The 48,568-nt window shown below is 47.5% G+C and carries 34 protein-coding genes and 1 riboswitch; of the genes, 16 read left to right on the forward strand and 18 right to left on the reverse strand.

Going from position 1 to position 48,568, the window contains the following annotated elements; translation table 11 throughout:
* Positions 1-70 precede the first annotated feature (70 nt).
* Positions 71-1,255 (reverse strand): RtcB family protein, encoded by a 1,185-nt coding sequence (locus Q0991_RS23565; protein ID WP_299493262.1) that lies wholly within the window; start codon positions 1,253-1,255, stop codon positions 71-73.
* Between the two features lie 322 nt (positions 1,256-1,577).
* Between Q0991_RS23565 and Q0991_RS23570 the strand changes: the two genes are divergently transcribed.
* On the forward strand, positions 1,578-3,023 hold the full coding sequence (locus Q0991_RS23570; protein ID WP_299493264.1) for a sugar transferase: 1,446 nt from the start codon (positions 1,578-1,580) through the stop codon (positions 3,021-3,023).
* A gap of 38 nt (positions 3,024-3,061) precedes the next feature.
* A riboswitch (cyclic di-GMP riboswitch) is annotated at positions 3,062-3,152 on the reverse strand.
* Between the two features lie 463 nt (positions 3,153-3,615).
* On the opposite strand, the gene Q0991_RS23575 is transcribed toward Q0991_RS23570, so the two are convergent.
* The gene (locus tag Q0991_RS23575; protein ID WP_299493266.1) at positions 3,616-4,521 is read right to left on the reverse strand and encodes an FHA domain-containing protein; all 906 of its coding nucleotides are present in this window, start codon (positions 4,519-4,521) and stop codon (positions 3,616-3,618) included.
* 169 nt (positions 4,522-4,690) lie between these two features.
* Positions 4,691-6,280 carry a glucose-6-phosphate isomerase gene (locus Q0991_RS23580; protein WP_299493268.1) on the reverse strand — a complete coding sequence of 530 codons (1,590 nt, stop codon included), beginning with the start codon at positions 6,278-6,280 and terminating at the stop codon, positions 4,691-4,693.
* A gap of 181 nt (positions 6,281-6,461) precedes the next feature.
* Between Q0991_RS23580 and Q0991_RS23585 the strand changes: the two genes are divergently transcribed.
* A complete protein-coding gene (locus Q0991_RS23585) occupies positions 6,462-7,940 on the forward strand; it encodes a branched-chain amino acid ABC transporter permease (protein ID WP_299493270.1) in 1,479 nt (492 codons plus the stop codon).
* Positions 7,930-8,727: an ABC transporter ATP-binding protein gene (locus tag Q0991_RS23590; RefSeq protein WP_299493272.1), complete on the forward strand. Its 798-nt coding sequence runs from the start codon at positions 7,930-7,932 to the stop codon at positions 8,725-8,727. The genes Q0991_RS23585 and Q0991_RS23590 overlap by 11 nt, the downstream gene beginning before the upstream one ends.
* Before the next feature lie 51 nt (positions 8,728-8,778).
* Here the strand turns inward: Q0991_RS23590 and ligA are convergent, their stop codons facing one another.
* The 3 genes from ligA to Q0991_RS23605 form a co-directional block, all read right to left on the reverse strand.
* Positions 8,779-10,812: an NAD-dependent DNA ligase LigA gene (gene ligA / locus Q0991_RS23595; RefSeq protein ID WP_299493274.1), complete on the reverse strand. Its 2,034-nt coding sequence runs from the start codon at positions 10,810-10,812 to the stop codon at positions 8,779-8,781.
* Between the two features lie 107 nt (positions 10,813-10,919).
* Complete coding sequence (locus tag Q0991_RS23600; RefSeq protein ID WP_299493277.1) at positions 10,920-11,798, reverse strand: hypothetical protein; 879 nt, start codon at positions 11,796-11,798, stop codon at positions 10,920-10,922.
* Between the two features lie 41 nt (positions 11,799-11,839).
* A complete protein-coding gene (locus Q0991_RS23605) occupies positions 11,840-12,304 on the reverse strand; it encodes a Rad52/Rad22 family DNA repair protein (protein ID WP_299493279.1) in 465 nt (154 codons plus the stop codon).
* A gap of 198 nt (positions 12,305-12,502) precedes the next feature.
* On the opposite strand from Q0991_RS23605, the gene Q0991_RS23610 reads away from it, so the two are divergent.
* Positions 12,503-13,513 carry a protochlorophyllide reductase gene (locus Q0991_RS23610; protein WP_299493281.1) on the forward strand — a complete coding sequence of 337 codons (1,011 nt, stop codon included), beginning with the start codon at positions 12,503-12,505 and terminating at the stop codon, positions 13,511-13,513.
* 197 nt (positions 13,514-13,710) lie between these two features.
* Here Q0991_RS23610 and Q0991_RS23615 read toward each other — a convergent pair whose 3' ends face one another.
* Complete coding sequence (locus Q0991_RS23615; RefSeq protein WP_299493283.1) at positions 13,711-14,394, reverse strand: methyltransferase domain-containing protein; 684 nt, start codon at positions 14,392-14,394, stop codon at positions 13,711-13,713.
* A 79-nt stretch (positions 14,395-14,473) separates the two neighbouring features.
* On the opposite strand from Q0991_RS23615, the gene Q0991_RS23620 reads away from it, so the two are divergent.
* From Q0991_RS23620 to Q0991_RS23630, 3 genes are all read left to right on the forward strand, one after another.
* On the forward strand, positions 14,474-15,427 hold the full coding sequence (locus Q0991_RS23620; protein WP_299493286.1) for a pentapeptide repeat-containing protein: 954 nt from the start codon (positions 14,474-14,476) through the stop codon (positions 15,425-15,427).
* 194 nt (positions 15,428-15,621) lie between these two features.
* A complete protein-coding gene (locus tag Q0991_RS23625) occupies positions 15,622-16,020 on the forward strand; it encodes a DUF4259 domain-containing protein (protein WP_299493288.1) in 399 nt (132 codons plus the stop codon).
* A 237-nt stretch (positions 16,021-16,257) separates the two neighbouring features.
* Positions 16,258-16,413, forward strand: a complete 156-nt coding sequence (locus tag Q0991_RS23630; RefSeq protein WP_299493290.1) for a hypothetical protein — start codon at positions 16,258-16,260, stop codon at positions 16,411-16,413.
* Here the strand turns inward: Q0991_RS23630 and Q0991_RS23635 are convergent.
* Positions 16,391-18,232, reverse strand: a complete 1,842-nt coding sequence (locus tag Q0991_RS23635; RefSeq protein WP_299493293.1) for a vanadium-dependent haloperoxidase — start codon at positions 18,230-18,232, stop codon at positions 16,391-16,393. The genes Q0991_RS23630 and Q0991_RS23635 overlap by 23 nt on opposite strands.
* 579 nt (positions 18,233-18,811) lie before the next feature.
* Here Q0991_RS23635 and Q0991_RS23640 point away from each other — a divergent pair.
* From Q0991_RS23640 to Q0991_RS23650, 3 genes are all read left to right on the forward strand, one after another.
* Positions 18,812-24,013, forward strand: a complete 5,202-nt coding sequence (locus Q0991_RS23640) for a translocation/assembly module TamB domain-containing protein (RefSeq protein WP_299493295.1) — start codon at positions 18,812-18,814, stop codon at positions 24,011-24,013.
* A gap of 34 nt (positions 24,014-24,047) precedes the next feature.
* A complete protein-coding gene (locus Q0991_RS23645) occupies positions 24,048-25,772 on the forward strand; it encodes a mechanosensitive ion channel domain-containing protein (RefSeq protein WP_299493297.1) in 1,725 nt (574 codons plus the stop codon).
* Positions 25,773-25,985: 213 nt separating this feature from the next.
* Complete coding sequence (locus Q0991_RS23650) at positions 25,986-27,038, forward strand: Fe(3+) ABC transporter substrate-binding protein (protein ID WP_299493299.1); 1,053 nt, start codon at positions 25,986-25,988, stop codon at positions 27,036-27,038.
* 12 nt (positions 27,039-27,050) lie between these two features.
* On the opposite strand, the gene Q0991_RS23655 is transcribed toward Q0991_RS23650, so the two are convergent.
* From Q0991_RS23655 to Q0991_RS23665, 3 genes are all read right to left on the reverse strand, one after another.
* Positions 27,051-27,488: a secondary thiamine-phosphate synthase enzyme YjbQ gene (locus Q0991_RS23655; protein WP_299493301.1), complete on the reverse strand. Its 438-nt coding sequence runs from the start codon at positions 27,486-27,488 to the stop codon at positions 27,051-27,053.
* Between the two features lie 134 nt (positions 27,489-27,622).
* Entirely contained in the window at positions 27,623-28,651 is a 1,029-nt protein-coding gene (locus Q0991_RS23660) for a PleD family two-component system response regulator (protein ID WP_299493303.1), read from the reverse strand.
* Between the two features lie 334 nt (positions 28,652-28,985).
* The gene (locus tag Q0991_RS23665; RefSeq protein ID WP_299493306.1) at positions 28,986-33,092 is read right to left on the reverse strand and encodes a PAS domain-containing protein; all 4,107 of its coding nucleotides are present in this window, start codon (positions 33,090-33,092) and stop codon (positions 28,986-28,988) included.
* Between the two features lie 216 nt (positions 33,093-33,308).
* Between Q0991_RS23665 and typA the strand changes: the two genes are divergently transcribed.
* Positions 33,309-35,102 (forward strand): translational GTPase TypA, encoded by a 1,794-nt coding sequence (typA, locus tag Q0991_RS23670; protein WP_299493308.1) that lies wholly within the window; start codon positions 33,309-33,311, stop codon positions 35,100-35,102.
* Between the two features lie 80 nt (positions 35,103-35,182).
* Here typA and Q0991_RS23675 read toward each other — a convergent pair whose 3' ends face one another.
* The 6 genes from Q0991_RS23675 to Q0991_RS23700 all read right to left on the reverse strand — a co-directional run bounded on the left by Q0991_RS23675 (position 35,183) and on the right by Q0991_RS23700 (position 43,258).
* Positions 35,183-36,331, reverse strand: a complete 1,149-nt coding sequence (locus Q0991_RS23675; protein ID WP_299493310.1) for a DUF819 family protein — start codon at positions 36,329-36,331, stop codon at positions 35,183-35,185.
* 148 nt (positions 36,332-36,479) lie between these two features.
* Positions 36,480-36,677 (reverse strand): hypothetical protein, encoded by a 198-nt coding sequence (locus tag Q0991_RS23680; RefSeq protein ID WP_299493312.1) that lies wholly within the window; start codon positions 36,675-36,677, stop codon positions 36,480-36,482.
* Positions 36,678-37,688: 1,011 nt separating this feature from the next.
* Positions 37,689-38,453: an SDR family oxidoreductase gene (locus tag Q0991_RS23685; protein ID WP_299493314.1), complete on the reverse strand. Its 765-nt coding sequence runs from the start codon at positions 38,451-38,453 to the stop codon at positions 37,689-37,691.
* 160 nt (positions 38,454-38,613) lie between these two features.
* Complete coding sequence (locus tag Q0991_RS23690; RefSeq protein ID WP_299493316.1) at positions 38,614-39,048, reverse strand: hypothetical protein; 435 nt, start codon at positions 39,046-39,048, stop codon at positions 38,614-38,616.
* A 616-nt stretch (positions 39,049-39,664) separates the two neighbouring features.
* Positions 39,665-40,774, reverse strand: coding sequence for a TIGR03032 family protein (locus Q0991_RS23695; RefSeq protein WP_299493318.1), 1,110 nt, complete (start codon positions 40,772-40,774; stop codon positions 39,665-39,667).
* A gap of 27 nt (positions 40,775-40,801) precedes the next feature.
* Complete coding sequence (locus Q0991_RS23700; protein ID WP_299493320.1) at positions 40,802-43,258, reverse strand: right-handed parallel beta-helix repeat-containing protein; 2,457 nt, start codon at positions 43,256-43,258, stop codon at positions 40,802-40,804.
* A 1,004-nt stretch (positions 43,259-44,262) separates the two neighbouring features.
* Between Q0991_RS23700 and Q0991_RS23705 the strand changes: the two genes are divergently transcribed.
* The 5 genes from Q0991_RS23705 (at position 44,263) to Q0991_RS23725 (ending at position 46,836) form a co-directional block, all read left to right on the forward strand.
* Positions 44,263-44,565, forward strand: a complete 303-nt coding sequence (locus tag Q0991_RS23705; protein ID WP_299493322.1) for a hypothetical protein — start codon at positions 44,263-44,265, stop codon at positions 44,563-44,565.
* 33 nt (positions 44,566-44,598) lie between these two features.
* A complete protein-coding gene (locus Q0991_RS23710; protein WP_299493324.1) occupies positions 44,599-45,114 on the forward strand; it encodes a GNAT family N-acetyltransferase in 516 nt (171 codons plus the stop codon).
* Between the two features lie 142 nt (positions 45,115-45,256).
* Positions 45,257-45,772: a tail fiber protein gene (locus Q0991_RS23715; RefSeq protein ID WP_299493326.1), complete on the forward strand. Its 516-nt coding sequence runs from the start codon at positions 45,257-45,259 to the stop codon at positions 45,770-45,772.
* 12 nt (positions 45,773-45,784) lie between these two features.
* Positions 45,785-46,306 carry a tail fiber protein gene (locus Q0991_RS23720; RefSeq protein WP_299493328.1) on the forward strand — a complete coding sequence of 174 codons (522 nt, stop codon included), beginning with the start codon at positions 45,785-45,787 and terminating at the stop codon, positions 46,304-46,306.
* Positions 46,307-46,320: 14 nt separating this feature from the next.
* Complete coding sequence (locus Q0991_RS23725; protein WP_299493330.1) at positions 46,321-46,836, forward strand: tail fiber protein; 516 nt, start codon at positions 46,321-46,323, stop codon at positions 46,834-46,836.
* Between the two features lie 121 nt (positions 46,837-46,957).
* Here the strand turns inward: Q0991_RS23725 and Q0991_RS23730 are convergent.
* The coding region (locus tag Q0991_RS23730) for a cadherin-like domain-containing protein (RefSeq protein WP_299493332.1) at positions 46,958-48,568 on the reverse strand (1,611 nt) is incomplete at its 5' end.

Below are 48,568 nucleotides of genomic sequence, written 5' to 3' on the forward strand. Positions count from 1 at the left end.
GACAATGGCCATAATAGCCTCCATCATAGCGGCCAAAGGCAGTGGGTGGGAGATCCCCCCAAATCCCCCACTATCCTTTAACGCAGACCACTTGCTTCAGGGTGGCGACCACCTCTACCAAGTCGGACTGATTCGCCATCACTTCTTCAATCGGCTTGTAGGCCCCTGGAATTTCATCCAGAATCCCCTTGTCCTTGCGACACTCCACCCCTTGGGTTTGTTCAATCAAATCATCCAGGGTAAAGTGCTTTTTCGCCTTGGTCCGAGACATGGTCCGCCCCGCCCCGTGGCTACAAGAGCAATAGCTTTCCAGATTCCCCTTGCCTTTGACAATATAGGACTTCGCCCCCATGGAACCGGGAATAATGCCATAGTCCTCTTGGCGAGCCCGGACCGCTCCCTTACGGGTAACGTAGACCTGCTCCCCATAGTGCATCTCTTGCTCTGCATAGTTGTGGTGACAGTTAACGGATAGCACCGGCTTGGTAGGTTTGCCCCCAGCCAAACGCTTCTCCACAATCCGCTTAAAGCGGGCCATCATCACCTCACGGTTATAGCGGGCATAGTCTTGGGCCCACTGCAAATCCCACCAATAGGCGGCAAATTCAGGAGTGCCCGCCACAAAATAGGCCAAATCTAAATCCGGCAATTTCATCTCCGCCAGCTTGGCTAGCTCCTTCGCCGTTTTGATATGGTTTTGAGCCAGCATATTGCCAATATTGCGAGAGCCGGAATGCAGCATTAGCCACACCTGATCTTCAGAATCCACGCAGACTTCAATAAAATGGTTGCCCCCACCCAAAGAGCCCATTTGCCGTAAGGCTTTTTTCTCTAGGTGCTGTACCCCAGAATGGAGATGTTTAAAATCTTGCCAGCGCTGCCAATTGTAGACCGACTTATCCGCTTCATCGTTTTGGTTGAAGCCCACCGGAATCGTGGCTTCAATATCCAAGCGGATTTGCTTGAGGACTTTACTATCCAACTGGTTGGCAGTGAAGGGCGTTTGAACAGCCCCCATGCCACAGCCAATATCAACGCCCACGGCTGCCGGAATCACCGCATCTTTGGTGGCAACCACAGATCCCACCAAAGCCCCTTTCCCTAGATGCACATCCGGCATTAAGGCCACATGCTTATAGACAAACGGTAGGGAAGCAACATTCTTTGCCATTTGGGTTTCTGCTGGCCCCAAATCATGATTAGCCCAAGACAGGACTGACTTTGGTGCTGACAGCTTCAGTTGTTGGTAAGACATGGTTTCACCCCCATCCACAAATAGCAAAGACTTACAGCAACATTCCCATATCTATATTCAGATGCATTGCAGGAACAACTGTAGTATATATACTACAAAATATTTTAGCATTCGGCAACCCTTCTTCCAGTTCCTCCCTCAGCCTAATCGCCAATTTCAACACACCATATCTGGATAATGTTGTATTAACTTCATTAGAAGGGAACGATCACCACAGGGGAATGGTTACAGCAATATTTTGGAAGTATGGCGGGCATGTACGGGCAGCAGTTAACTGCTAGGTTGAATTCTATAGGTTATGGCGTTGTCCCATTCAAGTGTTGTGGTTAAATTACCTCACCCATTAGAACCCTCCACTGGCGATATTCGAGCCCCTCAAAAACTAAGATTTGCCAAAGGCTTGATGGGACGTTGGCCCAGAATTGGTGCTTTGTTGGTAAGTGATTTCTTGGCCTTGGGCATTGCTTGGAAAATTGCTGCTCGGTTTAATCAGTTTTATGCGCCTATCCCACCTCAATTGATTTGGTGGTCTTGGTTAGGGCTACCTAGCTTATTTTGGGTGTTTTCAAGCCTGATGGTTATCGTTTTGGCCTGTGGTGGACTGTACAACACTTCAGGGGCCTGGAAACACTACGTTCGCGCCGGCCAATTGGTCAGCTTGACGTACCTGTGGTCCTTAGTGATCAGCTATTTTTATGATCCCAAGCTCGATGCACCGCGATCGCTATTTTTTACAGCTTGGTTTGGCAGTGTGGTAATGGTGATCGGGTTACGACTGATTACAACCCTTGCCTTAGAACAAATTGGTCTCTTCCACCGCAGCAAAATTCCGGTCTTTATTATTGCGCCTGCGGATCGCTTACCCGTGCTCGCTAAAGTGATTCAGCAGCAGTCACAGTATCGGATTGTTGGTGCCGCCCTTTCCTCCACAGCCAATGCCAATAGCATGATGCAGTTGATTTGCAAGACGCCAGCGGTCGAAGTGTTGGCAGAAGGTCTACCCCAAACGGATTTGGCCTCAATGCTGTATTGGCAATTGAGACGAGAAGGAATTACCCTCCGCCTCTTACCATCCAGTATAGAAATGCTCCATCGCCGGGGCATTCCTGAAATGTTTGCCCATATTCCCACCTTGCGGACCGAAGCCCCTCTATTGGGTGGACTCGATTATCAGGTCAAGCGCTTGATCGATATTTTTGCTGCCCTTGGATTGCTGATTTTGTTGATGCCCGTATTTGTGGGGATTGCTGCTGCCATTAAGCTCACGGCCCCCGGACCCGTTTTCTTCTGTCAAGAGCGAGTTGGGCTGGGCGGACAGATCTTCCAAATGTGGAAGTTTAGAACCATGGTGGTTAATGCAGAGGTACTCCAAGCCCAGTTGGAATCCCAGAATCAAAATAAAGATGGCATTCTCTTTAAGGTCAAAGATGACCCCCGTCTGACAAAGCTAGGGAAGTTCTTGCGTCGTACTAGCTTAGATGAACTCCCTCAACTGATTAATGTTCTATTGGGACAAATGAGCCTGGTAGGACCGCGCCCGCTGCCCATTCGGGATGTAGAGCGGTTCGACTCCTGGCACCATATTCGCCATCACGTTGTTCCCGGCATGACGGGATTATGGCAAATTTCAGGCCGCTCTCAAGTAGGCAACTTTAATGAAGCTGCTCGCCTAGATCTGTATTACATCGATAACTGGTCGCTGAACCTTGATCTCGAGATATTGGTGGAAACTGCAAGAATTGTGCTATTTGGCTATGGTGCGTATTGAAGCGCAGCGGAATAGACCCACCATAAAAATAAAGTCCCTTCGGTATTAACGACCATCGTGCCTTAATCCAAAGGTTTAGACTCGTTAATTTGCGTCTTGCTCTTTCGAGACAAGTTGCCGTTTCGAGGACTTAACTGAGCTATACGGGGGGATCGATAGCCCATCTATATAAGAGTATAAACTGATTTATTCTCCATGACTACAAAAAGCCATTAAATTTCTATTTAAATTGTTCAATGGAAATACTTTAATTACGTCAATCCCTTGTAGAGCATGGACTCAAGAAGATTAATATTTCCTTACAAAGTTTTTTCTGTAATTTCTGAATATCAGAATATATTGCCAGACTTAAAAAGTCCTGGGCCTTCTGTTTGCTTATTTCTAACGAGTTTACTTCCATGGACAGTCTAAGAGTAGCGAATCACTGCTCAGTCGTCCTTATGATTTAAGTATCATTGACTCAGATCAAGTGCAATGCTGTGATACATCTGATCGGTTGTTTCGCTAAAGCAGTGTCAGGACTGTTTAAGACCATTGGCCTGGTAATGGCCTGCAAATAGTAGGGCGAGTTAGGTAGAATTTGCCGTCAAAATTAGCTTGCCAGCGGGTTTCTCTTGCTATCCAGGATCGTAAAGTCATCGAGGTCGTCATCCACTGGATGAGCATTGACGGGTGGAATACTGGGACGATCGAGAATGCTATCCAGTGAGGCTAGGGAGGCTGCCAGATCCTGATGATCTACAGGGTAGTCACAAATCTTCTCAAACAGTGACTGTAGGTGTTCTACAAATAAGTCGAGTTTCTCAGAAAGCTGATCGCAAGGTAAAGCGGGTAAAATCCGGCCTAGACCACTAGGGAGAGTAGCAGGCGTTTCCACAATAGCAGCTTCGGCGTTCGAACTCAGGGTTAGAAATAGAGGAAGTTGGGGGTACGTATTGTTACACCATGTACAGAAAGCCAAAGCATCTCCCCGATAGGCATCGATATTCACTAAGAGTAAATCAGGAAGAACATTAGCTGTTGCATCCAAGTTGATTCGCTTTTGTAAATCTGAAGAAGGGGGAATCCAACGCACATCAAACCCTTGTGAGCAGAGAATCTCCTGCCAGATAATGCCTTGAGTTGCAGATTCTTGCATCATAAGGACTTGTTTGGGTCGAAAAGGGACGGTTGATCCAGAATGTGTGACATAGGGGAAATGGAACCGGATATCTGTGGCTCCAATGGTAATCACATCTCCATGCTTCAGAAGTAACGGCTCAGTAACTCGTACGTGGTTGACCTGAGAGCCATTACTACTATTGAGATCAACAAAGTAGCAATGACGATTATCGACGACCTCCAGCTTGGCATGGTGTCGCGACACTGACCCCTCGGACAAGACAATAGCGTTGATCGAGCTTCGCCCAAGTGTCCAGGTTTTTTGAGTGGTGAGATCAATAGGTTGTGCGGTTTCAGCAGCAGCAATGATCAGTTTGGGCGTCGGTGAAGCGGTCATAATCAAGATCTAGTGGCAAAGGCATGGGGTCCATAGTCTTAGTATGGGAAATCCCACCGCCTGAACAAACATCTAATACAAAAAACACTGAGGTTGTTTGGCAGATAATTTTTCGGGTCTCCCTGTCTGGGTGAAATCGGCCCAGTGCTGTGGATGTGAACCTTTGCTGTTAGCCTTTTAAGGTGACTTGGAGAGCCCCTGGTTCGGCAGGATTGCCGTATAGCTCAACTCCCCGATTATTGGCAGCCAGATGTCGCACGATTTTGTAGATCGTTTCGACCTGCTCGGGTGCTCCTGCCTTCGCTGCCAAACTTTCGATCGGTAGGGGCGTTAGGGTATTTTTAAGGACTTGAACAACCTGATGTTGCAAGGCTAAGGTGGCAGCAGCCGCTTTTTTCCCTGCCTCAACCCCCGGCTGGTGATAGGCATTGATATTGATCAAAAAGGCATAGAGGCCGACCGACCGCTCATATAAAGCAATCAGAGCACCAATATGCTTAGAGGTCACTTCTGGCAGGGTAACGGTAATGGAGTCGCGGCGTTTCTCATACAGGGCCGACCGAGTGCCTAGAAGGAAACCTGAGAGATAGTCTCCTGAGGTGACACCAGATTCTACTTCCACCCGAGGGCCTTCTCGATCCTTTAGAACTTCGATAAAGGTAAGGAAGAAGTTAGGAATGCCTTCCCGCAGTTCTTGGACATAGGCATGTTGGTCCGTTGACCCCTTGTTGCCGTACACCGCGATCCCCTGATGCACAATAGTGCCGTCCAGGTCCTTTTCCTTACCCAAGGATTCCATCACCAACTGTTGGAGATAGCGGCTAAACAGCATCAGGCTATCTTTGTAGGGCAAAATCACCATGTCTTTTTTACCCTGGCCTTCTCCGGCAAAGTACCAAGACAGAGCGAGTAGTGCCGCCGGATTTTTTTTCAGATCGTGGACGCGGGTGGCTTCATCCATTGCCTTAGCACCCGCCAGCATTTCTCGGATGGCGATTCCTTGGAGCGAGGCGGGGACCAATCCTACTGCTGACAGTTCCGACGTTCGTCCGCCGACCCAGTCTTGCATGGGGAAGGTGGCTAACCAGCTTTCGCTTTCTGCCATTTGGGCGAGTTTGCTGCCGTCTCCTGTGACTGCGATCGCATGTTGAGAAAAATCCAATCCCAAGGTTTTGTAGCGGTTCTTGACCTCTAACATGCCATTCCGCGTTTCGGGGGTTCCCCCAGACTTGGAAATGGTAATCACCAGGGTGGTAGCCAGTCGATCTTGAAATAAATCTAAGATTCGATCAATCCCGGCAGGATCAGTATTGTCAATAAAGTGGGTTTCTAGGGCCGGATGGAGGGCAGCCAACGCCTGGGAGACAAACTGAGGCCCAAGGGCAGACCCGCCAATGCCAATGGAGATCACGTCTGTAAAACGGGGGGCAGTTGGCGGTTTGACCCGACCTGCATGCACATCGGCAGCGAAGGCTTCTATTTTTTCGATGGTAGAGGTAATCTCTTTTTGGAGATCGGGCGTGGGCGCAAGGTCTGGATCGCGCAGCCAGTAGTGACCGACCATCCGATTTTCGTCCGGGTTTGCGATCGCCCCCCTTTCCAGGGCATCCATTTCCACAAATGCCTTATCAAATTTAGGTTGTAATTTCTCCACAAAAGCGTCATCAAAACTCATGCGACTGATGTCGACATAGATACCTAGATGCTCGTGGTAGTAAAGCCAGTCTTGATAGCGTTGCCAAAGGGCGGCTGCATCCATATATCGTTCCTGAGTGAGATGGTTCGTTGATGATTAAACCATAGCGTGCAGCCCGGAAAGGTGACCAAATATTCGGATGGGCTTTAGCATTTCTGGACAGAGGAACTATCCCCCGGCCTGATAAAATCCTGAAGACGTTGATTGAGGCGGCGCATCTGCGCTTGGATTCCCTAGCACGCCTATGGAAGTTGGCTATTTCGTTTCTCTGGCACTTTTCACCACTATTTATGCCCTGTTCAGTCTAGGTCTGAACTTGCAGTGGGGCTATACCGGGCTGATTAACTTTGGTCATATTGCCTTTATGACGATTGGGGCCTACACCACCATTGCCTTAACCCTGCCCAATTTTGTCAAGGAAATGCCTCAGCGACTGATGGAGCAATATCCAGTGATTGAAAGCCAAGCATGGCTCGCTTCCATCTTGAAGGGTTTGGGAGATATTCTGCCAGAGCAGGTTCCTATAGTTATTGCTGTAATGATTGGCGCGGGATTGGCGGCATTGCTGGGATTAGCGATTGGCACCAGTACCCTACGTCTGAGAGAAGATTATCTATCCATTGTCACCATTGGTGTATCCGAAGTTGTACGACTGGTGGCGGTTAATGAAGAATGGCTGACACGAGGACCTCGTGGCGTTTTCAACTATCCCCTACCCTTAGCCAAACTACAGCCCAATCTCTTTATTAAAGGTGTGATGATTGCCTCCCTGGTCCTGGTATTAGGGTTGGCCCTCTGGCGACTCTGGCAATGGCTACTCCAACAGCCCCAACGAGAAGGACACGCACCTTTATCCCCAGCCCTGTTTGTGGGGTATGTGATCTGTTTAATTGGAGTGGCAATCTGCTGGTGGCTTTCCTTTTCCCTCAGTCTCACCATTGAGATGCCATCCTATTTACAAGAACTTGTTTTGCTGATGATGCGGCTCGCTATGGCAGCTCCCCTGGCCATTGTGGGTGTCGTTCTAGTCTATGCATCCTGCCGACAAACCGTTCAGCAGCTCCGCGCCCAGCCTTTCAATACCCACCTCAGTTTGTTAACCGTGACGATGGGCATGGGATTGGTGGTGATGTTTTTTGGCGCTCTGATCATGGGTTTGGGATTTGAAATCAAACTTTTAGGTATCCATATCATTGGGAGTAGCGAATATACCTACAAAGCTGGACTGCTTTGGCTGTTAATTCTGACCGTTGCTGTGATTTTCTGGCAGTTAGAACGATGGGTGAATTCGCCCTGGGGTCGGGTGTTGACCTCAATTCGCGAAGACGAAGAAGTCGCAAAGGCCCTGGGCAAAGATGTGTTTCGCTACAAGCTGCAATCCTTTATGTTAGGGGGTGCGATCGCAGGGATTGCCGGATCTTTTTATGCTTGGCAGCTCACCTTTATTAATCCCGATGGCTTTATCCCCCTGCTCACGTTTCAAGCCTGGATTATTATTGTGGCTGGAGGCGCAGGCAACAACGTCGGTACCCTCTTAGGGGCTGGAATTTTTTGGGCCTACAATGAGGTGACTCGCTTTATCCTGCCCAATATTTTGCCTCTTGACGATGCCCGACTGGGGGCCTTTCGGGTGATGGTGATTGGCCTGATGCTGATTATTTTGATGATGTGGCGGCCTCAGGGGCTGCTGGGCAAGAAGGAGGAACTCACCCTTGGACGATAAGCGCCAGCAAGATCCTCAGGTCCAACCCGAAAACCTATTGTTGACGGCCCAAGGACTCTCCAAAGCCTTTGGCGGCATTCAAGCGGTTAATAATGCCGAGATTCATGTCCCGGAAGGCCAGATTGTCGGGTTAATCGGTCCCAATGGAGCCGGGAAAACGACCTTGTTTAATTTGCTATGCAACTTTATTGCCCCTGATCACGGTCGAATTATTTTCAACGGCAGACCGATTGAGCGTTTGCAACCCCATAAAATTGCTCTTCAGGGCATGATTCGCACCTTTCAGGTAGCTCGCGTTCTATCCAGACTGTCGGTTTTAGAGAATATGCTACTGGCTGCCCCAAACCAAACGGGGGAAAAACTGCACAATACCTTTTTCCAAGCCCATATCATTCGCCGACAGGAGAAAGAGCTGAAAGAAAAAGCCCATGTCATATTAGAATCTGTGGGCTTAGCTGCTAAAGCCAAAGATTATGCAGGTGCTCTTTCGGGTGGTCAGCGAAAGCTACTGGAAATGGCCCGCGGACTGATGGCCGATCCAAAGCTGATGCTGCTGGATGAACCCGCTGCGGGAGTTAATCCCACTCTGATTCAGCAGATTTGTGGGCATGTTGAGCGGTGGAACGACAACGGCATTACCTTTTTAATCATTGAGCACAATATGGATGTAATTATGTCCTTGTGCGATCGCGTTTGGGTATTGGCCGAGGGGCAAAATCTGGCAGTTGGCACCCCCGCTGAGATCCAGTCCAACAAGGAAGTGCTAGAAGCCTATCTAGGGCAGTAGTCAAGCGCTCCATTTATTTGGCTCTTGATTGATGCTTACCGAAAGGGAGGCTTAAGCAGACTCTAGCAGTTCAAGTAAATCTGCTTCCGATAGTTGCTTGATGCCTAGGGATTGGGCTTTGGTCAGCTTCGATCCGGCATCTGCACCCACAACAACGTAGGACGTATTTTTACTCACTGACCCCGTTACTTTCCCCCCTGCATCTTGGATCAGTTGTTTGGCCTGATCCCGTTTCAACGTCGGCAACGTTCCCGTAATCACAAAGGTCTGACCCGATAAGGTTTGGGGACGAGTCAGTTCAGCAGTTGTCGAGGTAAACTGCAGGCCCGCCGCCTGTAAGCGTTGAATCAGGGTTTGATTTGTGGGGGTTTGGAACCATTCATAGACGGATTGGGCAATTTCTGGACCAATACCGTGGATGGTGGCAATTGCATCTCCGTCTACGGCCATTAATGCGTCTACGGTTGGATAGTTTTCGGTCAGTAATTGAGCGTTAACACTGCCCACATGCCGAATGCCCAAGCCGTAGAGAACCCGATGCCAAGGCTGTTGTTTGGAGGTTGCGATCGCACCCACGATCTTCCGAGCCAGTTTCGTCCCCATCCGCTCCAAAGCCATCAGCTGGTCTTCTGTCAGTTCATACAAGTCAGCCACGGACTGCACCATTTGGGAATCAGCCAGTTGACCGACAATCTTTTCTCCCAACCCATCAATATCTAAAGCGCCTCGGCTCACCCAGTGAATCAGCGAACCGCGCAAGATCGCTGGACAAGAGGCATTGACACAGCGGGTCACCGCTTCCGATTCGAGCTGCACGGCAGGTTGTCCACAGCTCGGGCATACGGTGGGCATCTGGTAGGGCTGAGCCCCCGCAGGTCGCAACTCAGGCAGAACCCGCAACACTTCAGGAATAATTTCTCCGGCTTTACGAACCACGACCGTATCGCCAATATGGATGTCGAGTTCCGAGATGCGATCGCGATTATGCAGCGTCGCTCGCGAGACCGTTGTCCCCGCTAACTGAACGGGTTTAAATTCAGCGACGGGGGTGAGAGCTCCAGTCCGTCCCACATTGACCGTAATCTGTTCGATGCGGGTAGCCGCTTCTTCCGGTGGATACTTCCAGGCAATCGCCCAGCGGGGAAACTTCTGGGTAAACCCCAGTTCGTCTTGTACCCCTAAGTCATCCAGCTTAATCACCACCCCATCGGTCAAATAGGGCAGATCGAGACGTTTTAAAGACCAGTCATCATAGTAGGTCTGCACCTCTGCCAGACTTCCGCACTGGCGTCGGTTTGGATTAACCCGAAAGCCCAGCTGCTTTAGGGTTTCTAAAGCTTGCCATTGGGTTTGGGGAAGGGCCAAATCATCTGTGGGACCAGAAATATGAATCGTATAGGCAAAGAAATCCAGCTTGCGCTCGGCCACCACCTTGGAGTCAAGCTGACGGAGGGTGCCAGCGGCAGCATTGCGGGGATTGGCAAACTCAGCCTCTCCTGCCTGAATGCGATCGCGGTTAATTTGATCAAATACTTGTAGTCCTAAAAATGCTTCCCCTCTCACCTCTAGCCATTCAGGCGGATGTTCAATATTCAAGCGCAGAGGAATGGAGCGGATCGTTCTTACATTTTGGGTAATCTCTTCTCCCTTGGTGCCATCCCCACGGGTAGTGCCCCGCACCAATAACCCGTTTTCATAGGTCAAGGCCAACGCCGATCCATCGATTTTGAGTTCAGTCACATACCCCGGCTCTTTGTTGAGGTTGGGGACTAATTTATGCCAGCGCTCATCCCAGGTATCCATATCCCCCCGGTCAAAAGCATTTTCCAAGCTATAAAGGGGAATCCGATGCTGAACCGAAACAAATTGAGTCGCAGGCCGCTCCCCCACCCGCTGGGTAGGGCTATCCGGCGTAATCATTTGGGGATACTGGGTCTCCAGATCGACCAGCTCGTGATAGAGCTGGTCATAGACGGCATCTTCCATCAGGGGAGCATCCAGCCCGTAGTAGGCATAGCTCGCTTTTTGCAGCAACTGTCGCAGCTCTTGCACCCGCGCTTGATCTGAAGAGGATACTGTGTTCACAGTCCGCAAAATCTCCCAAAGTTTTGGTTCGGCAATTTCATCTCAGTTAGAGATATCCAGAAGCTAGGGTATATCCCACTCTGGTTTAGAGGTATAAAAATGAACAATCACTGAAGGAATGGATTGATCGAAATCGGTGTTTTTTGCAGCTTCGCCCTAGCAGGAGGGACAAAGCGGAAGGCATCGGCAGGGACCGAGGAAGGATTGGTGTACTGAATCACCTTCTCTTGAACGTTAAAGTTTAAGGTTTTGCGATTTTGGCTAGCAATTTGCAAGTACTTAATTTCAGATGTCAAAGCATCAATAAAGGCCTGCAGTTGATATCCCTTCGTTTGATCCAAATAGGAGTAGGTGGTATATTTAGCCCCCTCTAAATATTGGGTATCAGACTTGAGTTCAGCCTGATCCGGCGCAAGCTTAGTTTCCAAAATCTCCACCAATTTGTCTTCTGGTACAGTCACCAACAGAGAAATATTGTCCTTTCCGGCACTATTGCGGATTGTTGAAAACAGTCTGGATAGCATCCCAGACAGGAAATTGTCATTGGCATCTTGGAATTGCTGGTAGTTGCTAACCGAGTAGATATTGTTGACGAGGTCGTGAGTCCACACTTGAAGACCATCCGAAACCAGCAGATACCCTCTCCCCACGTTACCGGCATCATTGATAAAAGTAATTTGGGTTCTAAACCGATTGGGTTCTTCTGCAATCGTTTGGATTTGAGCCACTGAGATCAGACTGGCCCCCGGTGTATTCGCTTTTAAGGTCAACTCAGACTTCAGTAAGTAGCGATCATTCGCTAAGAACTGCCGCATCGCTCGAATAAGTAGACCATAGTCAACCTTTTTCTCGGTGGGATGGACAAACGGTCTGGCAACAATCGGACCAACAGGCCGGGAAGGTTGGGACCATACGGGTTGTGAGAGTAGACCCAGCGCACAGATCGAACCTAGGCTAAGGATCCAATGGCCAGCACCTCTCGTCATATCCATTAACCACCCTTGTCACCTGTTGTTTCTCCACCGTTCTAGCTTGGATTTTTCACCGAGGCCAGTCGTGTTCGGATTTGTTGACGAACATCCGAATAGGCATAGGCTCTACCATCCCCCTGTTTTTGCATATGCTTAACGACAAATTCTTGATTATCGAGATAGGCACCAACGCCAAACTGTTCCGCCGCATTTTTAAAGGCATCAGCAATAGCTCGTTCAATCGGGGTGCCATAGGTTTGCTTTTCGGGGTAGGCTTTATCGTTGCCAACGCCTTCACGGGTTAGGCCCTCGATGGTGAGCTGACAGCGCACCACTACATACTCCCCAACAATGACCGGATCGCTGTAGGACACGGACCAGTCTGGACAAACCTCATTGAGCCGTTTCCGAATTTGCTGCCACGGGATAAAGAACCATTTACCGCCTCCTGGCAGGGTTCGATCTTGATGATCTGCGGCTGGGAAGGGGGCTTTGAGCTGGTCTAGGAGTTCAGTCTTCATGGACAATTCTTTTGCAGTATATTTGTACTATATTACATCAATATAAATACAGTGACAATAAGCAAATTACCGAAACCATTTATCAGTCTTTGGTCGACGATTCCTTAAGGTTTATTGCAGAATCCCCTGAAACCCTTATTCCTGTGTGAACCTAAAGATTAGTAAATTTAAGTCAAAAAAGCTTAAGAAGCGCGACAAATGGAACAACATCAAAAGCAAACAGTGGTGGTTACCGGAGCGTCTTCAGGCGTCGGTTTATATGCAGCTAAAGCCTTAGCCCTTACCGGGAAGTGGCATGTGATTATGGCTTGCCGCAATTTTCTGAAGGCAGAAACGGCTGCCCAATCTGTGGGGATTCCCCGGGACAGTTACTCGGTGATCCATCTTGATCTAGCTTGCTTCGAAAGCATTCACCGATTTGTCAAAACCTTTCGGGAAATGGGCCGTTCGTTAGATGCCCTCGTCTGTAACGCTGCTATCTATATGCCTCTGCTCAAAAAGCCCTTATACACAGCAGAAGGGTATGAGCTAAACGTAGGTACCAACCATTTAGGTCATTTCCTGCTCTGCAATCTGATGCTGGAAGACTTAATGCGGTCTGGGTATGATCAGCGTCGTCTGATTATCCTGGGGACAGTAACCGCCAACCCCAAAGAGCTGGGTGGCAAAATCCCCATTCCTGCACCACCTGATTTAGGTGATATGAGAGGTCTGGAAGCAGGCTTCAAAGCTCCTATTTCCATGATTAATGGCAAGAAATTTAAGCCAGGTAAAGCCTACAAGGACAGCAAGCTTTGCAATATGCTGACCATGCGTGAACTCCATCGTCGCTACCATGACGCTACGGGAATTACCTTCAGTGCCCTCTATCCCGGATGTGTGGCAACTACAGGGTTATTCCGCAATCATTTTGCGCTGTTTAGATTCCTGTTTCCGAAGTTCCAACGCTTTATCACGGGTGGCTTTGTGACGGAGGAACTGGCTGGAACTCGAGTGGCACAGGTTGTTTCTGATCCACTCTTCGGTAAGTCTGGTGTGTACTGGAGCTGGGGGAATCGCCAGAAAGAAGGTCGTCCCTCCTTTGAGCAGGAGATGTCGAATGAGTCTCTAGATAATGCCAAAGCCCAACGACTTTGGGAATTAAGTGCAGGTCTGGTGGGTCTGTCCAGCCAAGATACGTCGATGCCCCAAATGAGTACGTCCCGTTAATTCAGATAGACTTTGGTATCCAAACAAGAGGGCCGTGGGATTCCACAGCCCTCTTCCGGTTTAAATCAAGCTCATCGCTTAATGCATAAGATCTAAAGTGTTGATTAACCCAGGAAAACAGAGCTGAGAAGAGATAAATTCGAGCAAATAGGAAAGGGTAGGCGTCATCTAGGCACAGCCAAAAGTCAGAACTGAAATTAACCCTGGGCATATCGGTAGGTGATTCTTACCTGCTGTACGGTAATGGTTTCACCTTCAGTAAAGGTGGCTCGCTCTGTTTCGACCAGTCCATAGGTCTCAAATTCAGCCAGTTCCATGGGTGACAAGGGCCAGGGTGGCCCCTCACACGCTTGTTCATCGGCACGAATTCGGGTGATGACGAGAAGCTGTCCCGTTTGAGCGACTAGCGGTGCGATCGCACCCACGACTTGCGATCGCAAATGGATGGGCAAGGCCTGGATATTTCGGCATTCGTACACCAACTCAAAGGTTTGATTCCAGCTTGGATCTAAGTGGAATAGATCGGCGACTTGGTAGTCCACCGCTGAATTGGGAAAGCGTTGGTGGCACCATGCGATCGCAGTGGGTGATACATCAAATGCAGTCACCTGATATCCATGGGCTTGCAGAGCTTCAGCATCATTTCCCAATCCGCAGCCAATCACCAGGGCTTTGCTCTGAGCTGGAGGCTGAGGTTGTCCTGGAAGCCAAGCTTGTAAATAAGGATGAGCCGTTGCTTTGGCCCATGGCACTTGATCTGCATTGCCACTAGCTTGAGCATATAGAGGCTCAAACCAAGCGTAGGGCTGGTTTTGGGTTTGGGCTTCCGAGGCTAAAGATTTCACCCGATTTTGCACAGAGAGGGGTTGTTCTTCAAACATAAAGTTGCACCGTTTTTTCTCAAGTATTACAGGGCAGACTAGTAATACATGATCGAACAAACCAGCTTGGGGGGCAGGTATGGCGAACTCAGAGCACTTGCAAATCCTGGAAAAAGGAACTGAAGCTTGGAATCAATGGCGGAAAGACAACCCAACAGTCAGTCCAGACTTACAAGCGGCCAATCTGAGTGGGAAAGACTGTTGCGAGATTAACCTCAGCGGGGCCAACCTTACCCAAGCCAACCTTAGCCGCACTTTTATTCGCTGGGCCAATCTAAGCCAAGCCCAATTGGTCGGCGCACAGTTAACGGGGACAGATTTAAGTGGCACCAACCTGGAACATGTAAACCTCAGCCAAGCCAACCTGCAAGGGGCGACGATGCGATGGGTCGACCTCTCCTTTGCCAATCTCACCCAAGCCAATCTTCAGGGAGCAACCCTGAGTGGTTCAAACCTCTGTCATTCCACCTTAGCGGAGACGGATTTCAGACGGGCTGAATTTCGCTGGGCCGATATGCGAGGGGCTGATCTATTAGAGGCAGACTTAACCTGGGCTGATCTGCGAGGGGCTGACCTCAGATCGGCTGCCCTTGAATCGACGATTGCCATTGCAGCAGATTTTACCCAAGCCATTTTTACCGGGGCTTGCTTGCAAAATTGGGACATTAGTATTGAAACTAAGCTTGATGATATTGAGTGTCTTCATATTTATCTCAAGGCGGACCAACAGGATCGTCATCCCCCCGAAGGGGACTTTAGCGCTGATGTGTTTAGAAAGCTAGTGCAACCGAAGCTAGCAACCCTCGATTTAATTTTTATGGATGGTATTGATTGGCTAGCTTTTTTACAGGCATATCAATCGCTACGTACCGAATTTAATCAGAACGAGATTGAGATTCGCGATATTGAAAAAAAGCACGGTGGAACTTATAGTATTCGCCTGAAAGTGGATGACCATTCAGATCTAGTGAACATTGAAGCTTTTGTCAAACAGGCTTACGACAAACAACTTCTGACGACTGGCAAGGTTTGATGCAGAATGCTATCAAGATTGTTGGAAAAATAAGCATATTCAAGCATCTATTCCATAGAGGCCATTTTTTTGGATATATGGGTTGCTTTTTATCCCAAGGCGAATAATGCTGATATTGATGTAAAAACCGTATTCTTCTTGGAACAATTGCAATTCTCGGGATAAATTATCCGTGAATAATAGAGGGGACAACTATGGGCGCATGGGGATATGGCAACTTTGAAAATGACGATGCGATGGATTGGGTGGCCGATCTAGAAGGCTACTCAGACGATGGCATGATCATTGACACGCTCAACACGATTATTGACCAAGCAGATGACTATCCCGAAGCTCCAGAATGCTCAGGTGCTGTAGCTGCAGCGGAAACAGTGGCAGCGCTTCTAGGGGAACCCCACGAAGATTGCCCAGATGAAATTGATGCATGGGCTGAGGAGCGAACCTCCCCTTCAGCGACATTGGTGGCTAAGGCCAGGCAAGCGGTGGAAGTAATTATGTCTAACTCTGAACTCAAGGATTTATGGAAAGAATCAGAGGATTTTGAGGCTTGGCAATCGAGCTTGGAGGATTTGCTAACGCGATTGCCCTATTGATAAAGTCGGCATCTAACGCAACAATGCACCTTTATTAGGTATCAGGAGGGCAACTCAATTACTTGTGATTACCCTCCTGGTTCAGGAATAAGTGGCAGCGTTGCTAATCTTCTTTCCACTTAATGAGCGATTAAGTTAGAGTTCATTTGAACAAAAACCACAGCCATTAAGATTGCTAGAATCGCCAAAACCAGCTCTAACGGAAAAGAACACGTGGGAGGTTTGGAACAAGGAAGTATGGCACTCCTGGTTCGAGGCGGAACTGGGCGCACAAATGGCTGCACTTCACGAGTAGAGCAATTGGATAACACCGATGGCGTTCTCCCCCGATGGGGTGGCCGGATTCTGGAGGGACGACGGGCTGGACGACTCATCGGCGGCCAATCCTTTTAACGTCACCATCAAAGGTGGGCACTGATAAGACAAAAGGATCGGTTGAATAGGTTAAAGCCTGTTCTTCTAGAATCCCTATTGCAATTTCTTCCCCCATTCGTAAACTATCGTAGTAGTCAGTGAAATAATGAACCCCTGCCATATCCCGGCCAATGGAGATATTTGCGGCAAGCTTGTTAAGTTCTCCTTCCAGAGTAAGTGCCGCTTTTCGAGAGCACTTATCTAGATTGTTGCCAGATTGGTTAAGTGCTGGGGCTCGGAACTCAATTGGACTATCACCAGAAGTGTATCGAGCAAACTTGACTTCAGTTCTTGGGCCATTAGGCTTTGGATCCTTAATGTCCCTTTCCACCAACACAGCACTAGTATCGAAGAATGCTTTGAGTATGGTCACACACGCTCCAGCAACTGTTGCATGGCCTGCACCATATGCAGGGTGCATGGGTGAACCTTCAGGAAAAGCCATCGGTAAGAAATTTGTACCATTACCAGGACCTCTTTCAATTTGAGTCAGCGTTTCTTGAAGCTCGGTTTTAAAGGCGCCAATATTTTTAGATAATTCTGGTGGTACTGGAGAAACATTATCCCGGATGAGTTCTATCCGTGCTGCTAAAGCTTCAGGTCTTAACCGAATATGATTGTTGAATTTCTGAAAGCGAACTGCTTTTAATGCTCGTGTTGCAACTTCAGTGACCAAATTCAAAATATGAGGTCCGCCATACAGTGCAAATCCACCAGCATTTCGGCGGGTGCAAGGATCGCTTGCGGCTGCACCTACCCCCGACAAATGATCAAAACCTGGATCAAATGGAGTTCCCATTTCCAGGAGGATGATGCAAGCATTTAGATATGCTTCATAAAGTGCATCGTAGTGAACATAGGTGGCTAAATCTCGGGGTGTTGATATAAATCGTCGGACTGGGCGACCAGAAGGACCTGGTACATAATTTTCTGGGTCGGGCCTTATCCCTCGCTGAACTTCTACATAATCGTCCATTTTTATCATGTAATCTTCTTTAGGCTTAGCCGCAGGAACTCTCTGGTCTATTTGCAAGACTCCATAGGTAATTAGGCCTTCATTAACATTACCGTTGCCATTTCGGTCTGTGTTGCCTATCAAAAGAAACTGAGAGAGATAGGGGCCAACTTCAACCCCTGGTGAGGAACCCCGGAATACGGTTTGTGCATCTAGTTTGCCAGCATTAGTACCAGTAGTACTAACTTTACGAGGCCGCCCTGTTTGATTTTTAACGTAACTTAAGTTGTTTAGACGTCCTAAAGATTGAGTAATCTCAGGATTTTCCTTTCCATTTTCAAAGGCATTGAAGGGTTGATCTCGGAGAATCGCTAATTCATAAACTTCTGCCATTTCTAGAACTAGTTCAGGATTGGGATTCCCATTGGCATCTAGTAACGGCGGGGCTGGTGGCATGGTTACGGCTTGGGCATCAGGTCCTTCTAACTCAAAGACAACGCCTGCAGTGGGGGCTTCCCATTGCCTAAAGTTGTTCGGTGGATGTTCTACCCGTTTTAATTCTCCAGAGAAAACTTCATATAAAGCGCCATGCTTAACCGATGTTGAGAAAGGATCGATCAAGCCATCATCGATGGCTCGACGGAACTCGACGAAATCTTGTGGGTCTTCAAGGAGTCCGGTTTTTGGGTTATGAGGGAGTCCCTTTGTGAAGGACATAAAGTATTTTGCGCCAGCATATCTCTGTTCATCGCCGTTGGCCTGATGGTCAGGATGATTTCGACTTCTAGCTAGCTCTGCGGCTTCAACTCGAACTGCATAGGAATCTTGTCGACGATCTGTCATAGAAATCTTCCTTTGGTATCTTTAGGAGTAGTGGGTTCTGTGCTTCTAGATAAGCTGTCAGGGACAAGCAAAAAAATTATGCAGGTTTAGCAAAACATCACATTATTAGGAGTAATGATTTCGTTCGATATCATCAGAAGAAAAATTATATAAATCCACCTCAGCTATTAACCTTCTCTATTGGGATGTTTCATTCTTCCCTGTTAAGTTCATTTATGGAGAGCTTGTCCAAGGTCTCTGACCTTTCTTGCAGGCAAATTGAAAGTCTTATTAATAATTGATTACCTTTAAAATCATCAGTAAACAGAACAATCTTTTGCGTCTACAATTGATTGAGGCTTTGCGATCGCATCCTGTTTAGTACGGTAGGGATTGTGTCACCTCTTCCAATTTCTTTCTTCCGATAGATGCGCTTCATCTCCCCAATCTCTAAGCTACGGGGGTCTGAGTGAGTTTAGTTTTTCAAATCAATATGTGATTTAGGTTTCGTTCTAATTGGCCCTTCGAGTGGTAATCTGCAATACAACCATTGAGTCTTGCAACCGTAAATTTTGTGATTTAGTCGGCAGCTAAAAGCTCATGCCTCAAGAACCATCTGGTGGAGACCGCTCTCCACGACCATTCCGCCGCCTCTGGCTGATTCTGTTTAGTCGCCCAGTGATAGGCACAGCCCTCGTACTAGTCGCAATTTTGATCGGGGTGGGTTGGCGACTCTTAGGCTTTATTAACAAAGAGCTTGCCCCTCAGATCGCAAAGGAACTCAGCAAATCTCTTAACCGCCCAGTGCTATTGGGCGATGTCCAAAGCTATTCACTCACAGGATTACAGTTTGGGCCGTCTTCAGTCCCTGCTCATTCCTACGAGCGTAACGGTCGCACAATCGAAGATAAGGATGCTGGCAGTGTTCAAGCGGTCAATGTTCAATTCGATGTCTGGAAAACCTTATGGACTCGAACACTCAATTTAGACGTCACGCTGGTTGATGCGGAACTCTATCTTGACCAAACAGCGGATGGCGAATGGATTTCAACCACCCTTACCCAAGAAGATTCTGAAGGCTTAGTCAAAATTCAGCTTGATTCCCTCAGTGTTGATGGGGGAGAAGCGGTGATTGATCCCTATGGTGCAGAAGCACGAACCCTGTCGGATTTAAAAGGCACCCTTACGCTCCATGACAATAACGAGAAGCTGAAGGTTGAGGGGAATGGGACTCTGGACTCTGGTGGCAAAGCCAGACTCAAAGGGGAGTGGTTGCAGCCTAACCAAACATTGAAGTTAGATGTCAAGGCAAAGCAAGTTCAAATTACGCCTTTAATGGGGTTTGTACCAACTAATATCCCGATTCAAGTTCGTTCTGGCGAAGTGGATGGAGACTTTAAGCTCAAGTATCAACCCCAAGAGCCCATTCTATTAAGTGGCATTACTGAAGTTAAAGATGCAGATATTCGGGTCCCTGAACAGAATATTTGGGTAAAGGCAAAAGAATTTCAGGGAGAATTAGAGGTCGAATATTCGCCTGATCAGCAACTTCCCAAGGTCGGGGGAGACGCCCAGTTTCGATCGGCAGATCTACATGTTCCTGAAAATTTACTGTTTCAAAATGGGCGTTCTAAGCGTCAGCAGCTTCGTCGCACAAATGGCACCTTAACCTTCCTAAAGGAGCAAGAACGCTTGCAATTTGAGGCCCGAGGCACCATTGCTAGCGGGGGAAGATTACGAACTAAAGGTGAAACGACCCTGGATTTAAAAAAGATTAAAGTCTCAATATTGGCCCAAAATGTATTTGCCCCTATTTTTGATCGGGCGTTTCAAACGCCGGTGGCGATTCGCTCGGGTCTGGTGGATGCCAATGTCACTTTATATCTAGATCAGACCAAACGACCCAGCATGCGCGGCACTGCTCGCATGAAAGATATTGATGCTCAACTCATTGGTCTTCCTAAGTCGTTTTATGATGCCAATGGTTTTATCCGCTTAAGGGGGTTAACCGCCACCTTAGAAGGGGTGACCGCTCGGTATGATCAAGTTCCCGTTGCCGCCAAAGGTTCGATTGATATTGATCGAGGCTATGATCTATCTGCTCGTATCCCTGGCCTGGATGTCAATACTGCCCTCGCGTCCTTAGAAGTACCTGCATTGCCTGTCCCCCTTGTGGGTGAGGTGAGTATCCCAGAAATTCGAATTACCGGCCCAATTAATCGGCCATTTATCTCTGGGGAAGTCGTGATGGCCTCTGGCACCCAGATTGATCGAGTCCCCTTTGAGACGATCAAAGCCCAGTTCACGTTAGATAATCCATCTTTGAAGGTCACCCGTATCTTGGCAGTCCCTGAAGCAGGGGGCGAGATTACGGGCACGGCCCGCTACAACCTATTGCCAGGGGCAGATCTGGTAGCGGATGTCGATGTTGTGGGGTTGCCAGGCGATGAAATTGCATCCCTATATGAGGTGCCCTCCGGCTTAACTATTGGTCCGATTAACGCTCAGACCCAAGTCCGAGGACAACCCGAAGATTTACGCACTCAAATTGCCTTTCAAGTGCCGCGTGCCACCTACCCTACCAATGGCGAAATGCGATTACGGAAAGGAATTACTCGCCTAGATAATATTGTGGCTCAGGTGGCAGGCGGGACTGCTCGACTGGATGGGTATTTTGATCAGCACGATCTAAAGGCTGATGTCAGACTAGCGGGTATTGGCCTGTCTACCTTTTCTACCGACTTAAAGGGCGCTTTGAGTGGTACTGTCGCCCTCAATGGCCCGATTGCTGCGCTGAGTACCGATACCCTGCGGGCGCAAGGCCAAGTCAATTTTTCCCAGGGCATTTCGTTGATTGAACAGCCGCTGGATGCTCGATTCCGATGGACGGGGCGTCAGGTTGTGGTGCAGTCAGCGACGGCAAAAGGGTTCCGAGCAGATGGAACCATTGATGCTGATTTACAGACCCCCCAAGGCCCGCAAATTACGGCCTTGGATCTCAATATCAAGGCGGACGATTATGATTTACGAACGCTAGCGGCGTTAGGACCCACTGCCATCCCTCTAACCGGACAGGCCGATCTCACTGGGCGCATCACCGGGACGCCTGAAGCGCCCAATTTAGTGGCGACTCTCCAGTTAGAGGATCTGGCGGTATCTCAGTTCCGGTTTGAGCCGATCATGAAAGGTAATTTGGCCTTTGGCCAAGGGGTTGAGATGGATGTGGGAGGGGAGCGCGATCGCATCAATGTCTCCCTCAATTCTCAATTCCTACCTAATTCATTCCTGATTCGCAGAGATCAGGCGTTAGCCAAAGGCACCACGCAAGGCAATATCCTCCAGGCAGAGGTGCAACAATTTCCACTGCAAGCCTTTAATTTAGGTTCCATCGCTAATTTAGGTTTAGGAACTGTCTCTGGAATTGCTTCTGGGCAATTTAAAGCCAATTTAAAGCAGCAGACCCTAGAGGGCAACTTTGCAGTTGATCAACCGGCCCTCAATCAAATCCAAGCCCAAACCCTGACAGGCAAAATTCGCTATCGGGATGGCATCGCCAGCCTAAGCCAAGGAACCTTGCTGAAAGACGAGAGCCAATATATCCTGAATGCGACGTTTATTCCTAGCGATAATCCCAAATATTCGGGCAATTTAGCCATCACCAAAGGGGATATTGCCGATGTGGTTGCCGTGTCCCAAGCGATTGATTTTACAACCTTAGGAGCAGCCCCCCCCAAAGTTTATGGGACCGCAGCCGATCTACAAACGATTCCAGTGGGCGTTAATGGTCCCTTACTGACTCAACTTCGTCGATTCTCAGAAATTCAGCAATTAGCCATTCTCCAGGCCAACCAACAAGAGCAAAGTTTGTTCGCCTTAGATGGCTTAACCGGGCAATTTGGCGGCCAAATTGACTTTGCAGGCTCGGTCAAAACGGGAGTCAACGCAGATTTTGATATCCGTGGACAAGCGTTTAATCTGGGCTTGTACAGCATTGAACAGCTGATTGTCAAAGGGAAACTGGAAGAGGGTCTCCTGAGTTTGCAGCCCCTGCGGATTCAATCAGGGGAGAGTTTATTGGCCTTTCAAGGACAGTTAGGCAGCACTTACCAATCGGGCCGACTCCAGCTCCAAAATGTCTCGGTCGAACCCATTAATCCTTTCTTAGACTTGCCGGTTAAAGTCACCGGTAAACTCAATGGCACCCTCGACTTGGCTGGCAACTTGGATAATCCTCAACTAGACGGCCAGTTTGAACTGATAGAGGGACGTTTAGAGGACTCCGTCATTAATCGCGCTCAGACCAAGCTGAGTTATAAGCAAGCACTCCTGAAAATAGACAGTCAGGCTCGCATTAACGGCTCTCAACCGTTGATTCTTAAAGGTGAAGTCCCCTATGCGCCCTTTTTCTCGTCTGTAACTCCCACCACAGATCAAGTCTCTCTGACCGCGAATATTCGAGATGATGGCTTGTCTCTACTGAGCTTATTTACCGACCAAGTGGCGTGGAAGGGCGGCAAGGGTGCGCTGGATGTGCAGGTTAAAGGCACGATTGATCAGCCGATTGTAGACGGTACGGTCCGTTTTCAAGATGCCAAACTGCAAGCCGCTGCCCTAAAACAACCCCTCACCCAACTCAACGGCACCATCCAGTTTGATCGCAATTTAGTGACTATTCCGCGCTTGTCCGCCAACATTGACGAAGGCCAGTTAGAAGCCACCGGCAGTCTGCCGATTTTCGAACCTTCAAATCAGCAGGCCCTAGCAGTCAAATTGGCAGATTTAGACTTGAATGTTCAGGAACTCTATCAGGGCGGGGTAAAGGGTGCCATTGCTGTTCAGGGGAGTGTTTTTCAACCGCTCGTGAGTGGAAAGCTACAACTCTCCAACGGTAAGGTTAAATTAGCCAATGCGAATGCCGCTCAGAGCCCCTCTCCAGGCGCAACTCCCACGACAGGCAGTCCGCTTTCCTTCAACAATTTAGTGGTTCAAATTGGCGATAATGTCAAAATTTCGCAACCCCCCGTCCTCAGCTTTATTGCTAATGGTGACCTCACCATCAATGGTTCTGTGGACAAGCCTTTGGCGGATGGCGTTGTTCGCTTTCGCAAAGGATCCATTAATCTGGTGACGACCCTCTTTAGTGTCGATCCGAGGCGAGAGAACTATGCAGCGTTTGACTCTCGATTCGGCTTAGATCCCTATCTGAATATCGGTATGAAAACCACTGTCACCGAAGTGGTCCAAGCCTCAAACACAGATCTTAATGAGTTTGCCGAATTGCCCTCCAGCGCCATTGGTTCAGTCCAATCGGTCAAAGTTAGGGCGGCAGTCGATGGACGGGCCAGTGAACTCCTGGCCAAATTTGATGATGTGGTTACCCTGAGTAGCCGACCCAGTCGAACCACCCCTCAACTTATTGCTTTGCTGGGTGGGGGGATTGATCGATCACTCCAGGATGGTCAAGCAACTCAAGCAGCCGCCAATATTGCTAGCTCTGCTGCCTTTTCGAGCATACAGCAAGCTATCAATGATGCCTTGGGGAGTCGCGCAAGCTTTAGAGCCTTTCCCGTTCTCCTCCCCAATCAGAATAACAATCAGAGTTCAGTGCTCGCGTTTGGAGCAGAATTGGGCTATGACATCACCGATCGCTTTTCTGCCTCAGTTTTGCAAATTCTAACAGGGGTAGATGAGCCGACCCTCTTTAATTTAAGCTACGAGATCAACAATCAACTAAGAGCTAGAACTTCAGTCAGTAGTGATGGAGAAGCGGTTGGCGTTCTGGAATATCGAATTCGTTTCTAATCCTCGGTACAATAGCTGTTTTCAGTAGACCGCCATGTTTTTCAACCGACTGCTCCCCTGGCGCTCCCGACTCTTGAGGGCGAACGCTTATCGACGTTTGTGGCGTTGGGGCTGTCTTGCCCTTCTAACCGCAAGCTTAATTCTCTTCAGCCCTCCCCGTCCCCATTCCGTTGTTGCTCAGACGTTTGCAACAGAAACGGTAGAAGTCGATGGCATTCCGTTGTTTGAATTGAGTTCTTCAAAAGAATTTCCGGCTGAGGATCGGGTTAAAGAAGTTAACCGACGCTTACAGGATTTGGTCAGTGCATCTACCCAAGCCCAGGTCACGATAGATTTTTCTGAGGACTTACCCGTTCTGAAAGTTGATGTAGGAACTCAACAGCCCTTGTATTTATTAACGGTCAATCGTCAGGATGCTAAGGGATCTACCCCAGTAGTGACGGCCAGAACTTGGCAAAAAAAATTGCAACAGGCCATTGATCGGGGCCAGGATGAGCGAGCGAATCTTTGGCGGTTAATTGCTATTGGTGCCCTATGCCTCTTGTTAGCGTTAATTGCCCACTGGGGGATGGGATGGTTTTGGCGCCAAAAGCTATTCAAGCTCTTGCCTCAAGCGACGGTCGATCCGACAACGGGAGATCAGCCTCAAAGCCTGAGATTTCTGCTAAAAGTCATCTTCTTTTGTCTGCGGATTACCCTGTGGGTGGTCACAATTGGCTTTATTTGTGGATTGTTTCCCTGGACCCGCAACGGCATCTATTTATTCATCAATGCTCTCGTTCAAACCTTTTCAACGCCGTTTATCCCTGCAGGCGAAAAATCTTATTCCGTTTTGGACGTCGCATTGCTTCTGCTTTTACTGGCCGGGTTGATGAATTTGGCTAAAACGGTGCAGCATTTGTTGCGATCGCGCGTGTTAGGAGCCACAGGATTGAATCGAGGGGCCCAAGAAGCCGTAGCTTTTGTCGCCAACTATGTTTTGCTATTCATCGGCGCCATGGTGTTATTGCAGCTTTGGGGATTTGACCTGAGTTCCTTAACGGTTTTTGCAAGCGTCCTGGGGGTGGGGATTGGTCTAGGGCTGCAAGGGTTTGCCAAGAACTTTATTAGTGGGATGGTTCTGATTTTTGAGCAACCCATTAAGGTAGGGGACTTTGTGAAGGTAGGAGATTACCAAGGGACAGTCGAGCGGATTAATGTCCGCAGCACGGAGATACGCACCCTGGATCAAGTCTCTATCATTGTTCCTAATTCGGAGTTTTTAGAATCTGAGGTGGTGAATTGGGATCATGGTACCTCCATTTCCCGTCTGCAAATCCCGGTAGGCGTTGCCTATGGCACTAACCCAAAACAGGTCAGAGAAGCGCTGATGGACGCAGTGTCTGACTATGGTTCAGTGCTCAATGATCCACCCCCCCGAGTATTTTTCACTGAGTTTGGTGATAGCTCATTAGATTTTTTACTGCTGGTGTGGATCGATGAGCCCGAAAAACAGTTTGCAATCAAGAGCGATCTGAATTTCAGAATTGAGACTATTTTGCGCCACCGAGACATCGAAATTCCCTTTCCACAGCGAGATCTACATGTTCGGTCTGGCAAGTTACCCTTAGATCTGCCAGAACCGTTAATGACGTCCTTGACCCAACTCTCTCAAAATTTAGCAGTTTGGTTGCAGCAGCAGTCTCCAACAGGAATTGTTTCAGAGACTAATGCGGCTGAAACGATAAATTCTACCCACCCAGAGGATGGGAATCGCTAATTGATGCTCCTTGCCATCAGAATATTGCCAAACAGTTTTGGCCCTGTATAGGCCAGGTTGATCCAATAGAAGTATGGCCGTTTTCTGAAAGTATTTTGAGGCCCGACTTTGCCAACATCATGGTCAGTCTACTTGACACAAGTGAACGGACTCGGATAGCGTGAGGACTGGATTTCTAAATAAGAATATTTTTCATTAAATACCTAAGCTTAGATGGTTACTAATCTTTCCAAAGCCTCAGTCATCAGCGCAGTCAGCCTACTGACCTTAGCTAGCGGATGTACCAATCAAAATCCCCAAACGAGCGGTGACAGCAAAGTTGTCAGTGTATACTCTGCACGACACTATGATACTGACCGTGCCTTGTATCAAGATTTCACCAAACAGACTGGGATCGAGGTCAAGCTGCTAGAGAGTAAAGACAATGAGCTGCTAGAACGCATTAAGAATGAAAGTAATAGCCCCCAAGCAGATGTCTTAATTACGGTAGATGCGGGTCGTTTGTGGCGGGCCGAGCAATCTAAGCTGCTGCAACCAATTAGTTCCAACACCCTCAACGAAAAAATTCCAGAGAATCTCCGCCACCCTGATGGCCTATGGTTTGGTCTGACTAAGCGGGTGCGCATGTTGGTCTATAACAAATCCAAGGTCAAGCCTACGGAACTTTCGACTTATGAAGCTCTGACTGAGCCTGCCTGGAAAGGAAGGGTGTGTATCCGCAGTTCCAACAATATCTATAATCAATCTCTCCTAGGATCCTTTATTGAATCGAAAGGAGAAACGGAAACCGAAGCCTGGGCAAAAGGATTAGTCGCCAACTTAGCACGGCCCCCCAAAGGAGGGGATGTTGACCAAATCAAGGCTGTGGCCGCTGGTCAATGCGACGTCGCCATTGTGAATCATTACTATGTGGCTCGTTTAGCCCAATCCAAAAATCCTAAGAACCAAGCGATTACTGAAAAAGTTGGGGTCTTTTTCCCCAATCAGGATGACAGAGGAACCCACGTCAATATCAGTGGGGCAGGTGTTGTTGCAAATGCCCCCCATAAAGAGCATGCGATCGCATTTATGGAATACTTGACCAGCCCCGAAGCTCAAAAAATCTTTGCAGATGCTAACAACGAATATCCTGCAGTAATTGGTGTAGAAGCCTCACCAGCCCTCAAGCAGTATGGCGAATTCAAATCAGACACCATTAATGTCAGTGCCTATGGTCGCAACAATCCCGAAGCCACAAAAATTGCAGATAGAGCCGGATGGCCATAATTTGGCTAAGGTTTACTCACCCATTATTTGCAACGAAACAGTTCGCTGACGAGGACCATCCAGTTCGAACAAAAGAATAGATTGGTAGGTCCCGAGTGCTAACTTCCCGGAGATGATGGGAACAACTTCACTGGATGAAAGGGTAATTGCCATTAAGTGAGAATGAGCATTCTTTGGTTCATTTTCTGGAACATCCCGCAAATGAAGATCATTATGCAGATAACGCTGATTCGCAGGAGCAAGCTTGCGTAAATAAACTTTAATGTCCTCAAGGAGTCGCTCTTCAAACTCATTGATCGCCAGGGCAGTAGTAGTATGGCGAGAACAGATCAGGATTTGACCATTTTGAACTGAGTGAGCATCTATAAACGTTTGGATCTCTGGAGATAAATTGTAGATACCCATCCCTTGAGCTGTTTCCAAATTCAGCAATGTATGAACAACGACCATGGGATGCATCAGAAAAGAGCCACTCGTTTAAGATACACCGTTTTCATCTCGCCACAAATCGCCTTCTGACTAGAAAAGACGGATAGAGCGCTGTGAACTCTGCAGTCAAAATCCTTAGCTTAGAGCTATCCAGATCACGGAAGTATTGAAGTGGGTGAACAAGTTAAGGAAGGGGGCTGTTGTGAGAGGTCTTGATAGCAATACATATTCCGTCCTTCTGCTTTCGCTTGATATAGCGCTTGGTCGGTGAGTTCAATCAAGGTGTCGATTTCTTGCTCTGCTTGGGGGATAACTGTTGCAATCCCCAGGCTCAGAGTAATGTATTGGCTTACGGACGAAACCTCGTGGGGAATCTGCAAATTTAGCACTTCTGAACAAATTGCGATGGCAACTTTTACGGCCCCTTGGGCTGGGGTAGACGGCAAAACAATTGCGAACTCTTCTCCCCCATAGCGAGCCACCAAATCATCTGGTCGATGGACCGCCTTTTGGATGGCTTGGGCGACTTGGCGCAAACAATCGTCCCCCGCTTGGTGACCATAGTGATCATTAAATCGTTTGAAATGATCGACATCACACAAAATTAAGGACAGCATTTGATGTTCTCGCTGAAGCCGCCTCCAAGCTTGCTCTATTTCTTGATCAAATCGATATCGGTTGGCCACCTGAGTCAAACCATCTACATGGGCAAGGCGATGGAGAGAGGCATTGGCCTCGGCCAGTTTCGCTTCTGTGCGTTTGCGCACTTCAATTTCTCGCTGTAGCTTCAGGGTCAAATCCCGTAAGCTTAAATGCACCCTCACTCGTGCTAAAACTTCCGCTTCTTCGAAAGGCTTTGTGATATAGTCAACTGCGCCTAATGATAGCCCTTTCACCTTGTTCACTTGATCGCCCAGAGCAGTCATAAAGATGACCGGAATATCAGCGGTTCGTGGATCCGCTTTTAACCTTGCGCAGGTTTCCAGACCATCCATCCCAGGCATTTGAATATCGAGTAGAATCAAATCCGGCAAGGCGTGGGACAGCTGTTTCAAAGCCTTATTACCACTTTTCGCGACCCAAACGGTAAACCCTTGATCTCTTAGGGTTTGGGCCAAGATCGATAGGTTCGTCGGCACATCATCAACAATAAGGATATTGACAGACTGTTGGGAATCAGACATATCAGGTAAAACAGACTAAGCCCACGTGACCACATGGTATATCCGTGTGCATCGCTGCTAACAAATCTACAACTAAATGTTTCTATTGTGATGGCCCATAGAATTCGCAAACTCCGAGAAATTACCTAAATTGGGAATAACCCACAATGGACTAAATATATTTGAGCTCAACCCAAGAATTGAGAATTTTTGTGTATCGGGCCACAACGACTAGCGCCTGCCATTGCCTTTACTGAATCGCCATCGGTCAGTGAGATGGCGACAACAAGTAGGATTGTCCCAGCACAGCACAACTCAAGTCTTCATTTGCGAATTTAGCCGTAACGGAACAGCATTAGAAATGCTCTTCGTCAGCAACTTCCTGTAAGAACGCTTGAATATTGTTAATTTCAAACTTTTCTGACCAATCTAAGATTTTCTGGCAAAAGTCATTATATTGTGGGTTCGCTGATTGAAGGGCGGATAGTTGATCTATGATCTCGAAAACACTCCCTTTATTCGCCAGATCTGTGAGTTGCACTATGGTTGCTTGAGAAGGACAACGCATTGGCTGCAGAGAAAGAGGCTGATGTTGCCGATCCGTATTGCCCTCATTATCAGGTTTCTCAACCCATTCAAAATCTAGAAAATCCTGTAGTTTCTTAAGCAAGGCACCGACTTGTACCGGTTTAGCCAGAAAATCGTCGCAGCCTGCCTCCAAACTCCGGGCTTGATCCAAATGAGACACACTTGCTGAAGACATGATAATCGGAATGCCCTGGATGGATAAAGTTTGGCGGATTGCTTGGGTCATTTTACAACCATCCTGATTCGGCATCATTAGGTCAGAAATAATCAGATCAGGTTGGCACATTAAAGCAATGTCTAATCCCTCCTGGCCATTCCTAGCCGTATAAACTTCAAACCCAAGGTCCGTGAGTAAGTCAATCAGTCCGGCGCAAGTTTCTAAATGATCGTCGACGATCAAAAGCCTACGAGTCTGACCACTATATCCAGAAAGGTTGTTATGGTTGTCGAGTTCGGCTAGAGACTGATCGAGTTGGACGACAGGAAAATCCAGTGTTAATGAGAAGACACTGCCTTTACCAGGCTGACTCGTGACAGATAACGAGCCCCCCATCATCTGGGTTAGGTTATGGCTAATGGCTAACCCCAGACCGGTGCCTTGATGATGTTTGCTCGCCTGGCCCACCTGTTCAAAGGGCAAGAAAATCTTAGGCAATTCATCTGATGCAATCCCAATTCCCGTATCGATGACTTCAAAGAGAATGGATTGAACAGGGTTCGCTGTTTTATTGAGAGCCTGCCCCTTAAGAGGCGGGCCTTCAGATGCTAGAGAAACCTTGAAGATGACAGTCCCTTGATCGGTGAATTTCACAGCATTGCTCAGGATATTTATCAGAATCTGGCGTAACCGTTTGGGATCCGCTTCAATTCCAGTCGGTAAGTTAGGGGCAAAGTCTGGGTACAGTTCAATCCCTTTCTCTAGGGCTTTGATGTGGAATACTTCAGTAACATTTGTGAGTAAGCCAGGGAGATGGAGTGCTTCGGGAGCAAGCCCCAGTCTTTGAGCCTCGATTTTAGCGACATCCAACAAATCTTCAATTAGGGTGAGCAGATGTTGACCACATTGATGGATAACCTGAATTCCCTTCTGATCTTGGGTATTCATTGAGGGAGAACGCTTCAGGATTTGAGCATATCCCAAGATGCCATTCAGCGGTGTCCGCAATTCGTGGCTCATGTTGGCTAAAAATTCACTTTTGGCCCTATTGGCAGCTTCTGCATCCTTTTTAGCGAGTAAGAGTTCCTGATTTTGCTGAGACAATTGTTGACTTTGGGCTTGTTCTTGTTCCAAGAGTTTTGCGTGGGCTAGGGCAATTCCCACTTGATTGGCAACCGCTTCTAGGAGTTCTATTTCATCTGAGGTCCACTGATGGACTAAGCCTACTTGGTCTGTGGGGGACAACTGTAAAAATTCCTGACGACTCATTCGCTGTCGACAATGCTGAAGCACAATTGCTCCGTTGGGATGTCCTTGGTAGGAGGTCCGAACCGCCAGCAGAGATTTAAGTTGGATACGTCGATCGTCTGGGATAGCAGTCGTAATGAGGGGATCGGTATAGACGTTAGCTGTAACCAGGGCTTTTTCTTGGGAAAGCACCTGTTGGGCATGGGGCAATTTATCCACAGGGATATTGACCCCCAACATGGAATCACAACCTGGTTCCAGATATTCAGCCACAATGGGGAATTGTTCAGTTGGTCCAGCCGTGTAACTATGAATATGACATCGACTCACCCCAAATACTTCACCAATCATTTGCACCGCTGTAGCCAGAATTTTGGCTGAGTCCAAACTTTCTCGAATGTCTGCGGTGATATCCCGCAACAGCATTTCTCGCTGGATTTGTTTTTCTAACAGTATTGCCGTTTGTTTACGTTCGGTGATATCGCGGGCTATAGCACAGAAAAGGTCTTGATCTTTGAAGCAAAAGTGGGTTGAGGTAATTTCAACCGGGATATCTCGGCCAGCTTTCGTTCTGTGTATTCCCTCAAAGCTTTGAGATCGATCGATGATCAACTGCTCTAAGTGCTCTCTCAATTGAGTCGGAGAGAACAATGGATCAATATCCCAGACATGCATGCTTTGCAGTTCTGCTTTCGTGTAATGCAACTGCTGACAGGCGCGATTATTGATATAGAGAAATTTTCCGTTGTGATCAAAGAGAAAGATGCTGTCGTTGGCTTTCTCGAGACTGTATTGAGCGAGTTCTAGAGCTTGCTGAGCTTGTAGACGTTCAATTTCTGCTGCTGCTCGGGCGGCGAAGATTTGCAGAATCATCTCATACTCAGAAATATTTGCCAAAGGAGCAGTGTCTATGATGGCCAAATGCCCTAACACCTGACCTGCAGCATTCAAAATGGGCAGTCCAATATAACTTTCAGCGTCCAGCGAGACTAAGTTGGCATCATGGGGATAATGCTGCTGGATAGAATCTAGGTAGATACAAGTTTCTCCAGCAATAACCGCTTGGCAAGGGGAATCTTCTAAGCGATACTCGATGTTGTCCCCGAAATGATCCCCTTGCCAGAAGGCCAAGGTTTGAACTCGATCCTTAGCCCCGCCCACCCGCTTGGTAATCATGGCGTAACGAACCCGCAGGGCACCCGCTAATGCCCGAGTGCAGGTGCGAAAGAATTCTTCACCCACTTTTGTGGCGGTTCCTTCCAAAATAAGTCGCAGAGCTTCTTTGGGCCGTTGACTTTCGGTGATATCTTCGTAGAGTCCCAGGATGCCAACCACGTCTTGTTGGCTGTTGAACAGTGGGAGCTTACTAGTTTCCAACCAAGCCTGGCGTCCATCTGCTTGAATTTGTGATTCAACGATTCGAGACTCCGGCGCGTTGTGGGTCATGACCTTGCGATCGCACTGGCGATACCAATCTGCTTCTGCCTGCGACCAGGGCAAATCATAATCCGTCAAGCCCACAATATCGTTGGGATCGGACAAGCCAGCATCCTCGGCAAAGGCCATATTGCAGCCCAGATAGGTGGACTCCCGATCTTTCCAGAAAATGGCTTGGGGAATCGTATCCAAAATCAATTGCAACAACTGCTGAGACTTTTGGAGATCGGTTTGGGTGCGCTGGAGTTCCGCATAGGTTCGCTGTTGTTCTTGGCGTAAAAGCTGGTTGAGGGAGATTTCTGCGCGTTTGCGATCGCTAATATTTTTTTCGTTGACCAGTAAAGCGAGCCCTCCCGTATGAGGATTTTGGGTCCCGCGCACATCTATACCGTGCCATTCCAGTCCTTGAAGCGTTGTCACCTGGACCTCAACACTAAAGACATCTCCCGCCTGGACCATCGCCATCGCCTGATGGGCCAAATCTGAGTCCTGAAATCGATGGGCAAAGGTGGGCTGGGGGGCCAAGTGCACCTCATCTCCATAGCACTGCAAGGCCGCAGGATTCTGGAGAATCGCCCGACCCTCCAGATCGTATAGGGAGATCATGACCGTGGTATGTCGGAGGGCTTCTAAGGAGCAGAGGCTATCCACATCTACTTGCTCTAGGGCGTCGGTCACGCCTTCGGCCAACATGGCTAGCCGCCCCGATTCTATGGCAATGCCAGAAAAAACACAGCGCACAGAGACTGCCGCCCCCCCTTTCGGATAGAAGGTCCATTGCTCCGTAATGGATTCTCCCTGTTCAAATTGATGTAGATAAGACTGCAATCGGATCACAGTCGATTCAGAATAATCGCTCCAATCTCGGTGTAGGAGTTCTTCTAAGTTGTTGGCATTCCACAACCCTAACGCTGCTGTATTGGCCCACCACATCCGCATCTGTTCAATATCAAAGATCCAGACCGGAGTGGATAACCGATTCAATATAGCCAGCTCAGCAGGCGTAACTCCCGAGGATAATGAAGAACTCACAGAACAGATGGCCATCAATCACTGACTTTAGACTGCCCAGATTAGTCCCATTTCATCGCCTTGTAGACGAGCAGTCTGGATCATCTCCCAGCCGATTTGGGCAGAATCAGTCTAAAATTGTTAAATAATTTTGAAGTTTTCTCAACCTCAAGAGGGATATCCCTGCAGGTTTGTCCACTCAATTTCTATCCAACTTCTTTACTCCTGGAACCTAGTATGACGCTCCTTCCCATTCGTAACGTCGCCATTATCGCCCACGTTGATCATGGCAAAACGACCCTGGTTGATGCCCTGCTAAAGCAAGCTGGGACCTTCCGGGAAGGAGAAGATATTCCCGATTGCGTTATGGATTCCAACGATCTGGAACGGGAGCGAGGCATTACCATTTTGTCCAAAAATACGGCGGTGACCTACAAAGAGACTTTAATTAATATCGTCGATACCCCGGGTCACGCCGACTTTGGGGGAGAAGTTGAACGGGTCCTGGGCATGGTTGATGGTTGTCTGCTGATTGTAGACGCCAACGAAGGCCCCATGCCCCAAACCCGATTTGTGTTGAAAAAAGCCTTGGAAAAGGGCTTGCGACCGATCGTGCTGGTGAATAAGATTGACCGCCCGCAAGCCGACCCCCACGGCGCGGTGGATAAAGTGTTGGACCTCTTTATCGAACTGGGGGCCGATGATGATCAATGTGATTTTCCCTATCTATTTGCCTCAGGGTTAGATGGCTATGCCAAAGAAGATTTAGATGCCCCTGGTGAAGATATGAAACCCCTGTTTGAGTCCTTCCTTCACCATGTTCCACCTCCTGTTGGCGATCCCGAGAAGCCTCTCCAGCTCCAGGTGACCACCCTGGATTATTCCGATTATCTGGGTCGAATTGTGATTGGCAAGATTCACAACGGCACCCTCAAGATGGGACAGCAGGCGGCTTTAATCAACGATAAGGGGGAGATGATCAAGGCCAAAGTCAGTAAGCTGATGGGCTTTGAAGGGCTTAGGCGCGTAGAGTTAGAGACTGCTTCTGCCGGTAACATTGTTGCGATCGCAGGGTTTGCCAATGCCAATATCGGTGAAACCATTACCTGTCCCAATGAGCCTCAGGCCTTGCCGCTAATTAAGGTGGATGAGCCGACCCTGCAAATGACCTTTTGCGTCAATGATTCGCCTTTTGCCGGTCAAGAAGGAGATTTTGTGACGTCGAGACAGCTTCGCGATCGCCTGATGCGGGAACTGGAAACCAATGTTGCCCTGCGAGTAGAAGAAACAGACTCCCCAGATCGCTTTGCCGTCTCCGGTCGGGGGGAACTCCACCTAGGCATCTTAATTGAAACCATGCGCCGAGAAGGCTATGAGTTCCAGGTTTCTCAACCTCAGGTAATCTATCGTGAAGCGAATGGCCAACCTTGCGAACCCTATGAGTACCTGGTGTTGGATGTGCCGGAAGAGGCAGTGGGTGGCTGTATCGAACGGTTGGGGCAGCGACGGGGTGAGATGCAGGATATGCAGGTCAGTAATGGCCGAACTCAACTTGAATTTGTCATTCCAGCTCGGGGCTTAATTGGCTTCCGTGGTGAATTTATGCGCCTTACCCGAGGGGATGGCATTATGAACCACAGTTTCCTGGACTACCGAGAAATGGCAGGGGATATTTCATCTCGCCGGAATGGTGTGATTGTTGCCTTTGAAGAAGGAACTGCGACCTTCTATGCCCTCAAGAATGCCGAGGATCGGGGGTCCTTCTTTATTGAACCTGGCGTCAAAGTTTACAAGGGCATGATTGTCGGTGAACATAACCGCCCTCAAAATCTAGACCTCAATGTTTGTAAAACAAAACACCTGACCAACCACCGGAGTTCCACAGGGGATGAGTTGGTGCAGTTGCAGGCCCCCGTCGATATGAGTTTGGAGCGGGCCCTGGAATATATCGGTTCTGACGAACTGGTAGAAGTGACCCCGGAATCGGTGCGTCTCCGAAAACTGGAGAAGAAGAAGTTGGCCAAACGCTAAACATTCGCCCTGAATACAGAGCAGAGAAACGCTTGACCCACACAAGGCTTTCTCTGCCCGCTGATAAGATTGCCTGAATCCTATCCCCCCCAACTACGCAGAACATTTCCCAACCCAACACCGATAAACGTCGCCATCGCATATCCCAAGGTGCCACACAGAATGGCTGGGGTGACCAATCGATCCCACCGTCGAGCCGTAGCCATCGCTGCCGCTGTCGTTGGTCCACCCGTATTGGCATTTGAGGCAACTGCTATTTCCACAAGATTGAGGCGAAATAGCCAACCCGCCCCCAACAAGAACAGTAGATGCAGGGTCAAAATCAATGCCGCCATTAGGAATAAGATGGGTCCCACCTGAAGCACAACCCCAATATTGGCACTCGCTCCAATGGCAGCAAAAAAAATTTGCATCAGTAGCTTGCCCAGAGTTTCTGCCACAGACAGTCGACTCAGCACTGAAGCAAACAGGGTCGCCAAGGCCACAATTAATATCGTGATAACCAAAATAGCCACACTTGGGATACCGATAAAGGTAGCGATTCCCTTGCCAGCTGCACAAATAAGAGCACTCAAAGTCAACGCAACACACATCGGTAGCAGCGCATTACTCGCCGGAGACACCGCAGCTCCCAATGGGGCAGGGGCAAAGCTCGTTCGCGCTCCCTGACGGTAAAAACGGTTTAACCCGCCGATAGAAGGCAAGGTAAAGAGCAACAGAAAATACAACATCATCACCAGGTTGTCCGCTGCTACCCCTGCACTGAGGAGATCTCCCGATCTCAGCCCTACAGCTTCCGCCGTAGCCGCAAAGTTAACGGATCCACCAATATAGGTGGCACAAAATACAGCAGCCAGTTGCCAACCTCCATCCCCCAACGGCAGAACCAGATAAGCTGCGATCGTGCCCAGCACAGTGCCAATCGCACCGAGCATAAATGCCAATAGGGTCGGCCCTGTTTCCCTGACAATGCGCCGTAAATCCGCTTGAAAAAGGAGGAGTGGAATGGCAAAGGGGACCAGATACGTCCAAACGGCATCATAGGTCGGAGCACCAATAGGAATGATCCGAAGATTTGACAGAATAAAGGTTACCAACAGGGTGGTTACAGCACCCGAGATCCTAGCCCCCCAAGCTGTACGCTCAGCCCATACGCCTAGCGTGGCAGCAGACATCAGGATTGCCCACAATGCAAAATCTTGGTCTGAACCGATCAGTGAATTGGGCATGAGTCACAGAGAAAGACAGATCTGATAGGAAACTTATGGACATCCTATCGGTCTTTGAGCACCCCCATGACAGTTCCTTGCATTATGGTGGATGACTGGCCATTGGCCCTGCTTCTCTCACCACCAAAAAAGCAAAATCTTAAGAGTTTTAATTACTTTTCTGAACTGGCAATGAGGCTAACCATAATGTTGCCATTACAGCGAAAAACATTAAGACTAAATCTATCGTTCGACACATTTCTGGTGGCCAAAATCCTCTAACCATTGCCACTAACAAAGCAAATTTAAAACCAACATATTCCAGAACAACAACTGTAAATCCAACAAGAGGTAGATGGGCTTTCATATAGATAGACCGATAAAGGTTACGAATACAATTAATTTGAATCTCAAATAGCAACGACGGTAGCCGTCAAACAATTTGTTCAAGGATGGCACCAGAAACCAAGCATTGATGTATAAATTGCTGCAATTCAAGTAGATTCACACCTAAGTCCATCACAATCAATTTACAAAAAGTCGATTTTGAGCAATACTAGTGCTGTATTGAATCATGACAAAACCAGCTATATAAAGCCATTTGGCATCATAAATAACAGCAGCAATTATTCTCCTGCCTTCCAAGATTCATGAGATTCAAGTTGCCTGTATTGTTCCCTCTCTCATTTAATTTTTTACCTGCATTTCTAAATTCAATCCATTATTTCAATTTAGAAAGCAGTTAAAAAAGAATGAATAATTTCTCAACTGCACACCATTATTGGGATTCAGATTTAACAATAGTTTTTCCTATTGACCTAGGTTTAATTCAGCCCAAATTTGTTCCTAGGCAATAAGAAGCTTACGCTTTCTTGCTTAAAATCAATCCTATTCAAGGCTAGAGAGTTTCTAGTAAAAATAAAGTTTTGTATATTTAAGTCCTATTGTAATAGGATCTATTTCTTCATCATTCACTTACCTATAGTTTGCAAAAAAATGTTCCCAGTAAAAATGAGTCATTCGATACAGAATCTCAGGGTGGTCCACCATCAAACAACCCCCATTTCTAAGAGCTAATTTCTAAAGAAGGTATAAAGCGGACAAGTTAAGTCAGAAGCGTGTGGGCCATTGTCAGGGCTGTTTCAAGTTCCTGAAAGAAAATCTGAAACCAAGATTCTTGTGTACCCAGACTTCCCATAACACTGTTGCTATCTCACGAATTTCTAGTGCTTTTGAATTACCTCTGGTTAACTTAAAACAGCCCTGACGGTAAGCTAGCTAACCTAATCCGTCCAGGATTACATTTCCATCAGAAATTAGTGTTGGTTTGTTTATATCGTTCCCGATTATATCGACATAATGACTTGTGTTTTATCCGCTACAAACCAGGTGTTGTTTGAGCAAATAGAGCGGCAAAATCAGAGGTGGGCAGGGCTTCATCTTCCTCGCGGGTAACGACATCAAAAGCCTTGTTTTGAGCATTGGGTTCGAGTAAAGCCTGAACAACCACCTCAGCCACATCCGCCCGAGGTAGCTTATGGGGCATATTTTGTTCTGGGATAAAGAATGAGTCATCTTTACCCACTAGAATTTCACGGTGTCCCCCCCGCTCATCGATTAATCCCCCTGCCCGGACAATAGTGTAATGAATGCCTGAATCAATTAAATATTGTTCAGCCTGCCGCTTCCAAATCAGAACATTGCCATTTCCAAGGGTGTTGAGGTAGTGATTTTTATCCGTACCCCCCATCGAGCCCACTTGGACAATGTGCTGAACACCAACGGCAACAGCTGCATCAATTAAATTTCGTTGACCGTTATAGTCAATATCTTCTGGATAGGCTCCAGGTAGAAATTCAAATTCGGGTCTTTGCCCCGGTTGAGGGGGACCTTTCATCACCAGAACAGAACTGGATAGAATCACTAGGGCATCACAACCTGCGATCGCGCGATCAATACTGGCGCGATCCATCACGTCCCCAATCTCCACCCCGTCCACAGAACCCAACTTTTCTTGCGCCTTTTCTGCAGAACGGGCAAAGCACACAACCTCGAATCGATCAGTGCGTTCGCGGAGTTTATGCACAACAATCGATCCAGTTTGCCCTGTTGCCCCTGTGACTAATACTTTTTGGATCGCCATAGCTTCTGACCTTCTCTATCCAAGCATGATCTACGTGTATCTCCTTGACTTTATCAGAAGCAGATCAACAGATTTACCTTTGATGAAACAGGTTCTTGTAGATTTTGTGGAGAGATCTGGACGTCGCTACCGATAACCATTCATTGAACCAGCAGTGTGACTAAGCAATAAGATGAGAGAACGTCGCTTGATAGTACGCATTGTGCTTGGACTGTCCCGAAGGCACAATAAACAAATTGAACTGACCTAGTTGTGGATGCTCAAACTGATAGGTGCCTTGGTCCAACAATTGCCCTTGTTTGCCGCGAAAGGTTAGAGAAAATTGTTCAAGTTGATCGGACCGACCTTGGTCTTCCACCTGATCTAGTTGGAGGCGGAGCCGTTCTCCCCGTTCAGTTAGGACATGTAAGGTCTGGTCCTTGAGCGTTTCAAAGGTAGAGTAATGCATCTGGCTTAGGCCGACCCCAGTCTGAGTATCAAGCGTTTTAGCCACCAATTGGTGTTGTCGTTTTGTATTAGGGATAGAAAATGACGTTCCGGCTGTGGCTAAAATGCTGCCAGAAAATAATAAAAAATACCGTCGTGAAATACTCATAGCAGTCTATTGATATCCATGAAACTATATTTTGAGTATTCAAACCATTGATATGAGCTTGAAATAGCCTTAACTGTTACTTTAATAGAGGCTATTGGGGGAGTAAGCTTTAATATTAGCTAGTTTTACCTATCAAAACAGCAAGGCTTACCAGTCATTATAAGTCTTGCTGTTTTGACAAAAAATTAAGAAATAGTATTTTTTAGGCAGATGTAAGTCGTGATTTAAGTGCGTGAACTGAAAAACTTATTTTGCACTGTATTTTATCCTTATACATTTTATTTCTTCTAGCCTCAAAAATGCATATATCTGTCGACTTTTATCTCTTAGTTAAGAGGCATTGAATTATTTTAAAAACCGCTATTGAGCAAACTGAGAGGTTAGATTTAGAGAGACTCAAAGTTGATCTTACTCGCAACTAATTTAATCTTTAATTGAATTATCGAGTCAAAGAAAAAATATTTTTTACAAAGAATCCGATTAGTACCGATTTATCGTCTAAATTCTTCTGATTCCCTCTGTTCAACCTCTCATCCCTTCCCGTCCTAAGATTTCATAGAATGACCAGTTTTCAAGCATTGACGATGCAAGGGTTGGTCCAACTGGTCGTCACTACTCATTCTTTTATCGGGGGGAGGGGATTTGATTGATGTCCTTGTGATTCAACCTCCGACAATACTTCATCAGGCAAGGCGTAGGAACTTGCCAATGTTTTCTCATCTCCTTCTAGAATTTCAGGGAAGCAAATCTGTGGTAGCACTGCTATGGAGAAGATTTCTTGGACTGCATCTTCAAAACGCAGGAAACCAATAATCTCTCCCGTTTCGATATGAATGACCCAAATTCCACAAGTGCGCTCTTTAAGTCTGTCGGTCAGAGGAATGCCACTAAAGACAGCAGACTCCCGAACCTGTGACAATCCCACAAAAGCCAAAGGACCATAAAAGTCAATGCCACGGGTAAAACCAGGTAATTCAACTACCGTTGTTAATTGTCCGGTCTTTAGATCAACAGTCGCAACTGATCCATTGCCTGATTCTAATACCCATAGCTGACCCGCGTAATAGCGCGGTGAATGCGGCATAGATAATCCTTGGCAAACGACCTCATTGTTTTCTACATCCATGAGGATGCCTCCCACTGCCTTGTGGGACCGCCAGCCCTGGGGGGTATTGGTCGCACCTAAAGCAGTCACATATTTAGGTCGTTGGTTCACAATGGCTAAACCATTGAGGTGACAGCGGTCCTCAGCCGCTAAGCCAGAGATAAAAGGGGGTCGCCATCGAGGGATAAAACTGTAGGCATTTTCTAAGGTACACAGGCAAGAGAACCGAGTATTGACTATCCACAATTCCTCACTAGCCCAAGCCATTTCATGAATATCAATATCACCTGTGAAGTGGATATTACGGGGAATGTAGCAGGCATCATGTTTGTCTACAGGCTTGAGTTGGGCAGCCACAACTGGCATATTATAGAGCTCAACGAGCTGGTAGGCTTCACCAATTGCCATGCGAGTGGCGTTCGCAGCAAGGCCCATAGGTCTATTAAAGTGACGAAAGTGGGTATTAAGTTGATTGTTCTCGGCCCGTATCAAAATAACCTTGCCGGCCTGATAAGTGGAAACCGCTAGTGCGAATTTATTCTGACTTAAAAGCTGGGCTAGATTTGATGTATAGACACTTCGCAGTGGCGCATTCTCGGGAACAGTTTCGGCAGATATCATTATTTTGCTAGGCAGCAGTTTTCCATCTTAAGGACAAGCACTTACATTCGTAAAGGGAGGAGTAGGTGGAGCACCAGGGGGGACCAAGGTGCCGTCGAAGTTAACGATCGCATTGTTATTGTTGGCATTGATATTCGCTAAATCCACCACCTGAAATGTACTCCCATTAGAGATTAAATTAATGTCCGTTCCCCCTGCAGTTGCAAACGCCGGATTGGTGCTATTGTTACCGGTAATTGAGGCACAAATAGGGTTGCCGCCATAATTATTGACTAATACACCGTCCCTCCCTGATTGGGGAATAATATTGTCAGCGATCGTCGCAGCGGTGATAGTACCATTGGCAAAAGTAGCGACATAGATACTATCAGCATCGTTACCAGATGTCGTTATGGTGTTCCCAGAGATAGTTGCTGCAGTAATGGTGCTATTGCCAACAGCGCTAACATAAACGCCACTCCCATAGACGCCAGATGTCGAGATCGTATTCCCAGAAATATTGGCTGTAGTAATAGTGCTGTCGCCTAATGGCAAGACAGTAATACCATAGGCAAAATCTCCAGATGTTGTGACAGTATTCCCGGATATATTAGCGGTGGTGATAGTGCTATTGCCGATGGGCTGGACGAAAATACCTGGGGAACCAAGTCCTGATGTGGTAACGGTATTCTCAGAAATGTTGGCTGTAGTGACAGTGCTGTTATTAATGGAGCGGACAAGAATACCTGCGGCGGCGTCCTGAGAGGTTGTTACTATGTTTCCAGAGATAGTGGCCAAGTTAGTCTGACTATCATTGAAAAGGTAGAGATTAATCCCACTAGCTTCGGACCCTACCTCATTGACAGTGTTACCAGAGATCGTGACTGTATTGAGCTGGCTGCTGTTGTAAACATCAACATCAATCCCCTCATCACCTGTATTGCTGACTGTATTGCCCGAAATTAAGACACTGTTTAAGTTAGTATTGCTCAACCCCAGGTCAATGCCATCATCTGTTGCCTGGGTCACTACATTATTCGTAACCTCCACTGTGCCAGTTAGATTTTGCAAACGAATGCCATTATCTGCATTCGTAATCTGATTTTGGTCAATGACCACATTCTGAACACCAACCGCCTCCACGCCATTGGCCCCATTGGGATTAATCGCAAACCCTGACAGCAAGGTATTGTTCCTCATGGTCACCGTCCCCGTCACCGTGGGGAACTGACCATTCCCCGAAAAAGGGAGTTGGGCCATCCCCAAGTTGAGACTGACTGGGGGGGACAACTGGGAGGTAATCGGGGCTACTGGAATCTGTTGAATCGGTCCTTGGGAGCGCACCTGAACATTATCAGGAATTGTAAAAGCCGGAATCCCCGGATTGGTCCCTTGAGCAACATAGACAATGTCATTCCCATCTCCTCGCGTTGCCGCTAGGGCTTCTGCTACTGTGCCAAAGGGTGACTCAAACGTGCCATCGCTATTGCCTAACCCCAAGTTGACATGATTAAAAAACCAAGGTTGTCCCGTTGCTGGATTGATGGCTGCAACGGCTCGGTTCTCTGTCTGTACCTCAGTGGCTGTAGGGGTATCAACAATAACGTTATTGACGCGATTGACGGAAGATCCCATGCGGGCTGCAACGCTATTCTCTTGGGTAATTGGCCCTTTCGGTCGATTCTCTGGCCAGGTAAAGGTGATATTCCCCAACACATGAGTGCCGAAAAAAGCATCGTGCTGAACGCCCACCCCAGCACTAATATTACGAGTGGGCTGCATTTGCACGCGGAATCGGGCTCCAAAGGTATTGCCGCGAATACCACTATGAAGAAAATACGATCCTAAAAAAGCCTGTAAATCTCCTCCATTCTTAAAGCGAAAGAGTTGTTTACCAATTTCAAGATCAACGCCTGGTAAAGCTTCTTCGAACTGGCGGATAATCTGCAGCTGTCGTTGGACATCTAATACTAAGGCATTTCCTGCAAAGCGGGGTTGACCACTGAGTTGTAAGCCTGTATCTACAATACTTTGTCCCGTCTGGCGCTGAGTGGTGCCTATGGGCCAAAAGCCATTGAGGTAAAAGTCTACATCACTGCCTAGGCTTTCGAACCCTAAACCCAGCTGTTGAAAGGTGTTGTTATCGGTATTGCGAATATCAAAGCCCAGATGAGCGCCAAGGGTACGGTTAAGGGATTCACTATATTGACGATACCCAAAAATGACATTACCTCCCGGATTGCCCCGATCATCGATGAGAAGGCGACCTTCAAAAAAGGTAAGGGCTTGGCCAGGGTCTTGCCAGAGAGGGATAAAGGTTTCGACGCGGGTAGTAGTGTCGGTGCCACTGCTGGGACTATTGGCACCGACCCCGACACGAGGGCCAATGCGTAAGTCTTCTGCTTGAGTAGAGGGGCGAGGAGTTTGAGCGTGCGTGAGGGCAGACCAGTAGAGGAGGGTGACCAAAGGAAGGGCGGTACTGATGAAATGGCGGTACACAAGCATAAACACTCCTTCACAGGTTAGGCAATCAGACAGGGGATGCAGGATAGTCCCAATAACAATTGGATAATAAGTTGAAACTTAATAGATTATTCTTCACAAAAATATTGAAGAAATATTCTCTCACAAAAAGATAGAGGTGGTACCGCGATGGCAGCGTACAGTCTGATTAAATCATCACCATAAAAAGATTGATAACTATTGATGCTGCCTTATTTAAGCTGGAGGTTTAATCTACTAGTAATATATTGGCTTTTATGCTTTGAATAGTTATTCTTCTTATATTTCAATACTGTAAAGAGCAAGGTTGATAAGGGGCCCACAATGGATAAACTATCTTTGTAATAAAAATTATTAAATCAGTATTTGCAGCGGATAGATAACGAAGACTATCTACTTCATCTATCGAGCTATCTCAGTCGATGAATAGGCAAAAAAAGGATCAATTTTTGAGGCAAAAAATCACAATGCTCACGAAATAAGTGATTTTTTTTGGCATTAAATAGGTTTTTTTGTATATTTCTTGATTTTTCTTCGCCTTAAATCTTCTTAAGCTAAAACCATAAACTGTAAAATACAGAAAATATTAAATTTTCTGTAGATTTTATTGAGGGCTTTGAGAAAAGATAAATTTCAAGTTAAGAGAAAAAGTTTTAGGTCTACATTAGATTAAATTTATTTTTAATAACACTTTTTTCATGAAAGCTAAAAAAACAGGCTAATCTTCATACGTTCCATCAGCTCTACTTAGTTCCCAAGTGGCTGAACAAGTATCCTTTTAACGTTTTTTAGCCTTAATCAGCACTTTCTTGAGTACGTTTTGTCAATGATATTGGTTGAAAGTGTCCTTAATATTTTGTTGATGACTTCGTGATTATTGATGTAAATACAAATATCTCACTCAGTTGAAGAGTCCAACACCATTTGTGCGGAACGGCTTTTGAAAAGACTATCAAGACATCAATATATTTGTTGGACTTTCGTTTAATATGCAAGGGGCAAAATTTATGTTAAAGACACTAACGCTATCTGATTTTACGCCGCTCATTGGCAGCACTTTTCAAATTCAGGATCAATTAGAGGTGCCCCTACAGCTTGAGCTAAGGGAGGCCAAAAAACTAAATGATCTCTCGGCTCGTTTAGATAATCGATCTGAGTCTTTTTCGCTGCTGTTCCTGGGACCAGATGATGTGGTTTTGCCTCAGCGGATTTATGGCCTGCACCATTCCCACCTAGGAGACCTGAGTCTTTTCTTGGTACCTGTAGCTCGTCGGGAAGACGGTATCTGCTACGAAGCTGTATTTAACTAGCGATGTTTCGCCATTAAGGTAGGAGTACCCCCTATGGTTTCTCTCTTGTCTCAATTTTCTATTGATAGGGAGCTTCTGGCAGATTATGACTTGTGTCTGCGCGCCATTACTGAAGCAGATCAACCGTTTCTCTATCAACTGTATGCCAGTACCCGTGAGGAGGAATTAGCTGTTGTCCCTTGGTCTGAGGAGCAAAAGCAGACCTTTCTGGCGTTTCAGTTCAATGCCCAGCATACGTTTTATCAAAGCCAATTTAAAGATGCCTATTTTTGGGTGATTGAGCAGGCAGATTTGCCAATTGGTCGGTTGTATTTGGATCAACGGGCTGATGAGATTCGCATTATTGATATTGCTTTGATGCCAGGCTGTCGCGATCGCGGCATCGGTACGGCCTTGTTGACGGCCATCTTGGCAGAGGGACGAGCTAAACAACAGCCCGTCAGAATTCATGTGGAATATAGCAATCGTGCCATCACCCTCTATCGCCGTCTGGGGTTTATGCAAATAGGAGGCGACGATGTTTACAAGTTGATGGAATGGTCCTCTTGAGATGTCTGGCTCTGGAGTACTCTAGTCCCCCAGATTTAGCATCAGGATACAAGTTCGATAGGGCTTGTGGTTTCTTGTTTCAACTGTTCGTGTGACATCGGTTACGAAGTGTTCAGGCTGTCATGAAATAGGAGTGTAAAGTATGACCGAACCGTATCTTGGCGAAATTAGAATCTTCGGGTTTAACTTTGCCCCACGGAATTGGGCCCAATGTGATGGCTCAACTTTATCAATTAGCCAAAATCAGGCGTTGTATTCCATTTTAGGAACTACCTATGGGGGGGATGGTCGAACCTCGTTTGCCCTACCTGATTTGAGGTCTCGTACCCCCATTCATGCTGGGGATAGCGGTACATCGGGAAGTAGCTCTCGCTCTCCAGGGACACGAGGTGGGGAAGAAACGGTCGCATTAAGCATTAACCAAATCCCCTCCCATACTCATACCATCTCAGCCAGTGCAGATGCTCCAAACCAAAATACGGGGGTGAATACGTATCTAGCCGCAGCAGACATCTGGGCTGAACCAGACCCGTTGGTCACGATGGAAAATGGAACGTTCACGTCCACAGGAAGTGGACAAGGGCATGAGAATATGCAGCCTTTCCTCACCCTCAACTACTGCATTGCTTTAGTAGGAACCTTCCCGCCTCGTAACTAAGGAGATTAAACGATGACTGAACCATATATTGGCGAAATTCGCATGTTTGGAGGCAACTTTGCTCCTGTTAATTGGGCATTTTGTGATGGATCATTGCTAGCAGTGAATCAATATGATGCTCTCTTTTCTCTGCTTGGGACCATTTACGGCGGGGATGGTCGCACAACTTTTGGATTACCCGATTTGCGGGGGCGTATTCCTCTTCACTACGGCTCAGGAGTAGGGCTGACCACTCGAAACCTTGGCTCAAAGGGCGGAGCTGAGTCTGTAACATTGACCACAGCTCAGTTGCCTAGCCACAACCATGGCAATCTGCAAGGAACAACGTCTACATCTGTTGGCACAACTCCATCTGGTCGAGTTCCAGGGACCAACACTTCGCTGACACCCTACGCAACCTCTGGCCCTGATCAAGTTTTAAATTCGGGCTCAGTATCCCTGGTTGGTGGCAGCTCTTCCCACAGTAATTTAATGCCAACCCTGGCCATTAACTTTATCATCGCATTGAGTGGCATTTATCCATCCCGGAACTAGAGGTAAGAAAAACAATGGCAGACCCATTTATTGGTGAAATTAGAATTTTTGCGGGTAACTTTGCGCCCAGAGGCTGGGCCTTCTGTAATGGGAACACAGTGTCGGTTAGTCAAAATACTGCGCTGTTTAGCATCCTAGGGACCATTTATGGTGGTGATGGTCGAACAACCTTTGCATTGCCTAACTTGCAAGGTCGGTCACCCAGAGGCGTAGGTCAAGGGCCTGGATTAAATAATGTTCGTATAGGAGAAAAGTCTGGGAATGACACTGTTACTCTAAACGAAAGCCAAATGCCCAGCCACAATCATTCATTGGAGGCAACATCACAATTTTTTGGCGCGTCTGGCGATCCCACCAATCGCACGTTTGATGATATCACCCAATTCCAAGACACTAACTCTAACTTGGTCAGCTTATCCGCTCAGGCGATCGCATCCCAGGGAGGGAGCCAGAGCCACAATAATTTGCAGCCTTACTTGGTGGTGAATTACATTATTGCCCTAGAGGGAACGTACCCGAGCAGAGGCTAAACGTGTTTGGGAGCGAGACGGCGGAACCGTCGCTCCCCCCAAATAGATGTCTCTCCGTCTGCGCAGGTGGAGGGACGTTTTTGATTTCAAGCGTAAGCCCGTAGGACTTACGCTGCCGCATTTATGGTTGGCTAATATCCACCTGTTCAGCAGTGCCACCGCTTAACGTGCCCAATGAGACAACGTCAGCAGCCCCCAAAGGATTACCATTTAACGTATTATTGTTAGCGACAAGAGTGGTGAAGAGATCGCCAGTAAATCCTTCCAATTGCAAGGTTCCAGCAGACTCACCAAATGCATAGGCACCCGCTTGCCCACCAACTTCGTCAACATCATTATTCGTGACATTCAAAGTCATAACCGCATCACCACCAATGATGCTTTCGACAAAGAACCCTGTGGCAATATTTTGTGTAATGTCAATTGTATTGTTGTTGACAGTGACATCAAAGGTTCCTCTTCCACTCCGAAGCCGGATCCCTGCTTCACTAGGGCCACTAACGGCAGAGATAGTATTACCATCGATTTCTAAGATAACCGTTGGATTAACGGAGCCAACTGCTGTTGCAGTAAAAGCAATCCCGCTACCTCCACCGCTATTAATATTGATGGTGTTGGTATTTACCCGACCCTCCAATGTGGGAGACCCAATGGCCACAAACTCAACACCGTTACCACTATTGACATCAATATCATTGCCAATGATGTTGAAATCGATTTGCGATGAGTTATCCATTACAAATTCAATCCCTGTACTTTGCAAACTGCCTGAGTTGAAGGTGTTATCCACCACATCAATACGGACATTCGCAGAGCCAGAGGTATTGAGATCGAGCAGACCATTGAGAGTCGCGCCATTGAACGTGTTGTTGAAGACGTCAATGTCTGCTGTCCCGGTGTTTATTGTCAGGTTTAAGGTTGAGGCGGTCACTCCACTGATAGTGGCTGTGCCCACATTAGTTCCTGAAAGTGTGCCGTTAATGATAGGGCTATTGGCCGCAGATCCTGTTAGAACAGTTCCACCCAGAGAGAAATCAGCTCCTTGGCCAATCAAAAATTGATTAGTCTCTAAGGCGAAGTTCTCGTTGTAGGTACCCGCTGCAACATAGATGACATCACCATTACCGGCCACAGCTTGTGCTTCTGCAAGGGTTGTGAAGGGGTTTAGAAATGTCCCATTCCCGGTACCAACGGCCGTATCATCATCTACATATATAGCCTCGCTGCCTACATTAAAGGTAGCTGTCGCTGTCGCTGTATTGCCTATAATATCCGATACTGTAAATGTAAAAGTGTCAACCACATTGACATCGCCAGCTTCTGGTTGATAGTAGAAGCTGCCATCACTGAAGGTCGTAATCGACCCACCCTGAGTGGTTGTGAATGTACCCGCCTGAACCGATAGCATATCCCCTACATCAGGGTCTGTAGCACCAGTGAGGAGGCCTACACTACTAGTGATTGAAGCAACTTCAGCCCCAGGAACATCTGCTCCAGCTACTTCTAGGACACTATTCGCCAAGGTATTGTAGGTTTGATTCTGGGCTGTTGGCGGCGAGCCCTCTGCCACCACATCAGTCACAGAGACGGTAATGTCTTGAGAACCCGTCAGTCCTCCTGAATCCGTGACCGTGACTTGGAGATCGTAGTTGTTGTCAGCATTGGCATCCCCTGGGGCCTCAAAATCAGGTGCAGCATTGAACGTCACGACCCCATTGGCATCAATGCCAAA

It is taken from the genome of Acaryochloris sp. IP29b_bin.137, from assembly GCF_028285745.1.
Taxonomy (GTDB): domain Bacteria; phylum Cyanobacteriota; class Cyanobacteriia; order Thermosynechococcales; family Thermosynechococcaceae; genus Acaryochloris.

Bases quoted from the DNA above. Each gene is read 5' to 3' on its own strand.
- Q0991_RS23565 (WP_299493262.1), bottom strand. From the start codon at position 1,255: ATGTCTTACCAACAACTGAAGCTGTCAGCACCAAAGTCAGTCCTGTCT.
- Q0991_RS23575 (WP_299493266.1), bottom strand. From the start codon at position 4,521: ATGACCGCTTCACCGACGCCCAAACTGATCATTGCTGCTGCTGAAACC.
- Q0991_RS23580 (WP_299493268.1), bottom strand. From the start codon at position 6,280: ATGGATGCAGCCGCCCTTTGGCAACGCTATCAAGACTGGCTTTACTAC.
- Q0991_RS23585 (WP_299493270.1), top strand. From the start codon at position 6,462: ATGGAAGTTGGCTATTTCGTTTCTCTGGCACTTTTCACCACTATTTAT.
- Q0991_RS23600 (WP_299493277.1), bottom strand. From the start codon at position 11,798: ATGACGAGAGGTGCTGGCCATTGGATCCTTAGCCTAGGTTCGATCTGT.
- Q0991_RS23605 (WP_299493279.1), bottom strand. From the start codon at position 12,304: ATGAAGACTGAACTCCTAGACCAGCTCAAAGCCCCCTTCCCAGCCGCA.
- Q0991_RS23610 (WP_299493281.1), top strand. From the start codon at position 12,503: ATGGAACAACATCAAAAGCAAACAGTGGTGGTTACCGGAGCGTCTTCA.
- Q0991_RS23615 (WP_299493283.1), bottom strand. From the start codon at position 14,394: ATGTTTGAAGAACAACCCCTCTCTGTGCAAAATCGGGTGAAATCTTTA.
- Q0991_RS23620 (WP_299493286.1), top strand. From the start codon at position 14,474: ATGGCGAACTCAGAGCACTTGCAAATCCTGGAAAAAGGAACTGAAGCT.
- Q0991_RS23625 (WP_299493288.1), top strand. From the start codon at position 15,622: ATGGGCGCATGGGGATATGGCAACTTTGAAAATGACGATGCGATGGAT.
- Q0991_RS23630 (WP_299493290.1), top strand. From the start codon at position 16,258: ATGGCACTCCTGGTTCGAGGCGGAACTGGGCGCACAAATGGCTGCACT.
- Q0991_RS23635 (WP_299493293.1), bottom strand. From the start codon at position 18,232: ATGACAGATCGTCGACAAGATTCCTATGCAGTTCGAGTTGAAGCCGCA.
- Q0991_RS23640 (WP_299493295.1), top strand. From the start codon at position 18,812: ATGCCTCAAGAACCATCTGGTGGAGACCGCTCTCCACGACCATTCCGC.
- Q0991_RS23645 (WP_299493297.1), top strand. From the start codon at position 24,048: ATGTTTTTCAACCGACTGCTCCCCTGGCGCTCCCGACTCTTGAGGGCG.
- Q0991_RS23650 (WP_299493299.1), top strand. From the start codon at position 25,986: ATGGTTACTAATCTTTCCAAAGCCTCAGTCATCAGCGCAGTCAGCCTA.
- Q0991_RS23655 (WP_299493301.1), bottom strand. From the start codon at position 27,488: ATGGTCGTTGTTCATACATTGCTGAATTTGGAAACAGCTCAAGGGATG.
- Q0991_RS23660 (WP_299493303.1), bottom strand. From the start codon at position 28,651: ATGTCTGATTCCCAACAGTCTGTCAATATCCTTATTGTTGATGATGTG.
- typA (WP_299493308.1), top strand. From the start codon at position 33,309: ATGACGCTCCTTCCCATTCGTAACGTCGCCATTATCGCCCACGTTGAT.
- Q0991_RS23675 (WP_299493310.1), bottom strand. From the start codon at position 36,331: ATGCCCAATTCACTGATCGGTTCAGACCAAGATTTTGCATTGTGGGCA.
- Q0991_RS23680 (WP_299493312.1), bottom strand. From the start codon at position 36,677: ATGAAAGCCCATCTACCTCTTGTTGGATTTACAGTTGTTGTTCTGGAA.
- Q0991_RS23685 (WP_299493314.1), bottom strand. From the start codon at position 38,453: ATGGCGATCCAAAAAGTATTAGTCACAGGGGCAACAGGGCAAACTGGA.
- Q0991_RS23690 (WP_299493316.1), bottom strand. From the start codon at position 39,048: ATGAGTATTTCACGACGGTATTTTTTATTATTTTCTGGCAGCATTTTA.
- Q0991_RS23695 (WP_299493318.1), bottom strand. From the start codon at position 40,774: ATGATATCTGCCGAAACTGTTCCCGAGAATGCGCCACTGCGAAGTGTC.
- Q0991_RS23700 (WP_299493320.1), bottom strand. From the start codon at position 43,258: ATGCTTGTGTACCGCCATTTCATCAGTACCGCCCTTCCTTTGGTCACC.
- Q0991_RS23705 (WP_299493322.1), top strand. From the start codon at position 44,263: ATGTTAAAGACACTAACGCTATCTGATTTTACGCCGCTCATTGGCAGC.
- Q0991_RS23710 (WP_299493324.1), top strand. From the start codon at position 44,599: ATGGTTTCTCTCTTGTCTCAATTTTCTATTGATAGGGAGCTTCTGGCA.
- Q0991_RS23715 (WP_299493326.1), top strand. From the start codon at position 45,257: ATGACCGAACCGTATCTTGGCGAAATTAGAATCTTCGGGTTTAACTTT.
- Q0991_RS23720 (WP_299493328.1), top strand. From the start codon at position 45,785: ATGACTGAACCATATATTGGCGAAATTCGCATGTTTGGAGGCAACTTT.
- Q0991_RS23725 (WP_299493330.1), top strand. From the start codon at position 46,321: ATGGCAGACCCATTTATTGGTGAAATTAGAATTTTTGCGGGTAACTTT.